Origin of the sequence: Bradyrhizobium sp. SZCCHNS2022 (assembly GCF_032377575.1) — a bacterium.
GTDB classification, from domain to species: domain Bacteria; phylum Pseudomonadota; class Alphaproteobacteria; order Rhizobiales; family Xanthobacteraceae; genus Bradyrhizobium; species Bradyrhizobium aeschynomenes.
The window spans coordinates 4,680,001-4,737,671 of record NZ_JAUHHZ010000001.1; the positions used below are offsets into that span (position 1 = coordinate 4,680,001).

The window sequence follows — 57,671 nt, forward strand, 5'->3', positions numbered from 1 at the left end:
GCGAAGAAAGAGAAACGAAGACGGCGAAATCCCGCCAATGGAACTCAACCCGATCTGGCGATCGTGTTGGTCCCTGATGTTTCTAAAACAGCTCGATAGTACGCGATCCGAAGATCGTGATCCGAAGACCAGACTGAAGAGCCATCCTTAGAAAGGAGGTGATCCAGCCGCAGGTTCCCCTACGGCTACCTTGTTACGACTTCACCCCAGTCGCTGACCCTACCGTGGTCGGCTGCCTCCATTGCTGGTTAGCGCACCGCCTTCAGGTAAAGCCAACTCCCATGGTGTGACGGGCGGTGTGTACAAGGCCCGGGAACGTATTCACCGTGGCGTGCTGATCCACGATTACTAGCGATTCCAACTTCATGGGCTCGAGTTGCAGAGCCCAATCCGAACTGAGACGGCTTTTTGAGATTTGCGAAGGGTTGCCCCTTAGCTTCCCACTGTCACCGCCATTGTAGCACGTGTGTAGCCCAGCCCGTAAGGGCCATGAGGACTTGACGTCATCCCCACCTTCCTCGCGGCTTATCACCGGCAGTCTCCTTAGAGTGCTCAACTAAATGGTAGCAACTAAGGACGGGGGTTGCGCTCGTTGCGGGACTTAACCCAACATCTCACGACACGAGCTGACGACAGCCATGCAGCACCTGTGTTTCGGGCTCCGAAGAGAAGGTCACGTCTCTGCGACCGGTCCCAAACATGTCAAGGGCTGGTAAGGTTCTGCGCGTTGCGTCGAATTAAACCACATGCTCCACCGCTTGTGCGGGCCCCCGTCAATTCCTTTGAGTTTTAATCTTGCGACCGTACTCCCCAGGCGGAATGCTTAAAGCGTTAGCTGCGCCACTAGTGAGTAAACCCACTAACGGCTGGCATTCATCGTTTACGGCGTGGACTACCAGGGTATCTAATCCTGTTTGCTCCCCACGCTTTCGTGCCTCAGCGTCAGTATCGGGCCAGTGAGCCGCCTTCGCCACTGGTGTTCTTGCGAATATCTACGAATTTCACCTCTACACTCGCAGTTCCACTCACCTCTCCCGAACTCAAGATCTTCAGTATCAAAGGCAGTTCTGGAGTTGAGCTCCAGGATTTCACCCCTGACTTAAAGACCCGCCTACGCACCCTTTACGCCCAGTGATTCCGAGCAACGCTAGCCCCCTTCGTATTACCGCGGCTGCTGGCACGAAGTTAGCCGGGGCTTATTCTTGCGGTACCGTCATTATCTTCCCGCACAAAAGAGCTTTACAACCCTAGGGCCTTCATCACTCACGCGGCATGGCTGGATCAGGGTTGCCCCCATTGTCCAATATTCCCCACTGCTGCCTCCCGTAGGAGTTTGGGCCGTGTCTCAGTCCCAATGTGGCTGATCATCCTCTCAGACCAGCTACTGATCGTCGCCTTGGTGGGCCATTACCCCACCAACTAGCTAATCAGACGCGGGCCGATCTTTCGGCGATAAATCTTTCCCCGTAAGGGCTTATCCGGTATTAGCACAAGTTTCCCTGTGTTGTTCCGAACCAAAAGGTACGTTCCCACGCGTTACTCACCCGTCTGCCGCTGACGTATTGCTACGCCCGCTCGACTTGCATGTGTTAAGCCTGCCGCCAGCGTTCGCTCTGAGCCAGGATCAAACTCTCAAGTTGAACTTGAAGCTTTGAACCGGCTGATCACAACGTTTGACGAGGTCCCACCAATCGATCTCCACGCTTCACAGCGCGAAAACCATGGTGTTACCTTTGAAACATTGTCCGCCGAAGTCTTCTCGTCCGATCTCGAAACCAAGCCGAAGCTCAATCCCGAGACCCGCAAGGACTCCGCCGTCCACGTTTCTCTTTCTTCATCTTCACTTGTCAAACAGCCCGGGACCTCGGTCCCACCCTCTCTCGGAGGAGTTCCGCAACCTTATTCGACGGCGATGGGCAACCGGGTTCTACCGGTTGTGCACCACTCAACGAAGTGAGGAGCAGTATCGGCGCGAATGCTCGCCTCGGTGTGTCCCGAAGCGGCGCCGCGCTCAGTGATCGGGTGTATAGGGGGAGCCGATCGGGGTGTCAACGACCATTTTCATGAAATCGTCGCATCGGGTGATTTTTTTCCGTGCCCCTACGGAAGCCCGATTTCTTGCGGACATCGTGCCCCACTTGGGCCACAATCCTGCGACGATTTGTTAAGCATCGACCTGGGTTGATTTGGGTCCAGCGGGGACGCCATCGATTCAAGGATGATCCAGATCAAGGAAATGGCGAGCCCTTCGCCTGACTCAGACGGCCGAGACGACATCGAGAGATCCTGAAGAACAATAGCGGTTTGCGGCGTCCGGCCTCCTGGCCCAGATGTCTCGAACCGTCAGAAGCGCGCCATCATTCCGAGCCGTTTATCCTGGACGGTACGCCAACCGGCAGCTGAGTGATCTCGGTGCTGACTTTGAACTTGGGGGACGAAGGTTGAACCATCGGACGTCACGCGGGGGGATTGGGCGCGAGATCGGCATGATCGATCTCGGGCATGAGCCGCCGCTATCGGTCGATGGCTCCGAGGCTGCGGTGATCGACCGCCGCCGCGTCTCCGTTCAATGGTTCTCGGGCACGATTCTGACCGGTCTCTGCGGCGCAGCCCTGATCGGCGGCGCCGTTTTCGCATCGCTCGACGGCGAATTGACCTTCGCGCGCATGCCGGAGCGGATGGAGAGCGCGCTGCGCGGCGCGTTTGGCGCCAATGACCGTGTCGCCACATTGCGCAAGAGCGACCGCCTGCCGCCGCCGAGCGAAGCGGCCGCCGCACGCAATGTCGTGCGTGTCTCGACCGTGACCCGCGCCGGAACGCGCGAAGTGATCCGTGTCCGTCCCTATGTGCGGATCTCGGGCAATCTCTCGATGACCACGAGCGATCTGTCGTCGAAGATTCCGCCATTCAACGCGCAACGGCTGCTCACCGATACCGACAACGACAAGGCGGGGTCCGGTGAGGATCCCAACAATCCTGCGGCCGTCGAGCCCGACGCCGAGGTGTCCTTCGTCACCAAGGATCTCGCGACCGTGCTGCCGAAGGCGAAGATCGCAGCCTCGGTGGCGCTGGACGAGATCGTCATGCGGGTGCGCGACGCGGCGAACTGGCGCGGCAACAATGGCGGCGTGCGCTATGCGTCGCTCGCCAACGCTGCGGCCGACGCCGCCGGCGCGCAAGGCGGCGATCTGAAGCTGTCCTACGCCAATGACGGCAGCTCGCCCGATCCCTATGCCGGCTTCGAGACCCGCGTGGTGCCGGAAAACGTGACCCTGCTGCCCAAGACCAAGGACCAGATCACCGGCGGAAACCCGCTCGGCGAGCGCGTGCACCTGGTCAAGAAGGGCGACACCGTCGCCTCGATCCTGCGCGATCAGGGCGCCACGCCCGACGAGGCCAGGGCGATCGCCGCCCAGCTCGGCGCCCGCGGCCGCGATGGCGGCCTGAAGGAAGGCGAGAAGCTGCGCATCCTGATGGCGCCGACGAGCCCCGCCCCCGGCGCCCGGCTGCAGCCGGTTCGGGTCATCGTCGCCAACGACAGCATGATCGAAGCGGTCGCCGCGCTGTCGGACCTCGGTAGATACGTCGCGGTCGACGTGCAGAGCATGAATACGGTCACCGAGACCGCCGACAACACCAATGACGACGAGGATGACGGCACCGGCGTCCGCCTCTACCAGAGCATCTACGAGACGGCGATGCGCAACAAGGTGCCGACGCCTGTCATCGACGACATGATCCGGATCTACTCCTACGACGTCGACTTCCAGCGCAAGGTGCAGCCGGGCGACTCGTTCGACGTGTTCTATGCCGGCGACGACGACGACAAGCCGGGCAACAACGACAAGAGCGAGGTGCTGTTCGCCTCGCTGACGGTCGGCGGCGAGACCAAGAAATACTACCGGTTCCAGACCCCCGACGACAGCGTCGTCGACTACTATGACGAGACCGGCAAGAGCGCGAAGAAGTTCCTGGTCCGCAAGCCCGTCAACAACGCCATCATGCGCTCCGGCTTCGGCGGCCGCCGCCACCCGATCCTGGGCTATGTGAAGATGCACACCGGCGTCGACTGGGCCACCGCCTACGGCACGCCGATTTTTGCCTCCGGCAACGGCGTGCTCGAGAAGGTCGGCACCGAAGGCGGCTACGGCAAGTACATCCGCATCAAGCACAACAACGGCTACGAGACGGCCTACGGCCATTTGTCCGCCTTCGCCAAGGGCATGGAGCCCGGCAAGCGCGTCCGTCAGGGCCAGGTCATCGGCTTCGTCGGCTCCACCGGCATGTCGACCGGCCCGCACGTGCACTACGAAATCCTCGTCAACGGCCGCTTCGTCGACCCGATGCGCGTGAAGCTGCCGCGCGGCCGCTCGCTCGAAGGCCAGATCATGGCCGGCTTCGAGAAGGAGCGCGACCGCGTCGACCAGATGATGGCCGGCCGCGGCAACGGCGCCTCGCGCATGTCGGATGCCGGCCCGATCCAGGTGAGCCGTTAAGACGCTAGCTTTCTTGGAGAGGTCTCCAACGACAACGGCCCCCGCTGATGGCTCAGCGGGGGCCGTTTCGATTGGTGTGCTCGGTCAGCGGCCGATCAGTTCAGCTTGCGCTTCGGGATCGGCGCCTCGAACGTCGCGATCTCGGCGGTGCGATGCGCCTTGCCGTTGAAGGTCAGCACGTTGCCTTCCGAGGAGATGGCGACCTTGTCGCCATCCTTGATGTCGCCGGCGAGGATCATCTCGGCGAGCGGATCCTGCACGCTGCGCTGGATCACCCGCTTCAGCGGACGCGCGCCATAGGCCGGGTCCCAGCCCTTGGCGGCGAGCCAGTCGCGCGCATCGCCATCCAGCGACAGCGTGATCTTGCGCTCCTCCAGCAGCTTCTGGAGCCGCGAGAACTGGATCTCGACGATCCGGCCCATCTCGCTCTTCTGCAGGCGGTGGAACAGGATGATCTCGTCGACGCGGTTCAGGAACTCGGGCCGGAAATGCCCGCGCACCGTGCCCATCACCAGCTCCCGCACCTCGGACGTATCCTCGCCCTCCGGCTGATTGACCAGGAACTCGGAGCCGAGATTGCTGGTCATGATGATCAGCGTGTTGCGGAAGTCGACGGTGCGGCCCTGGCCATCGGTCAGGCGGCCGTCGTCGAGCACCTGCAGCAGCACGTTGAACACATCCGGATGCGCCTTCTCGATCTCGTCGAACAGGACGACCTGATACGGCCGGCGCCGCACGGCCTCGGTCAGCGCCCCGCCCTCGTCATAGCCGACATAGCCGGGAGGCGCGCCGATCAGCCGCGACACCGAGTGCTTCTCCATGTACTCGGACATGTCGAGCCGGACCATCGCGGTCTCGTCGTTGAACAGATACTCGGCGAGCGCCTTGGTCAGCTCGGTCTTGCCGACGCCGGTCGGACCCAAGAACATGAACGAGCCCATCGGCCGGTTCGGATCCTGCAGGCCGGCGCGCGAACGACGGACGGCGGTCGCGACCGCATGCACGGCCTCGAACTGGCCGACGACGCGCTTGCCGAGGCTGTCCTCCATCCGCAGCAGCTTGTCCTTCTCGCCCTCCAGCATCTTGTCGACCGGCACGCCGGTCCAGCGCGAGACCACCTGCGCGATGTGGTTGGCGGTGACCGCCTCCTCCATCATCTCGCCGCTCGTCTCCTTGGCCTCGATGTCGGCCAGCCGCTTCTCGAGATCGGGGATACGGCCATAGGCCAGCTCGCCCGCCTTCTGGTACTCGCCGCGGCGCTGCGCGTTGGCGAGCTCGATGCGCAGGCCATCCAGCTCGCTCTTCAGCTTCTGCGCGTTCGACAGCTTGTCCTTCTCGGCGCTCCATTTCGCGGTCAGCGACGCCGACTTCTCCTCGAGGTCGGCAAGCTCCTTCTCCAGCGCCTGCAGCCGGGTCTTGGAGCCGAGATCGCTCTCCTTCTTCAAGGCCTCCTGCTCGATCTTGAGCCGGATGATCTCGCGGTCGAGCGAGTCGAGCTCCTCGGGCTTGCTATCGACCTGCATCTTCAGCCGCGCCGCCGCCTCGTCCATCAGGTCGATGGCCTTGTCCGGCAGGAAGCGGTCGGTGATGTAGCGGTTCGACAGGGTGGCGGAGGCCACCAGCGCGGAGTCGGTGATGCGCACGCCGTGATGCTGCTCGTATTTGTCCTTCAGCCCGCGCAGGATCGAGATGGTGTCCTCGACGGTGGGCTCGGTGACGTAGACCGGCTGGAAGCGGCGGGCGAGCGCGGCGTCCTTCTCGACGTGCTTCTGATACTCGTCGAGCGTGGTCGCGCCGATGCAGTGCAGCTCGCCGCGCGCCAGCGCCGGCTTCAGCAGGTTCGACGCATCCATCGCGCCGTCGGCCTTGCCGGCGCCGATCAGGGTGTGCATCTCGTCGATGAACAGCACGAAGGTGCCTTCGGCGGCTGTGACCTCCTGGAGCACGGATTTCAGCCGCTCCTCGAACTCGCCGCGATATTTCGCGCCGGCGATCAGGGCGCCCAGATCGAGCGACAGCAGCCGCTTGTCCTTCAGGCTCTCCGGCACGTCGCCATTGACGATGCGCAGCGCGAGGCCCTCGACGATCGCGGTCTTGCCGACGCCGGGCTCGCCGATCAGCACGGGATTGTTCTTGGTGCGCCGTGACAGCACCTGGATGGTGCGGCGGATCTCCTCGTCGCGGCCGATCACCGGGTCGAGCTTGCCGTCGCGCGCCGCCTGGGTCAGGTCGCGGGCATATTTCTTCAGCGCATCATAGGCATTCTCGGCGGTGGCCGAGTCGGCCGTGCGCCCCTTGCGCAAGGATTCGATCGCCGCGTTGAGGTTCTGCGCAGTGACGCCGCCCTTGGCCAGAATGCTTCCGGTCTCGCTCTTGGCATCCAGCGTGAGCCCGAGCAGCAGGCGTTCGACGGTGACGAAACTGTCGCCGGCCTTCTCGGCCGCCTTCTCCGCCGCGTCGAAAGCGCGCGCCAGCTCTGGCGAGAGATAGATCTGCCCGGCGCCGCTACCCGACACTTTCGGCATCTTGTTCAGCGCGTCTTCGGTCGCCTTGAGGATCGCGCGCGAGTTGCCGCCGGCGCGGTCGATCAGGCCGCCCGCGAGTCCCTCGCTATCGTCGAGCAGGACTTTGAGAAGGTGCAGCGGCGAGAACTGTTGATGGCCGTCGCGCACCGCCAGAGACTGCGCCGATTGGATGAACCCGCGCGCGCGCTCGGTATATTTGTCGATATTCATGATGTTTCCCTCAGCCTGCTGTGACGCCCCGAAGGCACGGTTCCAGCATCTTCATTGGGTTTCGGTCTGCGCATGTTGACGTCCGTCAACGCCGCGCCAATCCACGTCGCCGGCTTGCGTCCGGCTTGAGAAGAAATGTGGGAAGGCGGCCCGAAAACGGAAGGGGCTGCTTCACAAATTCGTGTGCCCTGGCCGCGGCGACGGGAATCTCCTATGACCCCGCCATGAGCCAGACTTCTCCTGCCCGCATCACCGGCCTGTACCGCTATCCCGTCAAGGGCCTTACTCCGGAACCACAGCAGACAGCCCCGTTGCGGGTCGGCCAAACGCTGCCGGCCGATCGCCGCTATGCGCTGGAGAACGGCCCGACCGGCTTCGACCCGGAGGCCCCGGTCTGGAAGCCGAAGACGGCGTATCTGATGCTGATGCGGAACGAGCGGCTGGCCGGCTTCAAGACGCTGTTCGAGGACGCGACCAACATCCTCACCATCCGCAAGGACGGCTCGATCGTCGCGCAGGGCGATCTCGAAAGCCCGGAGGGGCGCGCCGCCATCGAGCGCTTCTTCGCGACCGCATTCGCCGACGAATTGCGCGGCCCGCCAAAACTGCTGTCGGGCGACGGCTACAGTTTCACGGATCTGGCCCGCAAGGTGGTCTCGATCATCAACCTCGCCTCCGTCGCCGAGATCGAGCAGCTGGTGGGCGCGACCGTGCACCCGCTGCGCTTCCGCGCCAACATCTACGTCACCGGCTGGCCGGCCTGGCACGAGGCAACGCTGATGGGCGAGACCTTGCGCATCGGCGCGGCACGTCTGAAGGTCGTCAAGACCACCACCCGCTGTGCCGCCGTCAACGTCGATCCCGACACCGCGGCGCGCGACCTCGACATCCCGCCCGCGCTGATGCAGGCCCGCGGCAACAATGAATGCGGCATCTACGCCGAGGTGATCGAGGCGGGTGATGTCGCGGTCGGTGACGAACTCGCGGTGGAGCAGCCGCGGCTGGTTTAGCTCGCTCTCACAGCCCGGACAGTGCGCTCCCTCTCCCCGTTCTTCACGGGGAGAGGGCTGGGGTGAGGGGCAGCCACACGAGCGGTGCCGCTTGTCACCGCGAACGCCTCTATCTTCTGATCCTGTTCGTACGTGACCGCGAGACCTCGAACGCATGCGGAAGAGCCTTGCCCGTCCGATGGACCGGCGATCCGGGCCACGCATGTGCCATGCCCCTCACCCGGATTGCTGCGCAATCCGACCTCTCCCCGCGAAGAGCGGGGAGAGGTTGCACCTGCCGAGCCGAGATGTGTCGGGTTAATTGCGAAGGGCGAAACGCCGTCGCCGCATGACGCCGCAACTAATCCTGATATTCAATCGAGAACTGACGACTGGATCTCGAACACGAGCGTTCGACCCGCCATGCCCCCGCACCGACGGTGCGCTCCCTCGCCCCGTTCTTACGCTAGGGTTTCTACACGATTTGGAGGGCTTTGCCGGCAACGAGGATTTGGAAGCGGGTCATTCCGTTGTGAAAGGTGATTGGCCCGGGAGGCCGGTGCGAGGCGTAGCCGGTCCATCCCCCAAGCTTTGCGATAATCCATGCCGCCCACTCGAGGGTGTTGGGTCGATGCGGGTTCTCCTGAAGCTTGGTCCTGCCTTTCATGGTTTTGTTGATGGCGGCCAGCACTTCGATTTCTTCGGGTGTGAAGGCGCATTTGATCGGCAGTTGTTGACCACCGTTGCGGGCCTGAACGAGCTGAATGACGATACACGCCGCTTTGGTAGCGATCGCCACCAGCTTGATCAGGGCCTGGGCGCTTTCGAGCTGGCTGTCCTCGATACCCAGACCCTGGCTCTTCAGCGAGCGAAAGAGCTGTTCGATGATCCAGCGCAGCTTGTACCAGGAGACGATCTGCCAGGCATCGGCCGCCTTGGCGATCGAATGAGTGGTCAAGAGCAGCCAATGAACGGGCTCGGCGCCCTTCGGAGGATGCAGCTCGACGACTTCCGCGAAGCCGATCTTCACGGACTCAGGCAGCCCCTTCATGCCGGGTCGCGCGGGCCGTTTGAGCTCGACGGTTCCGAAGCGCAGCGAGAGATGGGCTTGGCGAGCGCGGCGATCCATGCGCTGCGGAAGGTCGATCACCGCCTTGTCGCAGAAGCGCGCTCGCTCTACGGCTTGATAGAGCGTGCTGCCGTCAGCCAGCGCATGATCGTGCATGGCTCGCGTCAGCAGGTGGACGTTGTCGCCAGGCGTCAACGCCCAATGCGCAAAGAACTCCCCTTCGCGATCATTGACAACGGTGATCATGCGCGCTGCAGCAAGAACCTCGCAGCCCTGCTCGGCCGTCGTTACCCAGCGCGCCGATTCCTTGTTGGCCAACTCCCGCTGGTCGTGAGGGACCTTAACCTTGCCCCGGCGCGTCCACACCTCGCCACCGGTGAGACCGAGGCAAGCTCCGCTGTCGGCATCAACCGCCATCATGGCATGCAGCAGCACACCGCGGGCATTGCCTTTGCCGACCTTGCCCAGTCCGCGCCGGCGTCCCCGCTGCGTTTGGAACTTGACCTCGCTGGTGTCCTGGATCGCCAGCACATGCCGTCCACCGACGACGGCCGCCGTCTGCCTGCTCCAGCCCTCAATCAGCCGATCGATCGTGACTTGCGGATTGTTCACGAACCGCCAGTACGCCATGTACGCGGCCCAGTCACCCCGCGCCATCTGGCGCAGGCAGACGCTGCGCGCACAAAGCATAGCCTGGACGAACGCCGCCCCCTTTTATCGAGGCGCACGTCGCCAAACTCGCCCAATGACAAATCCGGCTCTCGCTGCATCTCCAACGCTCCTTCAAATCAAAGCGTCGGATACAGAATCATACAACAGGCATAGACGGCGCAACATCATGACAACCCGAGTCAATCTGTCGCGCAAGACGTGTAGAAACCCTAGCGTTCTTACGGGGAGAGGGTTGGGGTGAGGGGCAGCCGCACGGGCGGTGCCGCCCTCGTCCAGAAAGCCGGACCTATCAGTTCGGCATCACATACGCATACACGCGGCCGCGCGACACCGCGGTCTCGCGGACGCGGCCGCCATTGTTGCCGGAGATGACGATCGGATTGCCCTGGGCATCGACGCCCGAGACCACGCCGACGTGACCGCCGCCGCGGCGGCTCATGACCGCGATGGCGCCGACCTGCGGGCCGGAGACGCGCTGGCCATAGCTCGCGAAGGAGCGCGCCATGTCGGAGCCGGTGCCGCGATGGCCGGTGCGCTCCAGCACCATGTTCATGAAGCGCGCGCACCACAGGCTGCGCCGGCCGGTGGGATTGCCGCCGCCGATGAAGCTGCGCGCCGCAGAGACGACCGTGCTGCCGCCGAAGCCTCCTGACGACGCCATGCCGTCGGACGCCGAGCCAGGCATCATGAGGCTGGCCTGCGCGTCGGCGACGCCGGTGACCTGCATCCGCGCCACGCCGCGCTCCCAGCGCGACAGCCGGGCGGCGGAGCGACGGTGATGATGATGCCGAGCGTAGTGATGGCCGCCGTGGCTGCGGTGGGCATGATGCCCGGAGCCGTGATGCGGACGGGCCGAAGCCGGTGTTGCGGTGGCGGCAATCACTGCCGAGCACATGGTCAGCGCAACGATATGAAGCGACCGGCGAAGGGTAGACACAACCATACTCAATCCTTCTGTTACTTCCCCCAGTACCCTGACTTGGCACCCCCTGGTCCTCAGCGCGGCCCCTCTGCAAGCCGCCAGCGGGGTCCGTAAAAAGTCGCCGTGTGACCAAACCATGACGACTGGCGGCGAAAAACCGGCGACGAGAGGGTGATTCCGGGCTTATTCTGCGGCCAAAATCAGGCGGACGGACCACCGATTGTCGCGCCTCGCGCGATCAGTCATGCTCCGGCACGCGAAACGGGAGGAGCTGAGAATGCCCCATGCGACGGCGAAAGACGGCGTTCGCCTCTATTTTGAAGAGGCCGGCACGGGCACGCCGCTGCTCTTCCTGCACGAGTTCGCGGCCGACCACACCAATTGGGAGCCGCAGCTGCGCTACCTCGCACGCCGCCATCGCTGCATCGCCTACTCGGCCCGCGGCTATACGCCCTCGGACGTGCCGCCATCGCCCGACCTCTACAGCTACGTGCACTTCACCACCGACGCGTTGGCCGTGCTCGATCACCTCGGCATCGACAGCGCGCATTTCGTCGGCCTGTCGATGGGCTCCTACTCGTCGCTGCAGGTGGCGCTGAACGCGCCTGATCGCATCCGCTCCATGGTGCTGGCCGGGGTCGGCTCCGGCTCGGACCTCGCGCAGCTCGAAGCCTTCCGCGCCCAGTGCCGCGCCACCGCCGAGCAGTTCGAGACGCTCGGCTCAGCCGAGACCGCCAAGGTGACGCGCGAAGCCCCCGGCCGCATCCCCTTCCTGGTCAAGGACCCGCGCGGCCACGCCGACTTCTACGCCGCGCTGGCCCGCCACGACGCCAAGGGCTCGGCCAACACCATGCGCGGCTTTCAAGGCGCGAGGCCGTCGATCTACACCATGGCCGACGCGATCCGCCGCGTGCCCACCCCGGCCCTGATCATCTGCGGCGACGAGGACGACGCCTGCATCGAGCCCAGCCTGTTCCTGAAGCGGCATCTGCCGGCCTCGGGGCTGATGGTCTTCCCGAAGTCGGGGCATGTGCTGAACCTGGAGGAGCCGGCGCTGTTCAACGAGGCCGTCGAGCGCTTCATCGCCCTGGTGGAGGCCGGCCGGTGGGGACAGCGCGATCCGAGATCGATGGCGGGATGACGAGATGGCTGTGGCTCTTCGCGTTCTGCGACAAACAAGTGACGGCTGCTGAAGCGTGATGCGATTGCTGCGTTTCCTGTTTTCATTCGACGGGCGGGTCAGCCGATCAGCGTACTGGCTCGGCCTCGTCCTGCCGCTCGCATTCGCGTTCTTTGTGGTGGTCGCCGTTGTGCCGCCGCTCGCATTCAATAATGCCGTGCTCGGCTTGTCTCTCCTGGCCTTGTGGCCAACTCTGGCGATCGGCGCGAAGCGTTGCCACGACCGCGGTCGCTCGGGTTGGTATCAACTGGTCGGCCTGATACCCTTCGTTGGACAGATCACGCTGTTCATCGAGCTGGGCTTCCTCCGTGGGACTGACGGGCCGAACCGCTTTATCGCTGCGCGCGGCGTGTCCAGCGGGCTATCGTGACTCGCCGCGCGCCGAAGTGCTCCCGATATCCATGACGATCTCTCCTGCCTCGCCTTGACGAGCCTCAAATCGCCGCCTCCACCAATCGCTGCCGCAGCAGCGGCACGACGAAATCGACGAAGGCGCGCAGCTTCAGCGGCAACCGGGTCTGGCCGTCATAGACGAGATGCACCGGACGCGGCGCCGGCTCGAAGGCGTCGAGCACGAGCTGAAGCCGGCCGCTGCGGACGTGGTCCACGACCTGATAGGACAGCGCCCGCACCAGCCCTGCCCCCGACAGGCCGGCTTCGATCGCCGCATCGATCGTGTTGACGCCGAGCCGCGCGCGAAAGCCGGCGGCGATCTCGGCGCCGTCGACCTCGAACCGCCAGGTGCCGGGCACCGACACGCTCTGGAACGAGATCACGCTGTGCCGTGCCAGATCGTCCGGCCGCACCGGGCGGCCGTTGGCGGCGAGATAATCCGGGCTGGCGCAGATCACATGGCGAACGCTGCCGAGCCGGGTGGCGATCAGGCTGGAATCCGGCAGCTGCCCGATGCGCAGCGCCACGTCGACCTGGTCGTCGAGAAAGTGCGCGACACGATCGGTCATCACGAGATCCACCGCGACATCGGGATAGGCCGCGAGGAAGCGCGTCACGACCGGCAGCGCATGCAGCCGGCCGAACATGATCGGCGCCGTCACGACCAGATCGCCCTTGGGCTCGGAATATTCACCGCTCGCGGCGCGCTCGGCTTCGGCGACCTGCTCCAGGATCACGCGCGCTGCCGCGACATAGGATCGCCCCGCCGGCGTCAGCTCCAGCCCCTTGGCCGAGCGGATCAAGAGCGAGGCCTTCAGATGCGCCTCGAGCTCGGCGACCTTGCGACTGACGGTCGCCAGCGGCAGCCCAAGCGCCCGGCTGGCCTTCGACAGGCTGCCGGCATCAGCGGCAGCGAGAAGCACGGACATCGCATCCAGGCGATCCAAGCAGGGCCCTTTCAATTTTCGGGAGGCAACCTCCTGATCGTATCGACTTCCGCCGATTCTTGGAAGGCATACAACTCGCTGCAACGGCGGCAAACGCCCCCGCCCTCTGACCAGGAGACCCTTATGACCACCAAGACCCGCTACCGCACCGCGACCGTTCACGGCCGCAAGGTGTTCTACCGCGAGGCTGGCGATCCCACCGCCCCGACCATCCTGCTGCTGCACGGCCTGCCGACCAGCAGCCAGATGTTTCGTGACCTGATCCCGGCGCTGGCCGACCGCTTCCACCTCGTCGCACCCGACTACATCGGCTTCGGCCATTCCGACGCGCCTGATCGCAGCGAGTTCGCCTATACATTCGACAATCTCGCCGCCCATGTCGAAGGCCTCGTCGACGTGCTCGGCCTCGACTCCTACATCCTCTACATGCAGGACTATGGCGGACCGGTCGGCTTCCGCCTGTTCACGCAACGACCCGAGCGCGTGAAGGGCTTCATCCTGCAAAACACCAACGCTTATATGGAGGGCGTCGGCGAGGCGCCGAAGAAGGTGCTGCTGCCGCTGTGGGAGAAGCGCACACCTGAGACCGAGGCGCCCGCGCGTGAGCTGCTCAGCCTCGACGGCACCAAATTCCAGTGGCTGGTCGGCGCGAGGGATCCCGAGGCCGTCAATCCCGACAACTGGATCCTCGACCAGGCCCTGCTCGACCGTCCGGGCACCCAGGACTATCAGCTCGATCTGCTGGAGAACTACAAGACCAACGTCGCGCTGTATCCGCAGTGGCAGGCCGCGTTCCGCGTCCACAATCCGAAGACGCTGATCATCTGGGGCCAGCACGACCCGTTCTTCATCCCGCCCGGTGCCCGCGCCTATCTCAACGACCTCTCCGACGTGAAGCTGGTCTGGCTCGACTCCGGCCACTTCGTGCTCGACGAAAACGCGCCGAAGGTCGCCGCGGAGATCAAGGCCGTTTTCGCCGGATAGGCGGCGCCGACGTCGACGTCATCCATCATGTCCGCAGGCGACACGCGCGGTCTCAAGCTGGACGCCCGCCTGCGTCGGCATGACAGCGGAGGCTGTCACCACCTTCCCCCGTCATCGCGAGCGCCAGCGAAGCGATCCAGGAGCTACACGGAAAGACTTCACGCGTCGTCCCTGGATTGCTTCGTCGCTTCCGCTCCTCGCAATGACGGCCGCGGCGAAGCCGGCCGCACCACCACAGCTGTCATCGCCCGGCTCGACCGGGCGATCCAGTATTCCGAGATCGCCGTATGTCCCCGAGAGGCCGCGGCGTACTGGATGCCCGCCTGCGCGGGCATGACAGCGGAGGCTGTCGTCGCCCCTCCGTCATCGCGAGCGCCAGCGAAGCGATCCAGGGGTCACACGGAAGGACTTTACGCGTAACCCCTGGATTGCTTCGTCGCTTCGCTCCTCTCAATGACGACCGGTGCTCATGACATCACCTACTCTCCGATGATCTTGATCAGCGCCCGCTTGCGGCGGCCGCCGTCGAATTCGCCGTAGAAGATCTGCTCCCACGGGCCGAAGTCGAGCTTGCCCTGCGTGATCGCCACCACGACCTCGCGGCCCATGATCTGCCGCTTCATGTGGGCGTCGGCATTGTCCTCGCCGGTGCGGTTGTGGCGATAGCCCGAAACTGGCTCGTGCGGTGCCAGCTTCTCCAGCCACTGCTCGTAGTCGTGATGCAGCCCGCTCTCGTCGTCATTGATGAACACCGATGCGGTGATGTGCATGGCGTTGACCAGGACGAGTCCTTCGCGCACGCCGCTCTCCCTGAGCGCCGCTTCGACCTCACCCGTGATGTTGATGAAGGCGCGCCGGCCGGGGATGTCGAACCACAGCTCCTTGCGGAAGGATTTCATGAGCGCGTCCTCTGACGTTGGGTCACGGCTCGCCATTCTAGCGATCGCAGGGTCGACGTCGAGCAGGCAATGCGACGTCAGCGTCCCTGTCTGCACGACGGGCAATTCCCGCAGGCGCGCCATGCACAAACTGCCCGTCGTGTTAGTTTGTCGCATGGTCCGCACTTGCACCGACGGGCAAATCAAGCGCAGATTTCCGGCCGTCCCGCCTCACAGCAAGGGGCGTATCGCGGTCGTCACGAACGCTGAGGTGGGATGCGGTGGGCGTGTCGGGTTGCGCGTGGGGTTTCTCGCGCGGACGAACAATCTCGATGCGCACGGTCAAGTCGCGCGGTCCTGATCCTCCGACGCTAGGATCAAGTTGGCGATGAATGTCGCCGACGATGGTGGCCAGAAAGCCCGGCGCACCAGGGAGAACGCGAAGCAGCCGTACAACCATCGCGCAGGGAAGGCCGGGTGTTCCGGCTCGTACCTGTGGTACCTGCCGCCTGCATTTTTTCTCGCAGGCGGGCCATGGGTGCGGCCAGCATCCGGCCTTCCCTGCGCCTCTGCGTTATCGGAGGCGATGACTGACGCAGAGCCCGGGCGCGGATGCGCTGCGGGATCGGCGCGTCATGCTTTCGGCTGTTTGAGATGTGAAACGCGACAAGCCCCACGGCTCGCCAGTGATGAGTTGTATCATCGTGCGCAAGTCAGGGGCGGACAACCGCTCGCCCAGCGCTTAACTGTCGTCCCGGCGAACGCCGGGACCCATACCGCGTGATCTATCGGTGAGACGCAACTGCGAGTCATCGTCCCATGACCACCGGTGGTTATGGGTCCCGGCGTTCGCCGGGACGACAACCGAGCATGACGTCGCTTCGGCGGCATACGCACCATCGGCAAGAGGACGTACCCCTACCGCCTCTCCGCCCGGCTCAGCAGAAACACCCCCTGCTCGCCGAACATGTTCCAGAACCACCAGGGCATCGCGACGCGCAGCGGACGGCCGTAACTATCCAGCGCCACCGCGCGCTCCATCTTCACGCCGATCTCGTCGCAGAGCTGCACGAAGTCCTTGATGGTGCAGAAATGGATGTTGGGCGTGTCGTACCAGGTGAAGGGCAGATTGTCCGTGCGCGGCATGTGGCCGCCGACGAGCAGTTGCAGGCGCAGCCGCCAGAAGCCGAAATTCGGGAAGGTGACGATGGCGCGGCGGCCGATGCGCAGCAGATTCTCCAGCACGACCTTGGGCTGCCGCGTCGCCTGCAAGGTCTGCGACAGGATCACGTAGTCGAACGCGTCGTCCGGATAATCGACGAGGTCCGTATCGGCGTCGCCCTGCACCACCGCGAGCCCCTTGGCGACGCAATGGTTGACGCCCTCGCGCGACAGCTCGATGCCGCGGCCGTCGATGCCGCGGCTCTCCAGCAGTTGCAGCAGGTCGCCGTCGCCGCAGCCGATGTCGAGCACCTTGGAGCCGCGCTCGACCATGCCGGCGACCAGCAGATGATCGGGCCGATAGGCCAGCACCTCGCCACCGGAAAAGCCGTTCAGCGGCAGCACACCCTGCAGGCTCATGGCTCAGCTCCCCTTCGCGGCGTTGAGGCCACGTGCCTTGCCCGCGGAATCGAGAAACGCGCTGGCGATCTCGAAGAACTCGGGCACATCCAGCAGGAACGCGTCGTGCCCCCGGTCGGTCTCGATCTCGGCGAACGACACCCGCGCGCTGGACGCGTTCAGCGCATGCACCAGCGCCCGCGATTCCGAGGTCGGAAACAGCCAGTCGCTGGTGAAGGACACCACGCAGAAGCGGGTCTGGATGCCGCGGAAGGCAGCCGCCAGCACGCCGTCATGATCCGCGGCGATATCGAAATAATCCATCGCGCGCGTCAGATAGAGATAGGAGTTGGCGTCGAAACGCTCGACAAAGGACGAGCCCTGGTAGCGCAGATAGCTCTCGACCTGGAAATCGGCGTCGAACGAAAAGGTCGGCAGCTCGCGGTCCTGCATGCGGCGGCCGAACTTGCGATGCAGCGCGGCGTCCGACAGATAGGTGATGTGCGCGGCCATCCGCGCCACCGCGAGGCCGCGATGCGGATGCGTGGCCTTGTCGGCATAGCGGCCGTGATCCCATTCCGGATCGGCCATCACGGCCTGGCGGCCGAGCTCATGGAAGGCGATGTTCTGCGCCGAGTGCCGTGTCGCGCAGGCGATCGCGAGATTCGCGAACACGCGGTGTGGATAGGCCACCGTCCATTGCAGCGCCTGCATGCCGCCCATCGAGCCGCCGACCACGGCGAACAGGGTGTCGATGCCGAGATGATCGATCAGCATCGCCTGCGCCCGCACCATGTCGGGGATGGTGATGATCGGGAAGTCGAGGCCCCACACCTTGCCCGTCGCCGGGTTCAACGAGGCCGGCCCGGTCGAACCCATGCAGCCGCCGATCACGTTCGAGCAGATGATGAAGTAGCGCGCCGGATCGAGCGGCCGCCCCGGACCGACCAAGGTCTCCCACCAGCCGGGCTTGCCGGTGACCGGATGGCGGTTGGCGACATGCTGATCACCGGTCAGCGCGTGGCAGATCAGCACCGCGTTCGATCTGTCGGCGTTGAGCTCGCCATAGGTCTGGTAGGCGATCTGGAACGGCGCGAGGTCGACGCCGCAATCCAGCTTGAGCGGCTTGTCGGCGCCGAACTGCGCGACCAGCGAGCTCGGATGGTCGACCTCGTGCGAACGCTCTTCCGGCGCAATCGTGCGCAATGCGGAGGTGGATTTCGGCGTCAGGCCTGTCATGTCTCTCACCCCGGCCATTCCGCCGGAGCTCCCGAACCACGTGACATATCAGGCCATGAAAAACCCGGCCTGAACTGGGGTTCGGCCGGGATCGATAACGTCCCCGGCCTGTTTAGCGAGTTTTTTAACGTGGCTGCAAGCCGGCCGGCTCAAATGACCACGGAACGGGCAGAAACTAGTCCCGCGGGCGCTCTTCGTCAAGGCAAGCTGGGGTTGACCGCCGCTCGGGCGCCCCACCGCTGCAGTCGGGGCAAGCCTAGGCAGCACAAGGTAAACTTGCTGTTGCGCGGGCCCGGCGCATCGGAGAGAACGGCATCCGTTCCTTGTGGCCGCGCGTTTCCCCGTGGCCTCGCGAAGAGTGACACGGACCATGTCGAACCCGCCGCCCGCCCCGCCCTCGCTCGCCGACCTGCGCAAGGAGATCGACGCGATCGACGAGCAGGTGCATCACCTGCTGATGAACCGGGCCGACATCATCGACCGGCTGATCAAGGTCAAGAAGACCCAGGAGGTCGGCTCGGCGTTCCGCCCGGCGCGCGAGGCCGACATGATGCGCCGGCTGGTGCAGCGGCATCGCGGCATCCTGCCGCTCGACACGGTCGAGGGCATCTGGCGCGTGATCGTCTCGACCTTCACCTATGTGCAGGCGCCGTTCTCGGTGCATGCCGATGTGTCGGTCGGCGAATCCGCAATGCGCGATTCCGCCCGGTTCCATTTCGGCTTCGTGGTGCCCTACATTGCCCATTTCAGCGCCCAGGCCGCGGTCGAGGCGGTGGCGCGCTCGAAGGGCGATCTCGCGCTGGTGTCGACGACGTCGGGCCATACGCCGTGGTGGATCACGCTGGAGCCCGTGGGCGCACCGAAGATCATTGCGCGGCTGCCGTTCATCGAGCGCGCCGACCATCCAGCGGCGCTGCCGGTGTTCGCGGTGTCGCGTGTCGCCGACGATGCGCTGGTGCTGGAGGTCGAGACCTGGAGCATCCGCGTGTCCGGCTGGAACGCCCAGGTGTCGCGGGCGCTGTCGCCGCTCGCCGACGTCATCGCGGTGCCCGATACCGCTTTCGACGGCGCTGCGCTGCTGGTGTCGATCGAGGCGCCCGCGAACCTCGAAAAAATCAAGGCAGCCCTGATCGCGGCAGGCGCCTCGGTACGCTCCGCAGCCCTCGTCGGCGGCCACGCGAAACGCTATACGGTTCCCAGCTGAGGCCGCCTTGCGCCCCTCCCAAGCATTCTCCGGAGTTGACGATGTCCCGTCCCGTGCCGAACCCCGGCATCCTCGATATTGCGCCCTACACGCCCGGCAAGAGCCCGAAGCCGGAGCCCGGCCGCAAGGTCTTCAAGCTGTCGGCCAACGAGACCCCATTCGGTCCGTCGCCCAAGGCGATCGAGGCATTCAAGAGCGCGGCCGGCCATCTCGAGGATTATCCTGAAGGCACCTCGCGGGTGCTGCGCGAGGCCATCGGTCGCACCTACGGCCTCGACCCCGACCGCATCGTCTGCGGCGCCGGCTCCGACGAGATCCTCAACCTGCTGGCCCACACCTTCCTGGGCCAGGGCGATGAGGCGATCTCGACCACGCACGGCTTTCTGGTCTATCCGATCGCGACCATGGCCTGCGGCGCCAAGAGCGTGGTCGCCGCCGAAAAGGAGTATCGCACCGACGTCGACGCGATCCTCGCCGCGGTGACGCCGCGCACCAAGCTGGTGTGGCTCGCCAACCCCAACAACCCGACCGGCACCTATATCCCGTTCGACGAGGTCAAGCGGCTGCGTGCCGGCCTGCCCTCGCATGTCGTGCTGGTGCTCGACGCCGCCTATGCCGACTACGTCTCGCGCAACGACTACGAGTTCGGCATCGAGCTGGTCGCGACGACCGAGAACACCGTGGTCACGCACACCTTTTCCAAGATCCACGGCCTCGCCGCGCTTCGCGTCGGCTGGATGTTCGGCCCGGCGCACATCGTCGACGCCATCAACCGTATTCGCGGGCCCTTCAACGTCTCCTCGCCGGCGATGCTCGCAGCCGTCGCGGCGCTCGAGGACACCGCGCATCAGCAGATGTCGAAGACGCACACGGAAACGTGGCGCAACCTGCTCACCGAGGAGATCGGCAAGCTCGGGCTCAAGGTGACGCCGAGCGTCACCAACTTCCTGCTGATCCACTTCCCGGCCGAGAACGGCAAGACCGCGGTGGAGGCGGACGAGTTCCTGACCCGCCGCGGCCTCGTGCTGCGCGCGCTCGCCAACTACAAGCTGCCGAACGCGCTGCGCATGACGATCGGCACCGAGGAAGCCAACCGTCTCGTGATCGAGGCTCTCAGCGATTTCATGGGGGCGAGGTGAGCGTCGCCGGACGGTTCGAACGCGTAGCGCTGATCGGCTTCGGCCTGATCGGCGGCTCGATCGCACGTGCGGCCAGGCTGCAGGGCGTGGCGGGCGAGATCATCACCACGGCGCGTTCGGAGAAGACCCGCGCCCGCGTCGCCGAGCTCGGACTCGTCGACCGCGTCGTCGCTAGCAATGCGGACGCCGTGAAGGACGCCGATCTCGTCATCCTCTGCATTCCCGTCGGCGCCTGCGGCCCGGTCGCGGCAGAGATCGCGCCGCATCTGAAGCCCGGCGCCGTCGTTTCCGACGTCGGCTCGGTGAAGGGCGCCATCGTCCGCGACATGGCCCCGCATCTGCCAGCGAATGTGCACTTCGTGCCGGCGCATCCGGTGGCGGGCACCGAGAATTCGGGCCCCGACTCCGGCTTTGCCGAGCTGTTCATCAACCGCTGGTGCATCCTGACGCCGCCGGACGGCGTCGATGCCGGCGCGATCGATCGTCTTCGCGCGTTCTGGGCTGCACTCGGCGCCAAGGTCGAGATCATGACGCCGGATCATCACGACCGCGTGCTCGCGATCACCAGCCATCTGCCGCATCTGATCGCCTACACCATCGTCGGCACAGCGGATGAGCTGGCGCAGGTGACGGAGTCCGAGGTGATCAAGTTCTCCGCCGGCGGCTTCCGCGATTTCACCCGCATCGCCGCGTCAGATCCGACGATGTGGCGCGACATCTTCCTGAGCAACAAGGACGCCGTGCTCGACATGCTCGGCACCTTCACCGAGGACCTGTCGAAGCTGACGCGGGCGATCCGGCGAGGCGACGGCGAGGCGCTGTTCGATCACTTCACCCGCACCCGCGCGATCCGCCGCGGCATCGTCGACATCGGCCAGGATTCGGCGGCGCCGGATTTCGGCCGGCCGCTGCCGCAGCTCAAGAAGCCCTGAGATCAGAACAGCGGAGGGACGCGGGCGACCTTGAACGGACCGAGCACCACCGCCCCGTCGGAGAAGCGCAACGGGAAGGTCCGCGCCTTGCGGCCCTCCAGCGTGGCCTCCTTGCCGAGCGCATTGATCCCGGCGGCGACACCGACATTGGCGTTCTGCTTGACCACCTTGCCGAGGCCGGGAATGGCGCGGTCGAGCGCCCCGATCAGATTGCTGACGTCCTGCGACTTCACGCCGGGCGCGACGCGATCCAGCGTCGCCTGCGGCACGCCGTTCTCGAGCATCTTGTCGAGGCCGAGCGCCGGGATGACCTTTTCAATTCCAGCCACCGTCATCTGCACCTCGCCGTCGATATTGCCGTTGGCGGTAAGGGTCAGAGTGCCTGCGGCCACGGCGAGCAGTTCGCCCTGCTGGATGCGCGCCTGGACGATCTCGACATGACCGCCGGCCGCCTGGATCTCGCGAAACCGCTCCGGCCAGGGTTTGGGGCGGAAATCCTTCAGCCCCGTGACCCGGCCCTGGATGTCGGCATTGAACGGCTCGGCGAGCAGCGGATGGGCACCCTGGATGCTGCCGCCCGCGATCTGCAGCGACGTCTCCAGCACCGGATGGTCGGACGGCGTGCCCTCGGCGAGCCGGCCGTGCAATTCGGCGTGATCGGCCCGCGCGGCAGGCACGGCGGCGGCCCCCTCGATGCGGTCGACGGTCGGTTGCTCGAACACGAGATCGGCCCGCTGCGGCGGCCCGGGGAGGCCACGAACGCTGGCCTGCCCCACGCTCCAATTGACGGCATAGGACGCCGGCCCGCGCCCATCAGCGATGGTTGCCGGTCCCTTGAACTCCGCAATGATCCGCTGCGGGTCCCACACCTGCGCGACGACCAGAATCTCGTCGAGCTTGGCATTCATCAGGGGCGTGCCGGCCGCCTGCGAGAACAGGGCGACGCTCGGGTCGGCGCAGCGGACCTCGAGCCTGAACGGGAAACCGGTGACGGACCGCTTCGCGCAATCATAGACGCGGCCCGACTTCGCCTCGCGCGCGCGCCAGGCGTCGGCCTGGACATCGACCTGCGAAGCGGCGAAGAACCAGAAGGCGCTCCACGCCACGGCGGCGATCAGGAGCAGGGCGGGGGCAAGGAACAGCCCCCAGAGCGGGCGCCTGCGGCGCGCTTGTGGCAAACGAGACATGCAGGACACCCTTTGGGCAGCAATTTTGGCGATTCCGCGATCACGGATTGTGTACATAAGTTAACAATTCGCGAGCATCACACTTAGGCTTCCGCTGCCATGTCCGCAATGACCCTCTCCCCACGCGACCTTCCCCACGGCGATCTCTGGGTGTTCGGCTATGGCTCGCTGATGTGGCGCCCCGGCTTCGACTTCGTTCAGCAGGTACCCGCACGCCTGATCGGCGAGCATCGCGCGCTGTGCGTCTATTCCTTCGTCCATCGCGGAACACCGGAGAAGCCGGGCCTCGTGCTCGGTCTCGATCGCGGCGGCGCGTGTCGCGGCATTGCGTTTCGTGTGGCCGAAAACAAGCGCGACGAGACGATTGCGTATCTGCGCGCGCGCGAGCAGGTGACCTCGGTGTATCGCGAGGTGACCCGATCGGTGTGGCTGGAGAACGACGCGCGCGAGCGGGTGAGCGCGCTGGTGTATGTGGTCGATCGCGGCCATGTGCAATATGCCGGCCGGCTGTCGCCGCAGGAGCAGCTGCGCCATGTGCGGCAGGGTCACGGCCAGTCCGGCGCCAACCGCGACTACGTGCTCGCGACGGTGAAGGCGATCGAGGCGCAGGGATTTCGCGACACGCAGCTGCATCGGCTTGCGATGATGCTGCACGACGACGGTCACTCGCTTCACCCGGCCTCGGGACATCAGGCATAGCGAGCTTCAGGCTTTCGCCTCTGCCGGCACGCGGCCGAACAGCTGGGCCTGCTCCGCCTGCCCGGCCGCCACGAGACGGTTGGTTGCATCCTCGATGACGCTCTCGACGCGAACCATGAATTCATGCCGCGACAGGCCCGGCGGCAGGGGATCGAGAAACTCCACCACCAGGGTCCCGGGATAGCGCAGGAACGTGCGGCGCGGCCAGAACAGACCCGAATTGAGCGCGACCGGCAGACAGGGCACGCCGCAATCGACATAGATCGCGCCGACGCCGGCCTTGTAGTCCGGCGGCGCGCCGGGCGAGCGCCGCGTTCCCTCCGGAAAGATCAGGAACTGGCGACCGTGCTTCACCTCCTCGGCCGCCCGCCGCATCACCTGCTTCAAGGCGCGCGCGCCCGAGCTGCGGTCGATCGCGACCATGTTCGCCTTGACCAGGTACTGCCCGAACAGCGGGATGCGCAGCAGCTCTCGCTTGAGCACGAAGAACGGCTGGTCGAAGAAATGCAGCAGCGAGATCGTCTCCCACATCGACTGGTGCTTGGCGGCGACGATCAGCGGTCCCTTGGGGATCTTCTCGGCGCCGCGATATTCGACGCGGATGTTGCAGATGGCGCGCATCAACAGAATGTTGCTCTGCGCCCACCAGTTCGCGACGCGCAGCAGCGCCTTTCGCGGCATCGCCAGGGTCGGCAGCGCGACCAGCAGCCAGAACACGAAGTTCGGGTAGAACAGGATGTTGAACAGGAGCGAGCGCAGGAAGATCGAGACCATCAGAAACCCAGTTCAATTGGCTTGCGCCGTCGCCGGCCGGCGCGACACCGAGCCGGTCGGCAGCTCGCTCTCGGGCACCAGATCGATGCCGAGGTCGGCGAGCCGCAGCCGGGCCTCGGCGGCAACGTATTTGGCATATTCGGACAGCAGCAGGCGAAGGGTCGGTCCGCTGGTCCACCACGGCTCATCCCGCCATTTCTCGCCGACGACGGCATAGGGAATGAGATCCATGCTCGGCATCGCATGCGACAGCTCCACGATGGCCCGCGGCATGTGATAGTTCGACGTCACGACGACCAGCGACTTGAACCCCCGTTCGGCCGCCCAGCGCCGCGTCTGGGCCGCGTTGCTGCGGGTGTTGATGGCGGAATAATCCAGATCGACGCAGCAATTGATGAACGATCGCGCCTCCGGCAGCGAGCGGGTGATGTCGCTGGCCTCGTTGGTGGGGTGGACCCCGGAAATCAGCAGTCTGCGGCCATAGCCGCCGGCCAGCAGCTCGACCGCATCCGACACCCGCGAGGAGCCTCCCGTCAGGACCACGATGCCGTCGGCCTTGCGCTCGGGCTTGATCTCGGCGCCGCGCAGCTGCGACAGAAAACCGATGAAGCCGACGGCCGCGACGAAGAAGCCGACCGCGAGCATGGCCACGACGCCCGCGAACGTCCGGCCCACCACCACGAGGAGCGGTAGCTTGCGGCTGCTATCGTCGGTCTCAGACCCCATGCTGCGCTTGGCGATTCCTTGCCTGCCCGCGCGCGGCGCCATGCCGTCGCGCAATCCCGTCGTTCAAGTCCGGGAGCGCAGACGGGTTTCGCCGGCATCCCGATCACGTTCGCTCGCCGCCGATCCTGTCGCGCGCCCTCAACCGTGTTCGTGACCCAGCTCACCCCATCTTGCCTCATCCCGGCGCGGACGATTCTAGGCGGTTTTCGGGCCGAGTGAAATCCACACTGAGGCGGCTGGGGACAGAAGCTGCCATCAGTCGATGCTCGCCAGGGTCGCGAACAGGGTCCGGCGGGCGGCCCAGCCGGTCACCGCGGCGATGACCACGGCCTGTAACGCAATCGCCACATAACCAAGCGGCCGGAGCGAGAAGGTGCCGAGCAGCGCCGCGAACTGATCGCCGACCGGCGTCCCGGAGAACCAGCTGGCGATCGACTCCGAGAACCCGAAGCCGAGCATTGCCAGCCCGCCGCCGATCACGCCGCCCTCCAGCCCGAGCTGGAGAAAGTGGCGCAGGAAATGATTGGCAATGTAGCGGTCGCCGGCGCCGACGAAATGCAGGACCTCGACGATCGGCCGGTTCGCGGCCATGGCACCGCGGGTCGCGAACGACACCGAGATGATGGTGGCCACGATCACCAGCACGAGAATGCCGAAGCCCGCGAACAAGGTCGCGCCGGTCATCGAGCGCATGCGCTCGATCCAGGCACGATGATCGTCGACGCTGGCGCTCGGCGCCACCTGGGTCACGCGATTGCGCAACGCGTTGAGATCGAAGCTGGTTCCGGGCTGCACCCGGGCGATGATCACGCGCGGCACCGGCAGCTCCTCGAACGACAGGCCGCTGCCGAGCCACGGCTCCAGCAGCTTGCTCGATTCCTCCTTGGTGAAGGGCCGGACCTCGACGATGCCGGATTGCCCCCGCATCGCCTCCGTCACGAGAGCAATGTCACGCTCGATATCGCGGCCGGTCTTGGGACGCACCTGGACCGTAATCTCGCTGGCGACCTCCGACTGCCACTCGGCCGCGGACTCGCTGACCAGCAGCACGGCGCCGGTGGTGATCGACGCCAGGAAGGTCATGATCGCCACCACGGCGACCAGCGCGCGGCCTGCAATCGAGGCCCGTGGCACGATCGGCGACACGATGCGCGCCTGCGCCGGCAGTTGCGGGCGGTCCTCGCCGAGATCGACCAAGAGGCCGCGATCGTCCACGCTACTCATAGATGTGCAATCGTCCCTGGTGCAGCACCAGCCGGCGGGCCTCGTACTGGTCCATCAGCGTGATGTCGTGGGTTGCGATGATCACCGCCGTGCCCGAGCGGTTCAGCTCGATGAACAGCCGCAGCAGCCGGCGCCCGAGCGTCGGATCGACGTTGCCGGTCGGCTCGTCGGCGAGCAGGAGCTGCGGACGCGAGATCACGGCGCGCGCGATCGCGGCGCGCTGCTTCTCACCGCCCGACAGGATCGGCGGCAGCGCATCCATGCGCTCGCCCAAGCCGACCCATTTCAGGAGGTCGATGACCTCCTTGCGGTAGCTCGATTCATCCCGCCCCATGACGCGAAACGGCAGCGCCACGTTCTCATAGGTCGTCATGTGGTCGAGCAGGCGAAAGTCCTGCAGCACGATGCCGATGCGCTTGCGCAGGTCGGCGATCTCCTCCTTGCTCAGCAGCGAGATGTCGTAGCCGAACAGGTTGACCAGCCCGCGCGTCGGCCGCAGCGACAGGAACAACAGCTTCAGCAGCGAGGTCTTGCCGGCACCCGACGGGCCGGTCAGAAACTGAAAGGAATGGGCCGGAATCTGGAAGCTGAGGTCGCGGAGGATCTCCGGCCCCAGTCCATAGCGCAGCCCAACATTTTCGAACCGAACCAAAGCCTCAGCTCCGTTCGACCGCGTGCACGGCAAGCCCGCACGCTCCAAGCTCAGCGGTACGATGACCCGATTGAGCGCCCGTTATGGTTTCCGGTTCGTTAATGGTTGCCATGTACCAATGGCGCGATTGAGTTCCGAAGTTCGTCGACATGGCGGTCCTTGTAGCACGAACTGTCGGAAACAAAGCGGCAATGGCCGTTGGAGAAAAGGCGCGATGTTCATCGTTTGCCCCCATTGTGCGACGTCTTATGCCATCGATCTGGCAACTCTGGGTATGGCCGGCCGCAGCGTACGCTGTTCCCGTTGCAAGGAGGTCTGGCTGGCGCGTCCCGAGGATGCGGTCGAGGCTCCGGCCCCGATCCCGGCGATGGCCGAGGCCGGCGCGACCCCGGCGCCGCGTGATGCCGCCGACGAATGGGAAGCCCTCGCCCGGGAGGACACCGACGAGCAGCCCCCCGAGGTGGAAAGCCCGTCCATTGCCGCCGGATGGCCTGAGGATGCCGTCACCGAGGATTCCGAGGACGCCGCGGCCGATGGCGATCAGCCGGCACCGCGGGGCAAGCTCGCGCGCCTCGCAGGCCTCCGCAAATCGATCAAGCTCCCGTCCTTGCCGGACTTCCCCGGCAAGAAGGTATTCAACCTGCCGGCGCTGACCGCGGCGATGGCGGCACTCTCGATCGCGCTCGTGGTGTGGCGCGGCGACGTCGTCCGCCTGCTGCCGCAGACGGCCTCGTTCTACAAGCTGGCCGGGCTCGAGGTGAACCTGCGCGGCCTGTCCTTCAAGGACGTGAAGGTGGCGACCGAAACCGTCGACGGCAAACCGGTGCTGGTGATCGAAGGCACCATCGTCAGCGTCACCAAGAAGGCGGTCGACCTGCCCCGGCTGCGCTTCAGCGTACGTGACGCGCAGGGCACGGAGATCTATGCCTGGAATACGCTGCTCGAGCAGACGGCGCTCAAGCCGGGGGAGCGCACGACCTTCAAGTCGCGGCTGGCCTCGCCCCCTCCCGAAGGCCGCAATATCGATATACGGTTCTTCAACCGGCGCGACCTGGCCGCCGGCAGTGCATGATGATTCCGGTCTCGTGGGTCGCCCGCGGGGCCCACGAGACGGAGACGAAACGACATGTCGCGCGTCCTGATCGCAGACGACGAAGATTCGATGCGGACGCTGGTCGCGCGCGCCATTGCGATGGATGGGCATGACATCGTGACTGCGCAGGACGGCGCCGAGGCGCTCGACATCCTCACCCGCGAGAACGGCGCCTTCGACCTGCTGCTCACCGACATCCAGATGCCCATCATGGACGGCATCGCGCTGGCGCTGTCGGCGGCGCGCGACTTTCCCGATCTGACCATTCTGCTGATGACCGGCTTTGCGCATCAGCGCGAACGGGCGTCGAATCTCAGCGCGATCGCCCATGACGTGATCACCAAGCCGTTCTCGGTCGCCGACATCCGCACCGCGGTCGCCGATGCGCTGGCGTCGAAGCCGGCCAAGGCTTAGGGCGGCCGCCGCCGCGGCCGTTGAGATACAAAGCTGGTTCTCCATCGTGCGCCATCACGCCTCCCTGGGGTTCTGGGTCCCGGCGTTCGCCGGGACGACGGCGGGGGTGGCGCGCCAGATGAGAGTCTTACCTACGCTCGCGCCTTGCCAATGATCGTCGAGGGTGCCTCACCTCTCTCATCCGTCATTGCGAGCGCAGCGCGCAGCGAAGCAATCCAGAATCTGTCCGCGGTGACAGTCTGGATTGCTTCGCTGCGCTCGCAATGACGCCGGGCGGGCATCTCATGTCCTCAATGTCATCTCGTAGATATGTGATCGCGATCCCGCGGCACGTGATGCCCGAGCTGTGCTGATCATCGTCACCCTCCTCAAGGTCGGAGGGCGCAGGGAATGCCGGGTGAAGGCCTCACCCATGGCCCGCCTGCGAAAGAAAATGCAGGCGGCAGGTACCACAGGTTCAGCCGATCATCCGGCATTCCCTGCGCGATGGGCTTACGGCTGCTTCGCGGTCTCCCCGGTGCGCCGGCTTGTTGGCCACCGTCATCCACGCCGTGCATCAGCAGCGGCGCAGACTTGACCTCAGCGTCGGGAGGCCAGGACGACGCGACTTGACCGTCCGCAAGCGCCCGTTCGTCCGCACGTCCTAAAGGACATGCTGCGAGCTCTCGCGGCCATCGCATCCCCGCCTCGCGTGTCGTGACGATCGCGCGCAACGCCCCTTCCGAGTGAGACGGGATGCGCGGAAACATCGTCCTGATTTGCCCGACGACACAAGCCTGCAAGGTGCGGCAAACTGGCTCGACGGGCAGTTCGCGCAGAGCTGTCATGAGCAGATTGCCCGTCGGGCAATCGTGTCGTCGCCCTTGCTCCATGCGGGGACGCAGCCGGTGCTATTCCACGCGCGCACCGAACAGCGCCACAAACCTGTCGATATCGTGCTCACGCAGGCCGAACAGCCAATAGCGCACGGGAATCTCCAGCATGCCGATGCGCACCAGCCGCCCCGACATCAGCCACGGCTGCGCGGCGCGGTCCGACACGAAGCCGATGTAGTGGCCGCCGAGCAGCGCCGAGATCACCGCCGTGCTCGACGACAGCTTGAGGACGGGATGCGCCACACGCTCGGGCTCGACACGGTGGGAGACGAGCGCCGCCGTCAACGTCGGCGTCAGCTCGCCGTGCTCCCACAACAAGGGCGCCTGCGCGGCCAGTGACTTCCAGCTCATATCGGCCGGCACATGCTGTGCCCGTTCGGGATGGGCGCATAGCACCAGCCGGTCGGCGAACACGGCGACCTGGCGGAACTGCGGGTGGCTCGGCATCGCGCTGGTCACCCCCGCATCCGCCGTTCCACGCATGACATAAGCCGCCACCTCGTTGACGCTGCCCCGGACGAGATCGACACCGGATGCGCCGGGACCATGGTCCCGCGCCAGAAGATGCGGCATCCAGAAGTCGTAGGCACTGGGGGAGCACGCCACCAGCGCCGACGGCGAGACGGGACGCCGGCCTTCGACACGGCGCATCGTCAGCTCGACGTCGCGCAGGATCCGCTCGGCCTCGTTCAACAGCACCTGTCCGGCCTCGGTCAGCATCAGCCGGCGCCCGGAACGGTCGAACAGCGGAACGTCCAGCTTCTCCTCCAGCTTCTTGATCGAGACGCTGACCGCCGACTGCGTGAGGCCCAGCCGCTCGGCAGCATGGGTGAAGCTGCCGAAATGAGCGGCTTCGAGGAAGATCCTCATTTGCTCGAAGGTCATGGACTCTCCTGGGCCTCGGCGGCATCCGGCGCGTCGCCGAATGCGCTCCCACGGACAAATTCGAACCAGTTCCCGAGCCGGCCTGCCGTCAAACCAGTCACTCCCATGGCTTTCGATGAATTCGTTTCATCCTCGCAGGGACCAGCATCAAAAGCGGCGCCGCATCATTCATACACTTCAGTGCGCATGAACTGAATGAATAAGTAGTTCCGATCTGCTTTCACTGCAGGCATTTCAGGACGCTTTATCGATCAATCACGCCGCTATTTTCAGCATCGACGTCCGACGCCTGCGCGAGACCCGATTTGGCAAGACGCTTGCTAATTACTTCGCACGAAGGTTTTCGAGCGAGGACAGCGAGGACATGCCGCCTGCACCTTCTGCGACACAAGCCGACGAGAGGCACCGATCCATGATGGTGCTCCGCGAGCCTCCTTCACAGCATGCGAGGTCGCGTGATGGAGTTCGGCATCTGGCTTCCCGTCTATGGCGGCTGGCTGCGTTCGCTGGACGCACCGACCGGCCCTGACGTTGCCGCCTGTCTGGCCATCGCCCAGCAGGCCGAAGCGCTCGGGTTCGACTTCCTCTACGCCTCGGAGAACCTGCTCAACTGCATCCATGGCCCGAGCGAGAGCGTCGCCGACGCCTGGAGCATTCTGGCGGCGATCGCCGCCGTCACCAGCAAGGTCGGGCTTTGCGGCGCCATCAAGCCCGGCTTCCGCTCGCCGTTCCTCGTCGCCCGGATGCTCGACACGCTATCGAAGATCGCCGAGCGCAGGCTCGGCATGAACATCGTCTGCGGCTGGTGGAAGGAGGAGTTCGACCTGTCCGGCGTCGACTGGCTGGATCATGACGGACGTTACGACCGCGCCGGCGAATTCCTGCGCACGCTCTATGGCCTGTTTCAGCCGCCTGCCGAGATCGCCGGGACGGACGCTCTGCCTGGAGAGGCCCAGCCGGTCGAGCTCAAGCAGCCGCCGACCTATGGCCTGGACCAGAACGCCCTGCCAGAGGTGTGGATCGCCGGCCACTCCGGCCGCGCCATGCAGATGGCGGCGGAATGGGGCCATTGCCTGTTTCTCAATGGCATGGGCGACGAAGAGCTGAAGCGGCGCATCGAGGCGGTGCGTCAGGAGGCCAACAGCTGGGGCCGGACCATCCTGATCGCCGCGAATGCCTATGTGATCGCGACCGAGACGACCGAGCAGGCAAGGCAGCGCTGGAAGACCGTCGTCGGTCGCCGCAATTCGCAGACCATCGACTTCTTCCGCAAGGTGATCGGCAGCTCCGGCGCCGCCGCCTGGGCCGCCCTCGGCGAGGAGCAGATGGTCGATTCCAATGCCGGCTTCGAGCTCGGTTTGATTGGATCGTTCGAGGACATCCGCAACCGCATCCCCAAGCTGCAGGCCATGGGCCTCGATCGCATCGTCTGTCAGTTCGACGACCCGATGCGCGACGCCGGCCCGTTCATGAAGCAGGTGATCCGCCCGCTCAGGGACAATCGCACACTCGCCTTCGAAGGTCAGATGTCATGAGCGCGCTCGAAGCCACGATGACTGCCGCTGACAGTCTCAGACAGGACTTCAAGGACGTCTTCAGCCAGCTCGCTTCCGGCGTCTGCATCGTGACGTTCCGGCGCGGCGGACAGCTCCATGGCTTCACGGCCACCTCGGTCACGTCAGTCTCGTTGCAGCCGCCGCGGGTGCTGTTCTGCGTCGCTCAGAGCAGCCAGAGCTACGCCTGCCTCGGCGTCGGCATGAGCGTGGGGGTTTCCGTCCTCAGCGCCGGACAACGCGCATTGTCCGATCGCTTCGCGAGCAAGCTCGCACCCGGCTCCTATGACGACGTGGCGACGATCGAAGGCGCTGGCCAGGCGCCGCTGATCGCGGGCGCTCTCGGACAGCTGAGCACCGCCATCGTCGACCTGATCCCGTCCGGCGACCACGCCATCGTGCTCTGCGACGTGACCTGGGCCCACGCGGGCGGCGACGGCGCGCCGCTGCTCTACCACGCCCGCAACTATCACACGCTTCACCAGAGTTCCTGAAACCCCGGAGAAATCGCAATGGACAAGTCTATCTTTGCCGCGATGCCGAGCCTGACGCCGACCCTCGGGTATGCGTCGATGATCGGATTGGGCCTGTTCTCACTCGCCCTGTCCTATGCCGTGAAGACCCTGCTCGTTCGCAACACCCACGACTTCATCATCGCCGACCGCCGCGTCGGCTTCGGCTTCGGCGTCGGCTCCGTCATCGCGGTGTGGACCTGGGCCATGGCGGTGATGATGAGCTCCGCGATGACCTATCAATGGGGCCTGTCGGGCCTGTTCTGGTTCGTGGTGCCCAACGGCTTCGCGGTCATGGCGATGATTCCGTTCGCGCGCATCCTGCGCAAGAACATGCCGGAGGGCTACACCATCTCCGAGTTCATCGAGTACCGCTTCAGCCGCTCCAAGGTCGCGACTGCGATCGTGACCGTGACCATGATCTTCGGCATCATCCTGGAGATCCTGATCAACCTGAAGGGCACCTCGGTGGTGGTCTCGACGGTGTTCGGGATCGACTGGAAGGTCGCAACCGTCGTCGGCATCATCTGCGTGCTGGTCTACTCCTATTTCGGAGGCCTGTGGACCAGCGTGATGACGGGAACGCTGAACACGCTGATGATCACCGTGCCCGCCGCGATCGTGGTCGCCGCGGTCTACGCCGTGATCCCCGGCGGATCGGAAGCCGTGTTCAATGCCGCCGGCGCCGCCGATGCGCGCAATCTCTCCGTGCTGCGTCCCGACGCCGCCGCGGGCTTCGGCATCACGCTCGCCTTCGGTCTCCTCGCGGCGACGGTCTCGGACCAGACGTTCTGGCAGAAGGTCTGGGCGATCAAGAGCCGCGACGTCGGCCGCGTGTTCCTGTGGTCGGGCGCACTGTTCTATCCGATCCCGATCTGCCTCGGCATGCTCGGCCTGGTCGGCATCGCCTATGGCCTGAAGCCGGCGGATTTCGGCGGCGACATCGTCGCGGTCGGTCCCTACATCGTCTCGCATATCGGCCTCGGGCTGACGCTGGTGCTGCTCTACGTGCTGGTCATCCTCGCCGCCTGCTACTCGACCATCGACGGCGCCAGCGCCGCGCTCTCCTCCGTGGTCGCCGTCGACATCGTCAAGCGCTACTTCCCGCAGACCTCCGAGAGCAGCCTGTTCGTGATCACCAAGCTTTCGGTGCTGCTCGGCGGCATCATCGCGACGCTGATCGTGCTCTCCGGCCTCGACTTCACGACCCTGGTGCTGACGACCTACGCGCTGAAGACCTCGGTGCTGCTGCCGCTGGTGCTGTCGATCCTGTGGCCGAAGACCAACATGGTCGGCTTCGTCGGCGGCATTGCGCTCGCGATCGGCGTGGGCATGCCGATCTACGCCACCGCCGGCGAGCTGATCGGGACGCTGTCGATCGTCGCGATCAGCGGGCTGACCGTCGTCATCGCGGGTCTGATCGGCGGCAAGGACTTCGACCTCGCCGGCCTGCGGCGCGTCGGCGACGAAGTCTCAGCCCCGGCCGAATAGCCGCGCGAGGCGCGCTGGTCCTCGGCGCGCCCTTTCCTCGGACATTTTAAAGGAGCAAACCATGTATGTCCTGATCACCATCATCGGCATTCTCGTCACCCTGTTCTTCCTCGCGGGCTTCTGGCGCGGCCTGCAGAACGCCATCGCCGAATATCGCAGCGGCGCGGCCGAGCCGACCGACGTGCCCGACTACGGCTATGGTGGGCTGGCAGCAATCTCGGTGATCGCGTCCGCCGTCATCATTGCCGGCGTCGGCTTCACCCCTGCGATGATCTATGCCGGCCCGCTGCTTGCGCTGGTGACGGCGGCTGGATGCGGGCTCGCCTTCTTCGTCGAACGGAAGAGCGCCTGATCACCCACCCACCGAAGTTCATGACGGACTGGATGAATTCCGGACGCAAGGAGAGCATTGCATGACGACCACCACGAAGAAGAAGGCGCATCTTCTGGGATTCATCCAGCACGGCGTCAACAGCCACGCCACCGGCATGTGGCGCCACGTCAAGGACAAGATCGGCTGGGATTTCGCCCGGCCGGAATATTGGCAGCACATGGCGCGGACGATGGAGCGCGGGCTGTTCGACGCCATGTTCATCGCCGACGAGCTCGCGCCCTACAACACCCACGAGGACAGCTCCGACGCCATCGTGAAATGGGCGGTGCAGTGCCCGACCCACGAGCCGTCGACGATCGTGCCGATCATCACCACGGCGACCAAGCATCTCGGCGTCGGCGTCACCCTGTCGACGGCGTTCGAGCATCCCTATTCGATGTGCCGCAGGCTTTCGAGCCTCGACCATCTTTCGGGCGGCCGCGTCGCCTGGAACATCGTCTCGTCCTATTCCAAGAGCGAATGGGATGCCTATGGCCACACCATGACCGAGCGCAGCGGCCGCTACGACCGGCTCGAGGAGTACATGGAGGTCTGCTACCAGCTGTGGGACTCCTGGGAGCCGGATGCGATCATCGCCGACAAGGCCTCGGGCATCTATGCCGATCCGGCCAAGATCAAGGTCGTGAACCACGAGGGCAAGTACTACAAGTGTCACGGCCGGCACTTCTGCGCGCCGTCGCCGCAGGGCCGTCCCGTGCTGTGGCAGGCCGGCTCGTCCAACCAGGGGCGCGACTTCGCCGCCAAACATGCCGAGGCGATCTTCGCCGTGCATCCGAACGTCGACCGCATGAAGCAGTATGCCACCGACCTCAACGAGCGGCTCGCCGGCAAGTTCGACCGCAAGCCCGGCTCGGTGAAGCTGATCTATGGCCTGCAGACGGTGGTCGCCGAGACGCGCTCGGAGGCGCAGGAGAAATATGCCCGCATCAAGGAATGCATTCCGCCCGAGGGTGCGCTGGCCTGGATGTCCGGCCATTTCGGCCTCGACTTCTCGAAATTCGACGGCGACGCGATCGTGCAGAACATCGAGGTGCCCGGCATCCAGGGGCTGTTCGAGTCGATCATCTACGCCAAGGGCGGCGCGCCGGTGACGGTGAAGGAGGCGGCGATGATCTACGCGCAGGGCATGGGCATGCCGGTCGCGGTCGGCACCGCCAAGGACATCGCCGATCAGATCGAGCAGTACATGGACGAAGGCGGCGCCGACGGCTTCATGCTGGCCGCGACCTACACGCCGGGCTGCTTCGAGGAGTTCGCCGACCTCGTCGTCCCGGAGCTGCAGCGGCGCGGCCGGTTCCGGACGCGATACACCGGCTCGACCTTGCGCGACAATCTGCTGGGAGATTGAGGTCTTCCGCCATGGCCGGGGTGTCCCGGCCATGGCTCGGAAACTTGCCTTCGCCTCACGCGCTCAAGGCGCGCATCTCCGCATACAGATCCGACTTGCCCTCGAAGCCGATGCCGGGGAGATCGGGCATGGTGATGTGGCCGTCGATGACCTTCACGCCGTCGGGGAAGCCGCCATAGGGCTGGAACAGATCCGGGTAGCTCTCATTGCCGCCGAGGCCAAGGCCGGCGGCGATGTTGAGCGACATCTGGTGACCGCCATGCGGGATGCAGCGCGACGGCGACCAGCCATGGGTCTTGAGCACGTCGAGCGTGCGCAGATATTCGCACAGGCCATAGGACAGCGCGCAGTCGAACTGCAGCCAGTCGCGGTCCGGGCGCATGCCGCCATAGCGGATGAGATTGCGCGCATCCTGGTGGCTGAACAGGTTCTCCCCGGTGGCCATCGGGCCGGGATAGTAGTCGGCGAGCGTCGCCTGCAGATGATAGTCGAGCGGATCGCCGGCCTCCTCGTACCAGAACAGCGGATAGTCACGCAGCATCTTGGCGTAGGCGATCGCGGTCTCCAGATCGAAGCGGCCATTGGCGTCGACGGCGAGCTGGTTGGTCGGACCGATCTCCTCGAGCACGGCCTCGATGCGCGCGCGGTCCTCGTCGATCGGCGCGCCGCCGATCTTCATCTTCACGACGTTGTAGCCGCGATCGAGATAACCGCGCATCTCGCGGCGCAGGGCCGAGAGATCCTTGCCGGGATAGTAGTAGCCGCCGGCGGCGTAGACGAAGACGCGCGGATCGGCCTTGCGGTCGTGACGCTCTGCGAGCAGGCGGAACAGCGGCTTGTCCGCGATCTTGGCGACCGCGTCCCAGATCGCCATGTCGAGCGTGCCGACCGCGACCGACCGCTCGCCGTGACCGCCGGGCTTTTCGTTGCTCATCATCGCCGCCCAGGCCTTGTCGGGATCGATGTTGTCCTTCGTGGCATCCAGCAGCGAGGCCGGATCGGCCTCCAGCAGGCGTGCGCGAAACCGCTCGCGGATCAGGCCGCCCTGGCCGTAGCGGCCGTTGGAGTTGAAGCCATAGCCGACGACGGGGCGCCCGTCGCGTACGACATTGGTGATGACCGCGACGAGGCTCGACGTCATCTTGGTGAAGTCGATATAGGCGTTGCGGATCGGCGACGAGATCGGCTTCGTCACCTCGCGGACGTCGACGATGCGGATGGTCATGGGTCTTCTCCTGATCGTGGTCGCGCGCTGCCCCTAGAGCGAAGCGCCGGCGCAAATGGTGATGGTCTGTCCGGTGATGGCGCCCGCCTCGCCCGACAGCAGGAAGGCGGTCAGCGCGGCGACTTCCGCGGGATCGACGAAACGGCCCATCGGCGGCAGCACCGGCGCGGTGCCGGCGCGGCCGGGATCGCGCAGGAACGGCGTGTCGGTGGCCGCCGGCGCGATGACGTTGACGGTGATGCGGCGCGGCGCCAGCTCGATCGCCCAGGAGCGCGCGAGGCCCGCGAGCGCCGCCTTGGTCGCGGCATATTGACTACGTCCCGCCGCGCCATTGGCGGTGCGGCTGCCGATCAGCACGATGCGGCCGCCCTCGCCCATGCGAGGCGCCAGCGCATTGCCCAGCGCCTCCGCCGCAGCCACATGGACGCGCCACATGCCCTCGCCATTGTCGGGCGCGAGCTCGCCGAGCCGGCCGACGCGCATGTAGCCGGCGGCGTGAACGAGCGCGGTCACCGCGCCGATGTCGGCAAGGCGCGCAGCCAACGCATGGGAGTCGCCGAGGTCGGCCTGCAAGCCGACGAAGCCCGCCTGCGTCACCGCCGATGGGGCGCGATCGATGCCGGTCACGCGCCATCCGCTGGCCAACAGGTGCTCGGCAATGGCGCGGCCGATGCCCGAACTGGTTCCGGTCACCACCGCATGGCGGAGACCGGAGCCGCTGTCGTGATGCTCTGCCGTCATCCCTTGTACGCAGCCGCCTCGGCCTTGACCTTCACCGCATCGAAATTGTTGATCGTCTCGATCAGCTCATTGGTGTAGAGCGCATTGTAGTCCTTGATGTCGAGCCCGTTCATCGCGGCTTCCGTGCGGAACTCCTGCTCGTTGATCGCGCCCATCTTGGTGTCGGCATAGGGCGGTGTGTACAGCTTGATGCGGCGACTGATCGACTGCAGCACGGCCTTGACCGCCTCGTCCTCGCTGGCGCCCCGCGGCGCCGTCTCGGGATAGAGCTTGAGGAACGCCCTGGCGCCGGCTGCGGGATTGGCGATCAGGAACTGCGAGGCCTTGCACACCGAACGGCCGAAGCCGATCAGCAGATCGCGCTCCTTCTCGAACGTTACCGGCATCGCCATCAGGAACTGGCCGCCGACCATCGGGATGGTGGTCGGCCGCGGCAGATAGGCGAGCTCGATGCCGGCGGCCTCGATCTGGCCGAAGCCGGTGTCGAAATAAGCGAGCGCATCGATGACGCCGCGCTGCAGGGCGACGCCCGCCGGCGTGCCGTTGCCGACCGCGACGAAGCTCACATCCTTCTCCGGATCGAGGCCGAGCGCCTTCAGCACGTTCTTGGTCACCGGATATTCGGTGGCGCCGAAATCGGAGACGCCGATCTTCCTGCCCTTCAGATCCGTGTAGCTCTTCAGCGCCGAGCCCGGCGGAACGGCGATGTCCCATTTGTAGGGGTAGGTGTACTGATAGAACATTTTGGCGCCGCCCCATTCGCCCTTGGCGAGCAGCGGCAGCGCCGTCGAGGGCACGCCGACACCAATCGCCACCGTGCCGCGATCGGTCGCGACCTGGACGTTGGCGTTGGTGCCGAGCGCCTGGACGTCGAGCGAAAAGCCCTCCTGCGCGTTGTAGCCGAGCGCCTCGCCGATCACGCAATTGATGACGGTGGCGTTGAGCGCCTTGAGCCCGACGCCGAAGCGGAGCTTCTTGGCGTCAGCCGCCATCAGGCCGGCCGGCGCACTGCTCATCAGCAGCGCCGCGCCGGCGCTGCCCTTCAGGAATGACCTGCGCGATACCATGTTCGTTCCTCCCGTTGTTATTTCTTTCTGTTCGCACCCCAATGCACGACCTTGGACTCGCACCAGCGCACGATCCCGTGCAGCACGATGCCGAGCACACCGAGGATGATCAGCGCGGCGAACACGCCGGCGACATCCGACACCGCTTGCGCCTGGGTGATCACGACGCCCATGCCACGCTGCGCGCCGAGAAACTCGGCGACGATGGCGCCGAGCAGCGCGTACACCACCGCCATGTCGAGGCCGGCAAAAATGAAGGGCGCGGCGTTGGGCAGCTTGACGATGCGATAGGTCTCGAAGCGCGAGGCCGACAGCGAGCGCATCAGGTCGATCCGCTCCGGCTCGACGGCGCGCAGGCCCGTAAAGCTGTTGATCAGTACCGGGAAGAACGACAGCAGCGCCGAGATCGCGATCTTCGAGCCGTCGCCGAAGCCGAACCAGATCACGACCAGCGGCGCGATCGCCACCTTCGGCAGGCTCTGCAGTGCGAAGGCATAGGGCATCACAAGACGCTCGATGGCTTCGACTTCGGCCATCAGCGAGCCGATCACGAGGCCGAGACCGACGCCGATCGCGCAGCCGGCGGCGGCGTTGCTCAGCGTGCTCCACAGCGGCAGATAGTAGCCGAGCGGGCTCGCCGGGCTGACGGCAAGACCGGACCACAACGCACGGATGACGGCCTCGGGCTTCGGCAGGATGTAGGACGGGATGTTCAGCAGCTTGACGGCGGCGATCCAGCTCAGGATCAGCACGGCGAGACCGATCCACGCGATCGGCGATCCAAGATTGAAGCGGCGGCGCGATTTTGTCGGCTGGGTCATGGCGGGCGCGGCGATGTTGGCGAGATCAGTCATGACCGTGCTCCTGGGCGTTAAGCAGTCCGCGGACCTCCTTGGCGAGCCGCGCATAGTCCGGATGCAGCACGATGTCGTCGAACGTCCGCGGCCGCGGGATCGGGACGTGGAGATCGGCGAGGATGCGGCCGGGGCGGGCCGACATCACGATGACGCGGTCGGCCAGGAAGATCGCCTCGGAGATCGAGTGCGTGATCAGCAGGATGGTCTTGCGGTTCTCCTGCCAGATTCGCTGCAGCTCGAGGTTCAGCCGCTCGCGCGTCAGTGCATCCAGCGCGCCGAACGGCTCGTCCATCAGCAGGATTTCCGGATCCCGCGCGAGCGCGCGGCAGATGCCGGCGCGCTGCTGCATGCCGCCGGACAGCTCGTAAGGATATTTGTCGCCGAAATCGCCGAGGCCAGTGACGGCGAGCAGACGCTCGATGCGGTCGCCGGCCGGCGCGTGCTGGCCACCGACGCGCAGGGGCAGCCCGACATTGTCGCGCACCGTCATCCAAGGCAGCAAATTGGCGGCCTGGAACACGACGCCGACCTTGCGTGAGGGACCGGCGACCTTCTCGCCGTCGAGCAGCAGGCGCCCCTCGCTATAGCTGTCGAGACCCGCGAGGAGACGCAGCAAGGTGCTCTTGCCGCAGCCGGACGGACCGACGACGCAGACGAATTCGCCCGGCTTGATGTCGAGGGAGATGCGGCTCAGCGCATGCACCGCCGCGCCGGAGGCGGAGACGTAGGTCTTCGAGACCTGGTCGATCGCGATCAGCACATCGTCCGGCGCAGCGCGCCGGGGTGCGGTCTCGACATCCATCATCAGCATGAGCGTCCACCCGGAATCTTGTTCGTTGATTTAGCCACGGCAGCCGGGCCTGGCCTGGCTGCCGGGTCGTCGCAAACTCAGGCCGCAGCCTGCACCGTCAATCCAGCCGCGGCCACCGCGGCGCGGATCGCGGCCATCTCATCGGCGCTCGGCGCATGCGTCGGCGGACGCACGGTGGCGTCGCGAATGACGCCGGCCACCTGCATCGCGGCTTTCATGCGGCCATGGGCCTCGCCGGTCGGCTCGCCCGCGCCATACACCGCGTCCTTCAGCGGATCGATCATGCTTTGCAGCTTCATGGCGAGCTTGAGATCCCCGGCGGTGACGGCGGTGAACAGATCGTGGATCAGGTCTGGGATCAGCGAGGCGAAGCCGACCAGCGCGCCGTCGACGCCCTGCACCATCGAGGCCAGCAGATATTCGTCGTGGCAGGTGAGCAGCGCCTTGTGCGGCGACGCCGCGCGAATCGCCTTCAGGTCGCGGGCATATTTGTTCATCTCGCGGGTGCCGATCTTGAACGCCTGGACGTGATCGAGGCGTGCGAGTTCGGCGAGCAGCTCCGACGAAAACGAGGCGCGCGTCCAGGCCGGATAGACGTGGACGATCAGCGGCAGCCTCGTCGCCTCGCCGATCGCGCTGAAGTAGTCGAGGCAATGCTCGCGCTTGAAGCCGAAGCGCAGCCAGTGATGCGGCGGCATGATGTCGAGCGCGGTGGCGCCGGCCTCCTTCGCCATCAGCGCATGCTCGATGCCGTCCTTGATACCTTCGCAGACGACGGAGGAGATGGTCGGGCAGATGCCGGTGAGCGCCTTGGCGACGATGCGCGTGACCTCCGCGCGCTCCTTGGCGGTGAGGCTGAACACCTCGCCGGTGTGGCCGTTGGTCATGATGCCGACGATGCCGCGGCGCTTGCCGAGCCAGGCCGCATAGCGCGTCAGTTCGGCCTCGTCGATCGAATGGTCGGCGTTGAAGGGGACGGCGATCGCCGGGATGATCCCCTTGAAGTTGGTCATGACGCTCATGTCGGGTTCCTCGTGAGTTCTGGTGTTATCGGTTGGAAACGGTGGCGGTGGCGCCGCCCATGGCTTCGAGCGCGCGCGACAGCTGCGCGGCAGCGCGCAGCAGCGGCGCCACGCCCATGCGCTCGAACGCCTCGGCCGAGATGCGCATGGTCGGCGCCGCGACGCTGATCGCGGCGAGCGGCACGCCGTCGCGATCGACCACGGGAGCCGCGAGCACGCAGAGCCCCGGCGCGTTTTCCTGGTTGGACAGCGCGTAGCCGGCGGTCTTGACGTGGCGCAGGCGCTGCAACAGCGCGTCGAGATCGGTGATCGTGGTCTCCGTGCGCTTGATGCGCGGCTGCGCCTCGAGCACCTCGATCTGCGTCTCCACCGGCAGCAGCGCCAGCAGCGCCTGACCGACAGCGGTGGAATAGACCGGCGCGCGGCTGCCGATGCGGACGTCGACGCCGAGCCGGACGAGGCCGGCCTGGATGCGCTCGACATAGACGATGTCGCTGCCGTCGAGCACGGCGAGCGAGGCCGCCTCGTTCATCTCGCCGACCAGACTCCGGAGAATTGGCCGCGCCTGGTCGCGCAGCTCGGAGCGCGCGATCGCGTTGAAGCCGAGGTCGAGGCATTTCAGCGTCAGGCGGAAGCGGCGGGTGTCCGCGACCTTCTCGACATAGCCGAGCATGACGAGCGTGTTGAGCAGGCGGAACGTGGTGCCCTTGTCGAGCCCAGCGCGGCGCGCAACGTCTGCGAGCACCAGTTCGGGCTCCTCGCTGGTGAAGGCGTTGAGCACCTGAAAGCCCTTGGCCAGCGACTGCACGACGCTTTTCCCGGCCTTGGTTTCCTCGTCCACGGGAGGCTCCGACGTTTCCTGCTTGACGCCCGTCTCAATGGCGGGCATTTTCGGCTTGCTAAGGTTCGGATTGCGAACTATAGTTCGTATATTCAAGCTGCGTTATCGACCCCTGTCAAGGGGCACGCCGTGCGCATGGCGCTCGCCTGCCGCTTGAAATTCGTCTCCGCCGCATGATCTCTCCCCGACGCGCTGCGCATCCGGCGGCGCCTGCAGGAGACCCGCGTGAGCGTTGCATTCACCAAGGAGGAGAGCGCCGAGACGGCTGCGGAGACGATGCTGCCGGACCGGCCGGTCTCGCCGCATCCGAACCTCGTCACCGAGGCGGGACTTAAGGCGCTTCAGGATCAGCTTCATCAGGCGCAGGCGGCCTACGAGGCGGCGCAAGCGATCGAGGACGTCAACGAGCGCCGGCGCGAGCAGGCGCTGCCGCTGCGCGATGCACGCTATTTCTCGGCGCGGCTGCGCACCGCGCAGGTGATGCCACCGCCCGCCTCCACCGCGACGATCGCGTTCGGCAGCACGGTGACGTTCCGGCGCGGCGACGGCCGCGTGCAGACCTACGCAATCGTCGGCGAGGACGAAGCCGACCCGAAGCTCGGCATGATCTCCCACGTCGCGCCGGTCGCGCGGCTGCTGATGGGCAAGGCGGTCGGCGACGTGATCGAAGCATCGGGCCAGGAGCTGGAAATCCTGAGCATCGCGTGAGCGCTCAACGCATCAGGTGAGCTTCCGCCATGCGCATCGGCATCATCTCGGACACGCACGGCCTGCTCCGCCCGGAAGCGGAGCAACGCCTCGCCGGCGTCGATCACATCATCCACGCCGGCGACATCGGCCGTCCTGAGATCATCGATCATCTCCGCGCCATCGCACCGGTCACCGCGATCCGCGGCAACATCGACGGTGCGGAGTGGGCGAAGGCCTATCCTGCGACCCAGACCGTCGAACTTGGCGGCAGACGCTTTCACGTCGTGCATGACGTCCATGATCTCACAATCGATCCGGCCGCCGAGGACATCGACATGGTCATCTCCGGCCACTCGCATCGCGCCCGCATCGAGACCCGCAATGGCGTGGTCTACTTGAATCCCGGCAGTGCGGGACCGCGTCGCTTCAAGCTGCCGATCACGCTGGCGACGCTCGATATCTCCTCGGGCAGTCTGTCGCCGCTGATTCACGATCTCGGCGGCGGCTGAATGGCGAGAGGGCGCCCAGGGGCGCCCTCCGCAACTGATTAGGACCACCGCGATCAGAAGCGGTCGGCGAGCGCCATGCCGGGATCGCTGAACGAGGCACGGCCGGTCTCGATGTGGCCGGCGACGCGGCGGTAGAAGCTGTCGTCGGTGTCGCTGGTGACGACGAAGTCGTACCACAGGCCGGACTTGCGCAGATGCCAGTACAGCTCACCGTGGCGGCCGGGCGCGAAGACCTTGACGGTCCACGACGTCGACGGGCCCCCATGGCTCGGGCCGGGGAAGAAGCTTGGCGCGCCGAAGCCGAAACCGGGAGCGTCGGGATCGGGAGCTCTGCGGAAGCCCGGCACGTTGCCGAAGCCGACGGGATGGAAGCCGGGCTGTGGCCCGAAGCCGGGACATTGCGGCTCCAGCGCGGCCGACACCGAGGCGGTGACGGCCTGCAGCGGCCCATAGATCTCGTTGGACTTCACCGTGAAGGTCACGCGGGCATGGCCGTCGTTGCGCAGCTGCATGTGCAGGCCGCCCTCGAAGACGTTGTAGCCGACGAAGATCTCGGGATTGGCGGCGTTCGACGCTCTGACCTTGTCGAGGTCGCCCTTGAAGTGGCGATGGAAGCCGTTCGGGCCGAGCACCCAGAGATCATAGAGGCCGTCAGGGCCGACGCTCCATTCGTCATCCAGCATCTTGCCGGCCTCGACGGTGTAGCGGCGCGGGATGAGGTCGAGGTGCTGCTTGTCGTAGACGTGGAACACGGCGCCGGCGAAGCCGGTGTTGGCGAACAGCAGCTTCACCTTGCCGGAGGCAGCATCGACCTTCGCGGTGGCGTGCAGGATGTAGGGCAGCGGGCGCGAGTAGCGCGCGCCGGTCTCCTGGAACAGCGGCTGCGGCGTGGCGGGCGCGACCGGCGCCGGCAAGGTCTTCTGGTGCGCATCCGACGCCTGCCAGTTGCTCTGGTCGGGCAGCTCCGGGAAGCGCGGATCGTTCGGGCTGGCGAAATCGAACGCCGAGGTCAGATCGCCGGAGACGGCACGATGCCAGGGGCTGATGGCCTCGACCTTGATGCCGAAGCGCTTCTCCAGGAAGCGGCCGACCGAGGTGTGGTCGAACACCTGCGAGTTGACCCAGCCGCCCTTGCTCCAGGGCGAGACCACATACATCGGCACGCGGGCGGAGAGGCCCCAGGGCCGGATGTTGCCGCTGATCGTGTCGGTCGCCGTCAGCACGTTGCCGACGGTGTTGGAGAAATATTCGCCGTCGAGCGGCAAGGTCGCCTTGCCCATCAGTCTGCCGTTGACGTCGTAAGACGGCACGGCGGGAGCCGGCAGATGATCGAAGAAGCCGTCGTTCTCGTCGAAGGTCAGGAAGAAGACGGTCTGGCTCCAGACCTCGGGATTGGCCGTCAGCGCCTCCAGCACCTGGTCGGTGAAATTGCCGGCGCGGGTCGGGCTGCCGCCGCCGGGATGCTCGGAGTTCGCCTGCGTCGGCAGGATCCACGACACCTGCGGCAACGTGCCGGCCATGACGTCGGCCTTCAGCCGGTCGAGATAGTCCGGGCCGCCGGTCAGGCCGTGGACATAGTTCGGATCGTTCGGCTGCGCATGACGGAAGCTGGAGAACGCGAGACAGCCGTGCATCGCGCCGGTCCAGTTGTCGTTCATGTCCTGATAGATGTGCCAGCTGACGCCGGCCTTGTTCAACAGATCCGGCAGCGTGTCCCAGTTGAAGTCGCTGCCGACATATTTGTAGCTCGCCTGCGGCTGCGGCTGGCCCGCGACCCAATTGTGCGGATTCGGCCAGCAGCGCAGATTGTTCGGCTCGGAATCGTTGGTGGTGGAGTTGATGCCCTGCGCGCGTAGCGCCGGATTGAAGTTGGAGCCGGACCAGAACACGATGCGGTTGGGATCGGTGCCGGTGGTGATCGAGGCGTGGTATGCGTCGCAGATCGTGAACGCCTCGGCGAGCGCGAACTGGAACGGGATATCGTCGCGGCCGAAATAGCCCATCGCATAGGGCGTTTTGTACTTCGCCCAATAGCCCATCTTGCCCTGATTCCACGCCGCCTGGCTGTCGCCGAAGGAATGCGGCGTGCCGTAGCCGACCAGCGCGTTGGAGGTGGTGGAGTCGCGGTGATAGGGCGGGATCTCGCGGGTGCCGTCGGACTGGAACCAGACCGGCTTGCCGCTCTCCAGCGGGATCGGGAAACGGTCGCCGAAGCCGCGCACGCCGCGCAGCGTGCCGAAGTAATGGTCGAACGAGCGGTTCTCCTGCATCAGGATGACGATGTGCTTGACGTCCTGAATGGTGCCGGTCCGGCGCCGCGCCGGAATGGCCAATGCCTGGCGGATGCTGGCGAAGGTGGCAGCCGCCGTGGCGCCTGCGAGAAAGTCGCGACGTGTTGTCATGATGTTCGGCCTTCTGAAATCCTGAAGAGGACATCGGCGGCGGCCGGGCAACGGCCTCCGCCTGGGAGCGGCCGAAGGGGTAGCAGTGCGACTTGACGTCGCTGTGAAATATTTATTTATGATCGGATTCACGATGAGATTTTCTCAGTCGAACGCATGAGGCGCGCGTGACGGGTTCCACCTTCAGCTCCGGACCGGCTGCGACCGGCATTCTGTCCCGCGTGCGGGAGCTGCAGAACGAGCTGCCGCCGAAGGCGCGGCAGATCGCGGAGCTGGTGCTGGCCCGGCCGGAGCCGTTCATCCACATGTCGATCACCGAGGTGGCGGAGGCCTGCGGGGTCAGCGAGGGGACCATCGTGTCGTTCTGCCGGCGGGTGGGCGTGCGCGGCTTCCAGGAGCTCAAGATCATGCTGGCGCGGGACCTGATCGAGCCGGTCCGGCTGATCCAGGAGGATTTGCATCGCGGCGACGATCCGGCGACCGTCACCGACCACATCTTCGCCGCCCATGCCGCCTCCTTGCAGGAGACGCGGCGGCTGCTGTCGATGGACGCGCTGGCGCAGGCGACGCGGCTGCTGCGCGAGGCGCGGCGGATCGAGATCTACGGCATCGGCAGCTCGGCGCCGGTGGCGCAGGATCTGTCGTATCGGCTGCTGCAGCTCGGGCTCGCCGCGAATGCCATCGTCGACTCCCATGTCCAGGCCGTCAGCGCCGGGATGACCGGGCCTGAGGTCGCCACCGTCACCGTGTCGCATTCCGGCAGCACGGTCGAGACGGTGCTGGCGACGCGTCTCGCGCAGTCCGCCGGAGCGCGGACCATCGGCATCACCCGGCTCGGCAAGTCGCCGCTGGCGGCGCATTGCGAGGTGCTGCTCTACACCGTCGCCAACGAGACGCGCTACCGGCCGGAGGCGATGAGCAGCCGCGTCGCGCAGCTCGCGATCATCGACACGCTGGTCAGCTGCTGCGCGCTGACCGACACCGAGCGCTCGGTCGAGAAGCTGCAGCACGCGGCGCGCATCCTGTCCGAGAAGCGCTACTGATATCCGCAGCCCGCGCGCGAACTAATAGTCCTTCAGCAGCCGCTCGATGTAGTCGAGCTCGAGCTGCGGCCGTGACTGGTCGCCGAGGCGGCGGCGCAGTTCTTCCAGAATGCGCCTCACGCGCTGGACGTCGATCTCGCCCGGGATCTTCTGCGAGAAATCGTCGATGTCGCGTCCCGGATGCATCGGACGGCCCAGCGGATCGGTCTGCTGCGCGCCCTGCTGGCGGCCGGCGCGCTGGCCGGGGCCGTCGCCGGGCTGGTCGCCGTCGCCCTGCTGCATCGACTCGGCGAGGCTCTTGGCGCCCTTGCGCAGCGCATCCAGCGCCTTGCCCTGCGATTCCACCGCGCCGTCGGCGTTGCTGTCGCCGAGCTGGCTGCCGGCATCGCCCATCGCGCCGTCGGCCTCGTCGAGCCCGTCGCCGCCATCGCCCTGCTCGCCCTGATCCCCCGGCTCGCCTTGCTGGCCCTGCTGCCCCTTCTGGCCTTTCTGACCCTTCTGTCCCTTTTCGCCCTTCTGGCCCATGCCGCGCTTGGCGAGCTGCTCCTGCAGCTGCTTCAGCCGGTCGCGCAGCGCCTGCTGGTCCTGCTGCAAATCGCCCATGCTCGGGTCCTGATCGCCCTGCTGACCCTGCTTGCCGCGGTTGCGCCGGGAGTCCTGGCCCTGCTTGAAGGTCTTGTCGCGAAGCTGCTGCTGCTTGCGGATCATGTCGCCGAGCTCGTTGAGCGCCTGCTCCATGTCCTGGTCGCCGCCCTGGCCCGGCTGCGCCATCTGCAGATTCTCCAGCATCTGCTGCAACTGCTCGAGCAGCTCGCGGGCGCCCTCCTTGTCGCCCTGGCGCGACAGCCGCTCCATGCGGTCGATCATGTTCTGCAGGTCCTGCTGGCGCAGCACCTTGGTATTCTGGTCGAGCGGCCGCTGCGCCATCTGCGGATTGTTGCGCAGCTGCTCGGCGAGCTGGCGCATGTAGTTGTCCATCGCCTTGCGCAGGTCCTCGGCGAGCTTCTTGATCTCCTCGTCGCTGGCGCCGCGCTCCAGCGCCTGCTTCAGCGCGTCCTGCGCCGCGCGCAGTGCCTTGTCGACGTCGGAGATGTTGCCGTCCTCGATCGTGACCGCGAGCGCCCACAGGCTGGCGACGACCTCGCGCAGCGCATCGTCGGTGCGCGCGGCCTCGAGCTGGCGCGTCACCGACTGCAGGCCGAGATACTGGCCGAGCTCCGGCGAGAACAGCTCCGGCGCGATCGCCAGCGCATCGAGCGCGGTGAACACGTCGCCATTGCGGTTGCCGTCGAGCGCCAGGATCCGCCGCTGCTCGATCAGCGCCCGCGCCAGCGGCTTGGTGAACAGCCGCTCCGGCAGCCTGGTCTCGAACGGCTCGCTGGTGCCCTCGTTGCCGGCCTCGTCCTTGGCCGTGAGGGTCAGCGTGACGTCGGCGCCGGCATAGGGGTCTTCGCTCAGGTCCTTGACGGTCTGGCCGAGGCCGTTGCGGGTGCGCGCGTTCGGCAGCACCAGCGGAAACTCCGGCGGCTGGAACAGCGGCCGCGCCGCGGGCGCGTCCGGCTTGGTCTCGGCGGCGCGCGCGGCAACCTTGGCGCGGGCTTCGGTGACGCCGTAATCATCCTCGATCTTGTAGGACAGTTTCAGCGATCCCCGCGCCTGGCGCTCGGGGTCCTTGGCCATGCTGATGACCGGCGGCTTGTCCGGCGTGGCCGCGAACACCCATTGCGGCTGGCCCGAGGGCGCGCGCACATGCACGGTGCCGTCGGACTTGATGACATAATGCTTCTCGGTCGTGCCCTTCGGCGCGGCTTCGCCGGCGGCGACCTCGTTCGCCGCGGCCTCGGTCACGCCGCCGCCGGTGATGACGTCGAGCGTGCCGCCGCTGGAGCGGATGATCAGGGTCGAGCCCGCGGGCACCACGATCGGTCCGTTCGCCGGCACCGCGCCTTCCTTGTTGGCGGCGGACAGGATGATCGGCGGCTTCGCGGTGTAGAGCGGCGGCTTGACCCAGGCATCGACGCGGATCGCGACCGGCGTCATCACGCCGTTCCAGTCGAACGCCGAGGCGATGCGCATCGGTCGCTCGTCGCCGGCGGCAAACCAGGTCGCGACCAGCAGCACGACGACCAGCGCGCGCACCGCCCAGGGATCATGCAGCAACAGCCGCGGCCGCGGCGTGCCGGCGCGGATGCGCTTGACCGAAGCCAGCGTGCGCTCGCGCTGCGCCTGCCACAGCGCCTGCGCGATCGGATCCTTGCTGGTGAGCGTGTCGGTGAGCGCGGTGGCCGGGCGATGCGCGATGCCGGAGCCGCGATCGAGCCGCGACAGGCCCTCCTCGCGGCTCGGCCAGCGATATCTGAGGATCGGCACGGCGGCGCCGAGCAAAAGCAGCAGGAACAGCGACACGCCGATCATGCGCGCCGCGAACGGCAGGCCGAGCCACAATCCGGCCCAGGACACGATCAGGAACAGGCCGATGACCATCAGCAGCCGCGCGAGATGCGGCCAGCCGCGCTCCCAGGCGATGGCATACCGCGCCCGCTTCAGCGCCTGCGCCAGCTTCAGCCGCGCAAGGCCGTCGCTGGAAAGCCCATCGCCGGGACGCCCATCGGGAGTGCTGCTTGCCGGCGAGGCCGGCTCGTTCGTGAGGCCGCTCAACAGTCTCTCCAGGTTGCCCGGATGTTCACCCTACCACAAAGGCATCCATGAGGCACGCACCGTGCCAAGTCTTTCCCGCCTGCGCACCCGCTTCACACGGGAGTGTGACCGGCTGGGTTCCCGGGGAGTTACGGGGCGGCATCTGGGGCCTCATGGTTCGAGACGCGCCGAAGGCGGCGCTCCTCACCATGAGGGTTGGCGTCGAGCCCAGCGCTGCAACTCAGGAGACAACCCTTCGCCCCTCACCCTGAGGAGCCCGCCGCAGGCGGGCGTCTCGAAGGGCGAGGCCCGCACTGCCAACCAAGCTCGCAAGCACATCCGTTCTCGCGACGCCGTCCGCGCCCGAGTGATGCCCGACTTCTCACCCTCCTCAAACAGAGGGCGCAGGGAAGGCCAGGTGCCGGCTGGCACCTGCGGTCCGCGTGCAACAAAAAAGCACGCGGCAGAACCACAGGCTCAGCCGGGATCACCCGGCCTTCCCTGCGCGATGGTGTTACGAATTATACGCGCTCTTCCCGGGGACCGGCTTGTTGGCCCCGTCGCGGACGACACGTCCTCGCCCACTTGGCATCAGCACCGGGATGCCAGAACCACGCGACTTCCTCGTCGCACCGGGATCGTTCGTCCGCGCGAGCAAGCCCGCGCTGCGTCCCCATGCGCCCACCGCATCCCGCACCCGACGTCCGTGACGATCGCGAAGCGCCCCCTCTGTGGGACGGGATGCGAGGGAGTAGAGCATGATTTCGGATATGGCGCAATCTCTTTTTTTAGACCCACCGGCGAACGCCTAGCTTTTTCCAGGCCATCCTAGGAGTCGCAAGACGTGCTCCAAAGGAATGTGAGCGGGCGCAGCAACTGGAATCGGTTGGCCGCTACCGTGATTCATCGGAGTGAAGCCGCGTCAATTGCGGCCCTAGCGAACTACTAGTTTTCACCGGAACCGCGGAGGGTTCGACGCGGTGCAGCCGTCACGCCAAATGCGCGCTCACGACGGTGGGCAGTTCTCCCCTCTGGGTTGCAAAGCCAATGGCATTGTATATGAATGGTCTATTACTGTAATGATAAGGACAGTCAAATGTCGGAGATCGATTTCTCTCAACAGCCTTTTCACGCTACCGAATTCATCGAGAATCCCGAGAACAGGTGTCCCGTGATCCTCGTCCTGGACAATTCGGGCTCGATGACTGGCGCCCCGATTCAGCAATTGAACGATGGCCTACAGGCGTTCCGAGATGAACTAGTAGCCGACAGTCTTGCCGCAAAGCGCGTAGAGGTGGCGATCGTAACTTTCGGCCCTGTGAGAATAGAAGTCGATTTCGTATCGGCTCAGAACTTTTATCCGCCAAGAATCGAGCCAGCAGGTGCGACACCGATGGGAGAAGCCATCGAGCAGGCTATCAACATGTTAAAAGAGAGAAAGGCCATATACAGATCGGCGGGCGTCAAAAACTACCGTCCCTGGGTGTTTCTAATCACGGACGGAACTCCTACGGATTCAGTATCGCGGGCCACTCAACTCGTCCACGAGGGGGAAGCCTCAAAGTCATTCATGTTCTACGCCGTGGGAGTCGAAGAGGCAGATTTCAACACGCTGCGCGCCATCGCAACTCGTGAGCCTTTGAAACTGAAAGGTCTTCAATTCAAAGAATTCTTCCAGTGGCTGTCTGCTTCGCTCTCCTCGGTATCCAGGTCTAATCCAGGCGACCAAGTGCCTTTGCAAAACCCAACGGCCCCAAATGGTTGGGCGACGGCGGGATGACCAGTATCGAGTGGGAATGGGTATCAGCAAGCGCTGTTGGCACGTCCCACCAAAAAATCAATAGGGGCTGTGACGATTCTGGCGCATGCCTTTTCGTTCACGGAGACCACGAACCTGCTCTCATCGTCGCTTGTTCGGACGGGGCTGGCTCAGCTCAACATTCGTCAATAGGCGCTCGCATTGCCGTCCGCGCGTTTTGCCGCAACGCGCGAAACTACTTAAAGTGCGGCGGGACGATTGGAAACATTTCTCGAGACATAGCAAGCGACTGGCTCGACGACATCCGTGGACGCATTGAAACGGTTTCCCAATCGCTAGGGCTCTCTCGTCGCGAGTTTGCGGCGACCCTTGTAGGGTGCGTTATTGGACAATCGGAGGCAACGGTCCTGCATGTGGGAGACGGAGCAGCAGTTCACCGCTTAGCCAATTCGCAAGAGTGGGAGGTTTCAAGTTGGCCTGCTCACGGCGAGTATGCATCCACAACATATTTCGTCACGGACGATCCTGAGCCGAAATTCAGTCTAAATGGGATAAGTGGCTCAGTTTCGGAACTCGCCGTCTTCACGGACGGCATTGAACATCTTGTTTTAAACTTCGCAACAAAGCGCCCGTTCGATCCATTCTTTAACCAAATGTTCTCCGGCTTCAAACCTTTCGGAACGGGGCGAAATCGGAATTTGTCGTCACATCTAAGAAATTATTTGAGAAGCCCCGCTCTCTGTCAAAGAACTGACGACGATAAAACGCTCTTACTTGCGCGCCGAAAAACCCATGTCGCGCCTTAAAAGCATATTCGATCGACAGAAGAAGGCCGTTGTACTCGGAAAACTGCTTGGCCGAGGCGGCGAAGGAGCGGTGTTCGAAGTCGTCGGTTCACCTGATCTAGTTGCGAAAATCTATCATCCCGAGAAAGCCGAAGAGCGCAAAGAGAAGATTTCCGCAATGATCGCGGCGGACATTCAGTCGCGCGTCAGCAATGCAGCATTCCCAATATCGGCCTTATTCGACGGCGGAGGAAAATTTGCTGGGTTCACGATGCGACGTGTCGGCAAACAAAAGCCGGTCCATGAACTGTACTCGCCCGCGAGCCGACGAAATGAATTTCCCAATGCCGACTACAGGCTGTTAGTACGAACTTCCCTAAACATCGCCAAAGCAGTTGCGACTGTACATGCGGCCGGATGCGTTATTGGCGACTTGAACCACTCTGGTATATTGGTCGGCGACGATGCGACCGCTACATTGATCGACTGCGACTCCTTTCAATTCGCCAGGGACAATCGGCTGTACTTTTGTACAGTTGGCGTTCCCGACTACACGCCACCCGAACTGCAAGGACGGCCGTTCGCAACCACAGTTCGGACGCAGAACCATGACGCATTCGGCCTAGCCGTCGCCATCTTCAGCCTGTTGTTCCTCGGCCGGCATCCGTTTGCGGGAAGATATCTCGGAAAAGGCGAAATGCCTGAGGAACGGGCTATCGCGGAATACCGTTTCGCGTATTCATCCGACAGAACGCGGACGCAAACCGAGCCACCGCCATTTGCACCGACGTTGTCTTATCTGCCTGCGGATTGCGCCGCTGCCTTCGAGACATGCTTCGGCCCAAGGGGCCTGCACAACGGCCGACCGAAAGCCGCAGATTGGGTGTCGCTACTGCAGAAGGCAGAGTCGCAACTCATCTCGTGTAGCACCTCTGCGGCTCACTTTCATTTCTCGTCCGCACCGAATTGCCCCTGGTGCAAGCTTGAAAATGCATTCCCAGGATTCATTGCGTTTCCGCTGCCTCTCGCCGTCAACACTGCCACACCAGCCGATCTTGGGCAGCTGATTGCGGCAATACGTGGAATTAGTGATCCAGGCCCGGCGCAGGCACTGAACGGTTCCATGCCAGTTGTGCAGAGCTTTCCGAGCGCTCAGAACAAGGGAGCCCTCGACAGCTCAGCGACGCAATTCATATGGGCAACCCTCGGCGGCATTTTGGCCAGCATAATCTTGCGAATGGGAGCCGTTCCGCCCGCCGTAGGCATTCTGGCGCTTGGCTTATCTGGTTACTTCGCGCTTCGTAGCCCAAAGCGGCAGCACGCGAACACTCCTCGCTCTCACCAGCTCAAAAAACTCTGGGATCAAATTGAGCAGCGATACCGAAAGGATGGAGATAACTCCCGGTTTAGCGACGCCAGACGGAACGCCGAGCTACATATTCGCGAGTACAATGAGCTCCCTACTGAAGAATCTCGTTTGCTCGCAGAGCTTGCTCAGAAGCAGCGAGACTTCCAGCTAAAGCGCTTTCTTGAGCGCTTCACTGTCGTAAGCGCAAAAATAAAGGGCGTTGGTGATGGCAAGAAGGCCACGTTGAGGTCCTATGGGATTAGCACGGCTGCCGATGTTACCAAGCAGCGGATCGAGCAGATTCCGGGTTTCGGACCAGTCACGGCGGGCCAGCTGGTGTCTTGGCGTTCGGGGCTGGAGCAACGATTTTCTTTCAATCCCAGCTTGCCTGTTGATCCAAATGAGATCGGACGGATTCGGTCCAGCATTTTTCAAAAGCGAACATCACTTGAGACCGCGCTCAAGAACGATCTCATTTCAATAAGAACTGTTGCTGCAGAAATTGAGCGATCCAGAAATGAGCTCACCACTCGCGCGCGGTCGATTTGGGTGGAATTGAAACAGGCCGAGGCAGATGAGAAAGTCAGAGTTTTCGGCGATGTTACTGCCCGCCGCTGGGTATTCAGCGTGGCTTGCGTTGCCACTCTCGTGGTGGTTGGCGCGATCGAGAGCCCAAAGACGCCGGCTGCCCCGGCTATCAACGCATCTAGCTCCAGCTCGGCAAATCCGGTGACGCCCGCTACGGTACCGGCAGTTACATCCACCAAGGCTGCGAGCACTTCAAGTGTATCGGCTCCGACACAGCTGACACCAGCGCTAAACCCCACACCTTTAGGACCTGCTAACAATCTGGGGACGTTAGCCAGTCCGAGTGGCGCGCCTCAGCCGACGCTTGCACAAACACAACCCTACACACTTGATCCTTCTGACCAAACGAGAGCAATTCCCGGGCTGCAGCCAACCCCGCTGGCTGTTCCGCCGCTCCCCCCCGCACAGGAGATTAAGCCGCTTCCATCTCCTCCGTCCGGATTATCACCCAGCGCCTCTCAAACAGTCCCGGATGACGCTAAACCAGACCCAGCAATCAATCGACTTTCCGAGCTGGGCTATGTGGCAGGTGGCAGTCTCGGATGGGACAAGGACAGCTATACTGCCTTGAGGGAATTCAAGATCATCAACCGTCTGCCGGCCGATACCCAGCTAGATGTTGTAACTGTCCAAACCCTAAATTCGTCTCGAGCGATCGGGCGGACCAGATCGTTTCTTGGGAGCTGGGCCGCGGACCCGGGTTGCTTGCAAGGAACTCAACTCAATATCTCTGTGCGCGAAGCACACACGGACGGCGGAACATGCACGTTTGATGCGTTTCTTCCGAGCAGAGTGGGCTGGACAGTACGAGGTCATTGCCAAGTCGGGGCAGACAGATGGCCCGCAACTATCACCTTGACTGTCTCAGGTAAGTCTTTGGTCTGGTCGAGCGCTAAAGGCAAAGCGACGTACTATCGATGCGGATAATCGGAGGATAGAATGGCAGTCTGCTATCTCTGTGGTACGCCTTTAAACAAAGGTCAGGGGATTCGCAGAACTGTGCGGACAGGAACGAGCGTTGCCGGGCTCTCTAGTTTCGCGCCGACCCTGTTAACGATAGTTATTTACGCGCTTTTGGGCATCAAGCAACCGTCCATAAGAAGCTATTTTTCGGTTCGAACTCTTTGCCCGTCTTGCGTAAAGCGTGTGGATGCTCGGCGAGTAATTCTAAATGGAGTTTTGCTAGCCGCTGGCGGCGTCGTTTTGACTTTTATCACACTGACGTTTCTCAGATGACGAGCGGGACTGCCTCTCACGGCCAAACCGGCGCCCCCTCCAGCCCCGCCGTCTCCGGTAGCCCGCACATCAGATTCGCGTTCTGCACCGCCTGCCCGGCGGCGCCCTTGCCGAGATTGTCGACGACGCCGAGCGCGATCACCAGGTTGCGGTCGGGGTCGGCGGCGTAGCTGACGAAGGCGAGGTTGGAGCCGGTGGCCCATTTGGTCTGCGGCGGCGTGTCGGTGACGCGGACGAAGGCGCTGTCGGCGTAGAAGCGGCGGGCGGCGTCGAGGCATTGCGCCGTGGTGGCGCGGCCGCGGGCGTAGATGGTGGCGAGGATGCCGCGGGTCATCGGCACCAGATGCGGCGTGAACACGAGCCCCGTGGCGCTGCCGCCGCTGAGGCGCGCGATCGTGCGTTCGATCTCGGGCATGTGGACGTGCCTGAGCAGGCCGTAGGGGATCAGGTTCTCGTTGCTCTCGGCGTAGCCGAATTTGCTGTCGCCGCCGCGGCCGGCGCCGGAGATGCCGGTCTTGGCGTCGATCACGATGTTCTCGGGCGAGATCAGTTGCGCGGCGAGCAGCGGCGCCAGCGGGGTCAGCGCCGCCGCCGGGAAGCAGCCGGGATTGGCGATGCGGGTCTTGCCCGCGATCTCGCTCGGCCAGACGTCGGCGAGGCCGTAGGTCCAGCCGTCGGCGTAGCGGTGGTCGCCGCCGATGTCGACGATCTTCACGCTGGCTGGCACGCGCGCCAGCGCCTCCCGCGAGGCGCCGGTGGGGAGCGAGGCCATGAGCACGTCGAGCGGCGGCAGGCGCGCGGGGTCCCACTTCTCGATCACGAGATCGGCGAGTTTTGCGGGCACGCCGGGGAAGCGCTCCGCCAGAAGCTGGCCGGCGCTGCCCTCGCCCGCGGCATAGACCAGCTCGAACGCGGGATGCCCCGCGACCAGGCGCATCGCCTCGCCGCCGCCAAAACCGGAGATACCGACGATGCCGACGCGAATGCTCATGGGTGGGGTCCTATTGGTGGAGCGGAAGAACTCTAGCTTGGCGGAAGCTGCGTAGGTGAGAAAGCAGAAGGCCGGTCTGCCGGCGATATTCGTTGTTGGCTGGATGATTGATGCCTAAGCAGTAGTCAATTGAAGCAGAACTCCAGATAATCCGAACAATATCGCCAATGACACTGATAGAGCCAAACGCCTACGGCGCCGTTGGCATCTCTCAGAAAGAGCGGGATGTAAGAGCGCTAACAGAGACAATGTGGATCTGCTCACCAAGTCCATGCTCTGGCAATGATCTTCCCGCCACTCCTTGAAAAACATTGTCTGTTGGTAGGCTGCCACGATCAGCATCGAAGCTGTTCCAAGGAATAAGGAGAGGTCAGCTATCGAAAGCAACGCCTTCATCCCTCAACGATCCGCATTCTGTCGAGTTGCCGTGCCTAAGACCGCGCCATAGGCGACTCAAGTCACGGGCCACCACGCGCAAACAACTTGCCCTCACAGCCACGGCGCCGGCGTGTCCATCGCGATCAGTTGCTCGACCTCGATGCGCGGGCGGATCACGGCGGACTGGTTGCCCTTGACCAGCACCTCGGGGACGAGGGCGCGGGTGTTGTAGGTGCAGGCCTGCACGGCGCCGTAGGCGCCTGCGGTCATGATGGCGAGGAGGTCGCCGGGCGCGGGCTCGGGCAGCGCGCGGTCGAGGGCGAGGTAGTCGCCGCTTTCGCAGACCGGGCCGACGACATCGGCCACGAAGGCGGGCGCGTTCGGGGCGGGCTGCTTGACGGGGAGGATGTCGTGATGCGCCTCGTAGAGCGTCGGGCGGATCAGATCGTTCATCGCGGCGTCGATGATGACGAAGTTCTTGGCCTCGCCGTGCTTCACATAGATCACCTTGGCGACGAGGATGCCGGCATTGCCGACGATCATGCGGCCGGGCTCGAACATCAGCGTGCAGCCGAGATTGTGCGAGACGCGCTTGACCATCGCGGCATAGGCGGCGGGCTCCGGCGGCACGGTGCGGTCGAGGTGATAGGGGATGCCGAGGCCGCCGCCGAAATCGACATGGGAGATGTCGTGGCCGTCGGCACGGAGCGTCTGCACGAACTCGGTGAGGATGCGGAACGCGGTCTCCATGGGGCCGAGATCGGTGATCTGGCTGCCGATATGGACGTCGACGCCGGTGACCTTGATGCCCGGCATCTTGGCCGCGCGGGCGTAGACACGGCGGGCGTGATCGAGCGGAATGCCGAACTTGTTCTCCGACTTGCCGGTCGAGATTTTTGCGTGCGTGCCGGCATCGACGTCCGGATTGACGCGGATGGAGATGCGGGCGGTGTGGCCGGTCTCCACGGCGAGGCGCGCCAGCAAATCGAGCTCGGGCTCGGATTCGATGTTGAGGCAGTGGATGTCGGCGGCGAGCGCGGCGCGCAGCTCGGCCTCGGTCTTGCCGACGCCGGAGAACACGATCTTGCGCGAGGGGATGCCGGCCGCCAGCGCCCGCTTCAATTCGCCGCCGGAGACGACGTCGGCGCCGGCGCCGAGCTTCGCCAAGGTGCGCAGCACCGACTGGTTGGAATTGGCCTTCATCGCGTAGCAGATCAGCACGTCCTGGCCGGCGAAGGCGTCGGCGAACACGCGGTAGTGCCGCTCCAGCGTGGCGGTCGAGTAGCAGTAGAACGGCGTGCCGACGGTGGCGGCGAGTGTGGCGAGATTGACGGCCTCGGCGTGCAGCACGCCGTCGCGGTAGTCGAAATGGTTCATGGGTTCGTGTCCGCGCGCGGGGCTGCGAGATGAGTGATTGTGGCGGCGAATTGCCGGGAAATGGGGTGGAATGTCAAACCCGCGCTGCCACCCTCCCCTGGAGGGGGAGGGTCGACGCGCGGCGCGTCAGCGACGGGCGGCGGGGTGGGGTGAAGCCGCGACGGCGGTGCGCGTGGAGAGATCACCCCACCCCGCCTC

46 protein-coding genes, 1 rRNA gene and 1 riboswitch are annotated in these 57,671 nt (G+C 65.0%); of the genes, 22 read left to right on the plus strand and 25 right to left on the minus strand.

All coding sequences use genetic code 11. From position 1 onward, the window contains the following. Window positions 1-151 precede the first annotated feature (151 nt). Window positions 152-1,640, minus strand: a 16S ribosomal RNA gene (locus QXZ94_RS21030). An 801-nt stretch (window positions 1,641-2,441) separates the two neighbouring features. Between QXZ94_RS21030 and QXZ94_RS21035 the strand changes: the two genes are divergently transcribed. Next, window positions 2,442-4,496 (plus strand): M23 family metallopeptidase, encoded by a 2,055-nt coding sequence (locus tag QXZ94_RS21035; RefSeq protein ID WP_315722026.1) that lies wholly within the window; start codon window positions 2,442-2,444, stop codon window positions 4,494-4,496. 95 nt (window positions 4,497-4,591) lie between these two features. On the opposite strand, the gene clpB is transcribed toward QXZ94_RS21035, so the two are convergent. Beyond that, a complete protein-coding gene (gene clpB, locus QXZ94_RS21040) occupies window positions 4,592-7,231 on the minus strand; it encodes an ATP-dependent chaperone ClpB (RefSeq protein WP_315722027.1) in 2,640 nt (879 codons plus the stop codon). A 224-nt stretch (window positions 7,232-7,455) separates the two neighbouring features. Between clpB and QXZ94_RS21045 the strand changes: the two genes are divergently transcribed. Continuing rightward, window positions 7,456-8,241, plus strand: a complete 786-nt coding sequence (locus QXZ94_RS21045; protein WP_315722028.1) for an MOSC domain-containing protein — start codon at window positions 7,456-7,458, stop codon at window positions 8,239-8,241. 454 nt (window positions 8,242-8,695) lie between these two features. On the opposite strand, the gene QXZ94_RS21050 is transcribed toward QXZ94_RS21045, so the two are convergent. Together QXZ94_RS21050 and QXZ94_RS21055 are read right to left on the minus strand one after the other, a co-directional pair. Next, on the minus strand, window positions 8,696-9,919 hold the full coding sequence (locus QXZ94_RS21050) for an IS4 family transposase (RefSeq protein ID WP_315722016.1): 1,224 nt from the start codon (window positions 9,917-9,919) through the stop codon (window positions 8,696-8,698). Between the two features lie 331 nt (window positions 9,920-10,250). Next, window positions 10,251-10,904 (minus strand): TIGR02594 family protein, encoded by a 654-nt coding sequence (locus QXZ94_RS21055; protein WP_172115594.1) that lies wholly within the window; start codon window positions 10,902-10,904, stop codon window positions 10,251-10,253. Between the two features lie 256 nt (window positions 10,905-11,160). On the opposite strand from QXZ94_RS21055, the gene QXZ94_RS21060 reads away from it, so the two are divergent. Further along, entirely contained in the window at window positions 11,161-12,024 is an 864-nt protein-coding gene (locus QXZ94_RS21060) for an alpha/beta hydrolase (RefSeq protein WP_315722029.1), read from the plus strand. Window positions 12,025-12,082: 58 nt separating this feature from the next. Further along, entirely contained in the window at window positions 12,083-12,433 is a 351-nt protein-coding gene (locus tag QXZ94_RS21065) for a DUF805 domain-containing protein (protein WP_172183666.1), read from the plus strand. A gap of 64 nt (window positions 12,434-12,497) precedes the next feature. Here the strand turns inward: QXZ94_RS21065 and QXZ94_RS21070 are convergent, their stop codons facing one another. Further along, the gene (locus QXZ94_RS21070) at window positions 12,498-13,403 is read right to left on the minus strand and encodes a LysR family transcriptional regulator (RefSeq protein WP_315722030.1); all 906 of its coding nucleotides are present in this window, start codon (window positions 13,401-13,403) and stop codon (window positions 12,498-12,500) included. Window positions 13,404-13,526: 123 nt separating this feature from the next. On the opposite strand from QXZ94_RS21070, the gene QXZ94_RS21075 reads away from it, so the two are divergent. Next, the gene (locus QXZ94_RS21075; protein WP_315722031.1) at window positions 13,527-14,387 is read left to right on the plus strand and encodes an alpha/beta fold hydrolase; all 861 of its coding nucleotides are present in this window, start codon (window positions 13,527-13,529) and stop codon (window positions 14,385-14,387) included. A gap of 479 nt (window positions 14,388-14,866) precedes the next feature. Here QXZ94_RS21075 and QXZ94_RS21080 read toward each other — a convergent pair whose 3' ends face one another. The 3 genes from QXZ94_RS21080 to QXZ94_RS21090 all read right to left on the minus strand — a co-directional run bounded on the left by QXZ94_RS21080 (window position 14,867) and on the right by QXZ94_RS21090 (window position 18,064). Further along, on the minus strand, window positions 14,867-15,286 hold the full coding sequence (locus QXZ94_RS21080; RefSeq protein WP_315722032.1) for a secondary thiamine-phosphate synthase enzyme YjbQ: 420 nt from the start codon (window positions 15,284-15,286) through the stop codon (window positions 14,867-14,869). A gap of 897 nt (window positions 15,287-16,183) precedes the next feature. Next, a complete protein-coding gene (metW, locus tag QXZ94_RS21085; RefSeq protein WP_315722033.1) occupies window positions 16,184-16,846 on the minus strand; it encodes a methionine biosynthesis protein MetW in 663 nt (220 codons plus the stop codon). A 3-nt stretch (window positions 16,847-16,849) separates the two neighbouring features. Next, the gene (locus QXZ94_RS21090; protein ID WP_315722034.1) at window positions 16,850-18,064 is read right to left on the minus strand and encodes a homoserine O-acetyltransferase; all 1,215 of its coding nucleotides are present in this window, start codon (window positions 18,062-18,064) and stop codon (window positions 16,850-16,852) included. Window positions 18,065-18,155: 91 nt separating this feature from the next. Beyond that, a riboswitch (SAM riboswitch) is annotated at window positions 18,156-18,235 on the minus strand. 199 nt (window positions 18,236-18,434) lie between these two features. Between QXZ94_RS21090 and QXZ94_RS21095 the strand changes: the two genes are divergently transcribed. Genes QXZ94_RS21095 through QXZ94_RS21105 form a run of 3 tightly spaced genes read left to right on the plus strand, consistent with a single transcriptional unit; the run spans window position 18,435 to window position 21,339 of the window. Then, window positions 18,435-19,268 carry a chorismate mutase gene (locus QXZ94_RS21095; RefSeq protein ID WP_315722035.1) on the plus strand — a complete coding sequence of 278 codons (834 nt, stop codon included), beginning with the start codon at window positions 18,435-18,437 and terminating at the stop codon, window positions 19,266-19,268. A 41-nt stretch (window positions 19,269-19,309) separates the two neighbouring features. After that, window positions 19,310-20,407: a histidinol-phosphate transaminase gene (gene hisC, locus QXZ94_RS21100; RefSeq protein WP_315722036.1), complete on the plus strand. Its 1,098-nt coding sequence runs from the start codon at window positions 19,310-19,312 to the stop codon at window positions 20,405-20,407. Then, complete coding sequence (locus QXZ94_RS21105; RefSeq protein WP_315722037.1) at window positions 20,404-21,339, plus strand: prephenate/arogenate dehydrogenase family protein; 936 nt, start codon at window positions 20,404-20,406, stop codon at window positions 21,337-21,339. Before hisC ends, QXZ94_RS21105 begins: the two co-directional genes overlap by 4 nt. A gap of 2 nt (window positions 21,340-21,341) precedes the next feature. On the opposite strand, the gene QXZ94_RS21110 is transcribed toward QXZ94_RS21105, so the two are convergent. Further along, a complete protein-coding gene (locus QXZ94_RS21110) occupies window positions 21,342-22,526 on the minus strand; it encodes a DUF2125 domain-containing protein (protein ID WP_315722038.1) in 1,185 nt (394 codons plus the stop codon). A 99-nt stretch (window positions 22,527-22,625) separates the two neighbouring features. On the opposite strand from QXZ94_RS21110, the gene QXZ94_RS21115 reads away from it, so the two are divergent. Continuing rightward, a complete protein-coding gene (locus QXZ94_RS21115; RefSeq protein ID WP_409998761.1) occupies window positions 22,626-23,225 on the plus strand; it encodes a gamma-glutamylcyclotransferase in 600 nt (199 codons plus the stop codon). Window positions 23,226-23,231: 6 nt separating this feature from the next. Here QXZ94_RS21115 and QXZ94_RS21120 read toward each other — a convergent pair whose 3' ends face one another. The 4 genes from QXZ94_RS21120 to ftsE form a co-directional block, all read right to left on the minus strand. Beyond that, on the minus strand, window positions 23,232-23,999 hold the full coding sequence (locus QXZ94_RS21120; RefSeq protein ID WP_315722039.1) for a lysophospholipid acyltransferase family protein: 768 nt from the start codon (window positions 23,997-23,999) through the stop codon (window positions 23,232-23,234). Window positions 24,000-24,011: 12 nt separating this feature from the next. Beyond that, entirely contained in the window at window positions 24,012-24,725 is a 714-nt protein-coding gene (locus tag QXZ94_RS21125; RefSeq protein ID WP_315722040.1) for a YdcF family protein, read from the minus strand. A 255-nt stretch (window positions 24,726-24,980) separates the two neighbouring features. Continuing rightward, window positions 24,981-25,949, minus strand: coding sequence for a cell division protein FtsX (locus QXZ94_RS21130; RefSeq protein ID WP_172183656.1), 969 nt, complete (start codon window positions 25,947-25,949; stop codon window positions 24,981-24,983). After that, window positions 25,942-26,601, minus strand: coding sequence for a cell division ATP-binding protein FtsE (ftsE, locus tag QXZ94_RS21135; protein ID WP_006615648.1), 660 nt, complete (start codon window positions 26,599-26,601; stop codon window positions 25,942-25,944). Before ftsE ends, QXZ94_RS21130 begins: the two co-directional genes overlap by 8 nt. A gap of 214 nt (window positions 26,602-26,815) precedes the next feature. Between ftsE and QXZ94_RS21140 the strand changes: the two genes are divergently transcribed. Together QXZ94_RS21140 and QXZ94_RS21145 are read left to right on the plus strand one after the other, a co-directional pair. Next, window positions 26,816-27,673, plus strand: a complete 858-nt coding sequence (locus QXZ94_RS21140) for an MJ0042-type zinc finger domain-containing protein (protein ID WP_315726421.1) — start codon at window positions 26,816-26,818, stop codon at window positions 27,671-27,673. A gap of 54 nt (window positions 27,674-27,727) precedes the next feature. After that, on the plus strand, window positions 27,728-28,108 hold the full coding sequence (locus QXZ94_RS21145) for a response regulator (RefSeq protein ID WP_172183654.1): 381 nt from the start codon (window positions 27,728-27,730) through the stop codon (window positions 28,106-28,108). 890 nt (window positions 28,109-28,998) lie between these two features. Here the strand turns inward: QXZ94_RS21145 and QXZ94_RS21150 are convergent. Next, window positions 28,999-29,868, minus strand: coding sequence for a LysR family transcriptional regulator (locus QXZ94_RS21150; protein ID WP_315722041.1), 870 nt, complete (start codon window positions 29,866-29,868; stop codon window positions 28,999-29,001). 458 nt (window positions 29,869-30,326) lie between these two features. On the opposite strand from QXZ94_RS21150, the gene QXZ94_RS21155 reads away from it, so the two are divergent. The 5 genes from QXZ94_RS21155 (at window position 30,327) to QXZ94_RS21175 (ending at window position 35,166) form a co-directional block, all read left to right on the plus strand. Beyond that, window positions 30,327-31,403 carry an LLM class flavin-dependent oxidoreductase gene (locus QXZ94_RS21155; RefSeq protein ID WP_315722042.1) on the plus strand — a complete coding sequence of 359 codons (1,077 nt, stop codon included), beginning with the start codon at window positions 30,327-30,329 and terminating at the stop codon, window positions 31,401-31,403. Continuing rightward, window positions 31,400-31,915 carry a flavin reductase family protein gene (locus QXZ94_RS21160; RefSeq protein WP_315722043.1) on the plus strand — a complete coding sequence of 172 codons (516 nt, stop codon included), beginning with the start codon at window positions 31,400-31,402 and terminating at the stop codon, window positions 31,913-31,915. Before QXZ94_RS21155 ends, QXZ94_RS21160 begins: the two co-directional genes overlap by 4 nt. Before the next feature lie 18 nt (window positions 31,916-31,933). Then, the gene (locus tag QXZ94_RS21165; RefSeq protein ID WP_315722044.1) at window positions 31,934-33,424 is read left to right on the plus strand and encodes a sodium:solute symporter family transporter; all 1,491 of its coding nucleotides are present in this window, start codon (window positions 31,934-31,936) and stop codon (window positions 33,422-33,424) included. A gap of 61 nt (window positions 33,425-33,485) precedes the next feature. After that, entirely contained in the window at window positions 33,486-33,776 is a 291-nt protein-coding gene (locus tag QXZ94_RS21170; protein WP_315722045.1) for a hypothetical protein, read from the plus strand. 61 nt (window positions 33,777-33,837) lie between these two features. Next, a complete protein-coding gene (locus tag QXZ94_RS21175; RefSeq protein ID WP_315722046.1) occupies window positions 33,838-35,166 on the plus strand; it encodes an LLM class flavin-dependent oxidoreductase in 1,329 nt (442 codons plus the stop codon). 55 nt (window positions 35,167-35,221) lie between these two features. Here QXZ94_RS21175 and QXZ94_RS21180 read toward each other — a convergent pair whose 3' ends face one another. The 7 genes from QXZ94_RS21180 to QXZ94_RS21210 form a co-directional block, all read right to left on the minus strand. Next, on the minus strand, window positions 35,222-36,391 hold the full coding sequence (locus QXZ94_RS21180; RefSeq protein ID WP_315722047.1) for a mandelate racemase/muconate lactonizing enzyme family protein: 1,170 nt from the start codon (window positions 36,389-36,391) through the stop codon (window positions 35,222-35,224). A gap of 33 nt (window positions 36,392-36,424) precedes the next feature. Continuing rightward, on the minus strand, window positions 36,425-37,132 hold the full coding sequence (locus tag QXZ94_RS21185) for an SDR family oxidoreductase (RefSeq protein ID WP_315722048.1): 708 nt from the start codon (window positions 37,130-37,132) through the stop codon (window positions 36,425-36,427). After that, window positions 37,129-38,199 carry an ABC transporter substrate-binding protein gene (locus QXZ94_RS21190; protein ID WP_315722049.1) on the minus strand — a complete coding sequence of 357 codons (1,071 nt, stop codon included), beginning with the start codon at window positions 38,197-38,199 and terminating at the stop codon, window positions 37,129-37,131. The genes QXZ94_RS21185 and QXZ94_RS21190 overlap by 4 nt, the downstream gene beginning before the upstream one ends. Before the next feature lie 17 nt (window positions 38,200-38,216). After that, window positions 38,217-39,053: an ABC transporter permease gene (locus tag QXZ94_RS21195; RefSeq protein ID WP_315722050.1), complete on the minus strand. Its 837-nt coding sequence runs from the start codon at window positions 39,051-39,053 to the stop codon at window positions 38,217-38,219. Further along, window positions 39,046-39,867 carry an ABC transporter ATP-binding protein gene (locus QXZ94_RS21200; protein ID WP_315722051.1) on the minus strand — a complete coding sequence of 274 codons (822 nt, stop codon included), beginning with the start codon at window positions 39,865-39,867 and terminating at the stop codon, window positions 39,046-39,048. The genes QXZ94_RS21195 and QXZ94_RS21200 overlap by 8 nt, the downstream gene beginning before the upstream one ends. 77 nt (window positions 39,868-39,944) lie before the next feature. Next, on the minus strand, window positions 39,945-40,889 hold the full coding sequence (locus QXZ94_RS21205; protein WP_315722052.1) for a dihydrodipicolinate synthase family protein: 945 nt from the start codon (window positions 40,887-40,889) through the stop codon (window positions 39,945-39,947). Between the two features lie 25 nt (window positions 40,890-40,914). Then, window positions 40,915-41,730 carry an IclR family transcriptional regulator gene (locus QXZ94_RS21210; RefSeq protein WP_315722053.1) on the minus strand — a complete coding sequence of 272 codons (816 nt, stop codon included), beginning with the start codon at window positions 41,728-41,730 and terminating at the stop codon, window positions 40,915-40,917. Window positions 41,731-41,955: 225 nt separating this feature from the next. Between QXZ94_RS21210 and greA the strand changes: the two genes are divergently transcribed. Beyond that, window positions 41,956-42,438 carry a transcription elongation factor GreA gene (gene greA / locus QXZ94_RS21215; RefSeq protein ID WP_315722054.1) on the plus strand — a complete coding sequence of 161 codons (483 nt, stop codon included), beginning with the start codon at window positions 41,956-41,958 and terminating at the stop codon, window positions 42,436-42,438. Between the two features lie 29 nt (window positions 42,439-42,467). Continuing rightward, window positions 42,468-42,929 carry a metallophosphoesterase family protein gene (locus tag QXZ94_RS21220; protein WP_315722055.1) on the plus strand — a complete coding sequence of 154 codons (462 nt, stop codon included), beginning with the start codon at window positions 42,468-42,470 and terminating at the stop codon, window positions 42,927-42,929. 53 nt (window positions 42,930-42,982) lie between these two features. Here QXZ94_RS21220 and QXZ94_RS21225 read toward each other — a convergent pair whose 3' ends face one another. Continuing rightward, entirely contained in the window at window positions 42,983-45,331 is a 2,349-nt protein-coding gene (locus QXZ94_RS21225) for a phosphocholine-specific phospholipase C (RefSeq protein WP_315722056.1), read from the minus strand. Between the two features lie 167 nt (window positions 45,332-45,498). Between QXZ94_RS21225 and QXZ94_RS21230 the strand changes: the two genes are divergently transcribed. After that, complete coding sequence (locus QXZ94_RS21230; RefSeq protein ID WP_315722057.1) at window positions 45,499-46,374, plus strand: MurR/RpiR family transcriptional regulator; 876 nt, start codon at window positions 45,499-45,501, stop codon at window positions 46,372-46,374. A 21-nt stretch (window positions 46,375-46,395) separates the two neighbouring features. Here QXZ94_RS21230 and QXZ94_RS21235 read toward each other — a convergent pair whose 3' ends face one another. Next, window positions 46,396-49,032, minus strand: coding sequence for a TIGR02302 family protein (locus QXZ94_RS21235; protein ID WP_315722058.1), 2,637 nt, complete (start codon window positions 49,030-49,032; stop codon window positions 46,396-46,398). 1,075 nt (window positions 49,033-50,107) lie between these two features. Between QXZ94_RS21235 and QXZ94_RS21240 the strand changes: the two genes are divergently transcribed. From QXZ94_RS21240 to QXZ94_RS21245, 3 genes are read left to right on the plus strand one after another with little or no spacing between them, the layout of a single operon-like run. Continuing rightward, entirely contained in the window at window positions 50,108-50,791 is a 684-nt protein-coding gene (locus QXZ94_RS21240; RefSeq protein ID WP_315722059.1) for a vWA domain-containing protein, read from the plus strand. Continuing rightward, window positions 50,788-51,576 (plus strand): PP2C family serine/threonine-protein phosphatase, encoded by a 789-nt coding sequence (locus tag QXZ94_RS34435; protein ID WP_409998762.1) that lies wholly within the window; start codon window positions 50,788-50,790, stop codon window positions 51,574-51,576. The genes QXZ94_RS21240 and QXZ94_RS34435 overlap by 4 nt, the downstream gene beginning before the upstream one ends. Then, entirely contained in the window at window positions 51,563-54,418 is a 2,856-nt protein-coding gene (locus QXZ94_RS21245) for a hypothetical protein (RefSeq protein WP_315722060.1), read from the plus strand. Before QXZ94_RS34435 ends, QXZ94_RS21245 begins: the two co-directional genes overlap by 14 nt. A gap of 325 nt (window positions 54,419-54,743) precedes the next feature. On the opposite strand, the gene argC is transcribed toward QXZ94_RS21245, so the two are convergent. Both argC and lysA read right to left on the minus strand, forming a co-directional pair. Beyond that, on the minus strand, window positions 54,744-55,718 hold the full coding sequence (gene argC, locus QXZ94_RS21250) for an N-acetyl-gamma-glutamyl-phosphate reductase (RefSeq protein WP_315722061.1): 975 nt from the start codon (window positions 55,716-55,718) through the stop codon (window positions 54,744-54,746). Window positions 55,719-56,207: 489 nt separating this feature from the next. Next, window positions 56,208-57,473: a diaminopimelate decarboxylase gene (gene lysA, locus QXZ94_RS21255; protein ID WP_315722062.1), complete on the minus strand. Its 1,266-nt coding sequence runs from the start codon at window positions 57,471-57,473 to the stop codon at window positions 56,208-56,210. Window positions 57,474-57,671: the final 198 nt, after the last annotated feature.

Bases quoted from the DNA above. Each gene is read 5' to 3' on its own strand.
- QXZ94_RS21145 (WP_172183654.1), top strand. From the start codon at position 27,728: ATGTCGCGCGTCCTGATCGCAGACGACGAAGATTCGATGCGGACGCTG.
- QXZ94_RS21150 (WP_315722041.1), bottom strand. From the start codon at position 29,868: ATGACCTTCGAGCAAATGAGGATCTTCCTCGAAGCCGCTCATTTCGGC.
- QXZ94_RS21220 (WP_315722055.1), top strand. From the start codon at position 42,468: ATGCGCATCGGCATCATCTCGGACACGCACGGCCTGCTCCGCCCGGAA.
- QXZ94_RS21060 (WP_315722029.1), top strand. From the start codon at position 11,161: ATGCCCCATGCGACGGCGAAAGACGGCGTTCGCCTCTATTTTGAAGAG.
- QXZ94_RS21160 (WP_315722043.1), top strand. From the start codon at position 31,400: ATGAGCGCGCTCGAAGCCACGATGACTGCCGCTGACAGTCTCAGACAG.
- QXZ94_RS21075 (WP_315722031.1), top strand. From the start codon at position 13,527: ATGACCACCAAGACCCGCTACCGCACCGCGACCGTTCACGGCCGCAAG.
- QXZ94_RS21195 (WP_315722050.1), bottom strand. From the start codon at position 39,053: ATGACTGATCTCGCCAACATCGCCGCGCCCGCCATGACCCAGCCGACA.
- QXZ94_RS21155 (WP_315722042.1), top strand. From the start codon at position 30,327: ATGGAGTTCGGCATCTGGCTTCCCGTCTATGGCGGCTGGCTGCGTTCG.
- QXZ94_RS21165 (WP_315722044.1), top strand. From the start codon at position 31,934: ATGGACAAGTCTATCTTTGCCGCGATGCCGAGCCTGACGCCGACCCTC.
- QXZ94_RS21190 (WP_315722049.1), bottom strand. From the start codon at position 38,199: ATGGTATCGCGCAGGTCATTCCTGAAGGGCAGCGCCGGCGCGGCGCTG.
- QXZ94_RS21095 (WP_315722035.1), top strand. From the start codon at position 18,435: ATGTCGAACCCGCCGCCCGCCCCGCCCTCGCTCGCCGACCTGCGCAAG.
- clpB (WP_315722027.1), bottom strand. From the start codon at position 7,231: ATGAATATCGACAAATATACCGAGCGCGCGCGCGGGTTCATCCAATCG.
- QXZ94_RS21065 (WP_172183666.1), top strand. From the start codon at position 12,083: ATGCGATTGCTGCGTTTCCTGTTTTCATTCGACGGGCGGGTCAGCCGA.
- QXZ94_RS21050 (WP_315722016.1), bottom strand. From the start codon at position 9,919: ATGGCGTACTGGCGGTTCGTGAACAATCCGCAAGTCACGATCGATCGG.
- QXZ94_RS21110 (WP_315722038.1), bottom strand. From the start codon at position 22,526: ATGTCTCGTTTGCCACAAGCGCGCCGCAGGCGCCCGCTCTGGGGGCTG.
- QXZ94_RS21055 (WP_172115594.1), bottom strand. From the start codon at position 10,904: ATGGTTGTGTCTACCCTTCGCCGGTCGCTTCATATCGTTGCGCTGACC.
- QXZ94_RS21115 (WP_409998761.1), top strand. From the start codon at position 22,626: ATGTCCGCAATGACCCTCTCCCCACGCGACCTTCCCCACGGCGATCTC.
- QXZ94_RS21175 (WP_315722046.1), top strand. From the start codon at position 33,838: ATGACGACCACCACGAAGAAGAAGGCGCATCTTCTGGGATTCATCCAG.
- QXZ94_RS21125 (WP_315722040.1), bottom strand. From the start codon at position 24,725: ATGGGGTCTGAGACCGACGATAGCAGCCGCAAGCTACCGCTCCTCGTG.
- QXZ94_RS21045 (WP_315722028.1), top strand. From the start codon at position 7,456: ATGAGCCAGACTTCTCCTGCCCGCATCACCGGCCTGTACCGCTATCCC.
- QXZ94_RS21120 (WP_315722039.1), bottom strand. From the start codon at position 23,999: ATGGTCTCGATCTTCCTGCGCTCGCTCCTGTTCAACATCCTGTTCTAC.
- QXZ94_RS21205 (WP_315722052.1), bottom strand. From the start codon at position 40,889: ATGAGCGTCATGACCAACTTCAAGGGGATCATCCCGGCGATCGCCGTC.
- metW (WP_315722033.1), bottom strand. From the start codon at position 16,846: ATGAGCCTGCAGGGTGTGCTGCCGCTGAACGGCTTTTCCGGTGGCGAG.
- QXZ94_RS21245 (WP_315722060.1), top strand. From the start codon at position 51,563: ATGTCGCGCCTTAAAAGCATATTCGATCGACAGAAGAAGGCCGTTGTA.
- QXZ94_RS21225 (WP_315722056.1), bottom strand. From the start codon at position 45,331: ATGACAACACGTCGCGACTTTCTCGCAGGCGCCACGGCGGCTGCCACC.
- QXZ94_RS21140 (WP_315726421.1), top strand. From the start codon at position 26,816: ATGTTCATCGTTTGCCCCCATTGTGCGACGTCTTATGCCATCGATCTG.
- argC (WP_315722061.1), bottom strand. From the start codon at position 55,718: ATGAGCATTCGCGTCGGCATCGTCGGTATCTCCGGTTTTGGCGGCGGC.
- QXZ94_RS21170 (WP_315722045.1), top strand. From the start codon at position 33,486: ATGTATGTCCTGATCACCATCATCGGCATTCTCGTCACCCTGTTCTTC.
- QXZ94_RS21185 (WP_315722048.1), bottom strand. From the start codon at position 37,132: ATGACGGCAGAGCATCACGACAGCGGCTCCGGTCTCCGCCATGCGGTG.
- QXZ94_RS21130 (WP_172183656.1), bottom strand. From the start codon at position 25,949: ATGAGTAGCGTGGACGATCGCGGCCTCTTGGTCGATCTCGGCGAGGAC.
- QXZ94_RS21240 (WP_315722059.1), top strand. From the start codon at position 50,108: ATGTCGGAGATCGATTTCTCTCAACAGCCTTTTCACGCTACCGAATTC.
- QXZ94_RS34435 (WP_409998762.1), top strand. From the start codon at position 50,788: ATGACCAGTATCGAGTGGGAATGGGTATCAGCAAGCGCTGTTGGCACG.
- lysA (WP_315722062.1), bottom strand. From the start codon at position 57,473: ATGAACCATTTCGACTACCGCGACGGCGTGCTGCACGCCGAGGCCGTC.
- QXZ94_RS21090 (WP_315722034.1), bottom strand. From the start codon at position 18,064: ATGACAGGCCTGACGCCGAAATCCACCTCCGCATTGCGCACGATTGCG.
- QXZ94_RS21200 (WP_315722051.1), bottom strand. From the start codon at position 39,867: ATGCTGATGATGGATGTCGAGACCGCACCCCGGCGCGCTGCGCCGGAC.
- QXZ94_RS21080 (WP_315722032.1), bottom strand. From the start codon at position 15,286: ATGAAATCCTTCCGCAAGGAGCTGTGGTTCGACATCCCCGGCCGGCGC.
- QXZ94_RS21180 (WP_315722047.1), bottom strand. From the start codon at position 36,391: ATGACCATCCGCATCGTCGACGTCCGCGAGGTGACGAAGCCGATCTCG.
- hisC (WP_315722036.1), top strand. From the start codon at position 19,310: ATGTCCCGTCCCGTGCCGAACCCCGGCATCCTCGATATTGCGCCCTAC.